This is a genomic window from Saccharothrix mutabilis subsp. mutabilis (assembly GCF_039521145.1).
GTDB lineage: Bacteria > Actinomycetota > Actinomycetes > Mycobacteriales > Pseudonocardiaceae > Actinosynnema > Actinosynnema mutabilis.
On record NZ_BAAABU010000007.1, the window covers coordinates 1 to 55,752 of the forward strand.

At 72.6% G+C, this 55,752-nt stretch carries 53 protein-coding genes and 1 riboswitch (1 of these 54 only partly in view); of the genes, 28 read left to right on the plus strand and 25 right to left on the minus strand.

The window, feature by feature from the left end; all coding sequences use genetic code 11:
- Positions 1 to 124: 124 nt before the first annotated feature.
- The 3 genes from ABD126_RS17740 (at position 125) to ABD126_RS17750 (ending at position 3,246) form a co-directional block, all read left to right on the plus strand.
- The gene (locus ABD126_RS17740; RefSeq protein WP_343934970.1) at positions 125 to 1,897 is read left to right on the plus strand and encodes a thiamine pyrophosphate-requiring protein; all 1,773 of its coding nucleotides are present in this window, start codon (positions 125 to 127) and stop codon (positions 1,895 to 1,897) included.
- A 9-nt stretch (positions 1,898 to 1,906) separates the two neighbouring features.
- Positions 1,907 to 2,863: a TIGR03557 family F420-dependent LLM class oxidoreductase gene (locus ABD126_RS17745; RefSeq protein ID WP_343934971.1), complete on the plus strand. Its 957-nt coding sequence runs from the start codon at positions 1,907 to 1,909 to the stop codon at positions 2,861 to 2,863.
- A gap of 92 nt (positions 2,864 to 2,955) precedes the next feature.
- Positions 2,956 to 3,246: a WhiB family transcriptional regulator gene (locus tag ABD126_RS17750; RefSeq protein WP_337728004.1), complete on the plus strand. Its 291-nt coding sequence runs from the start codon at positions 2,956 to 2,958 to the stop codon at positions 3,244 to 3,246.
- A 466-nt stretch (positions 3,247 to 3,712) separates the two neighbouring features.
- Here ABD126_RS17750 and ABD126_RS17755 read toward each other — a convergent pair whose 3' ends face one another.
- Positions 3,713 to 4,504: a SigB/SigF/SigG family RNA polymerase sigma factor gene (locus ABD126_RS17755; RefSeq protein ID WP_343934972.1), complete on the minus strand. Its 792-nt coding sequence runs from the start codon at positions 4,502 to 4,504 to the stop codon at positions 3,713 to 3,715.
- Positions 4,501 to 4,863 (minus strand): ATP-binding protein, encoded by a 363-nt coding sequence (locus tag ABD126_RS17760; RefSeq protein ID WP_343934973.1) that lies wholly within the window; start codon positions 4,861 to 4,863, stop codon positions 4,501 to 4,503. The genes ABD126_RS17755 and ABD126_RS17760 overlap by 4 nt, the downstream gene beginning before the upstream one ends.
- Positions 4,864 to 5,052: 189 nt before the next feature.
- Here ABD126_RS17760 and ABD126_RS17765 point away from each other — a divergent pair, with 189 nt between their 5' ends.
- Positions 5,053 to 5,859, plus strand: coding sequence for an ATP-binding protein (locus tag ABD126_RS17765; protein ID WP_343934974.1), 807 nt, complete (start codon positions 5,053 to 5,055; stop codon positions 5,857 to 5,859).
- Here the strand turns inward: ABD126_RS17765 and ABD126_RS17770 are convergent.
- Positions 5,798 to 6,205 carry an STAS domain-containing protein gene (locus ABD126_RS17770; protein WP_343934975.1) on the minus strand — a complete coding sequence of 136 codons (408 nt, stop codon included), beginning with the start codon at positions 6,203 to 6,205 and terminating at the stop codon, positions 5,798 to 5,800. The two genes, ABD126_RS17765 and ABD126_RS17770, sit on opposite strands and share 62 nt — an antisense overlap.
- 444 nt (positions 6,206 to 6,649) lie before the next feature.
- Between ABD126_RS17770 and ABD126_RS17775 the strand changes: the two genes are divergently transcribed.
- From ABD126_RS17775 to gcvP, 8 genes are all read left to right on the plus strand, one after another.
- Positions 6,650 to 6,889 (plus strand): hypothetical protein, encoded by a 240-nt coding sequence (locus ABD126_RS17775; protein WP_343934976.1) that lies wholly within the window; start codon positions 6,650 to 6,652, stop codon positions 6,887 to 6,889.
- Positions 6,890 to 7,288: 399 nt separating this feature from the next.
- Positions 7,289 to 7,876, plus strand: a complete 588-nt coding sequence (clsA, locus tag ABD126_RS17780; RefSeq protein WP_343934977.1) for a cardiolipin synthase ClsA — start codon at positions 7,289 to 7,291, stop codon at positions 7,874 to 7,876.
- Positions 7,877 to 7,915: 39 nt separating this feature from the next.
- On the plus strand, positions 7,916 to 8,317 hold the full coding sequence (gcvH, locus tag ABD126_RS17785; protein WP_343934978.1) for a glycine cleavage system protein GcvH: 402 nt from the start codon (positions 7,916 to 7,918) through the stop codon (positions 8,315 to 8,317).
- A 113-nt stretch (positions 8,318 to 8,430) separates the two neighbouring features.
- Positions 8,431 to 8,895, plus strand: a complete 465-nt coding sequence (garA, locus tag ABD126_RS17790; RefSeq protein ID WP_343934979.1) for a glycogen accumulation regulator GarA — start codon at positions 8,431 to 8,433, stop codon at positions 8,893 to 8,895.
- A 32-nt stretch (positions 8,896 to 8,927) separates the two neighbouring features.
- On the plus strand, positions 8,928 to 9,572 hold the full coding sequence (gene ftsR / locus ABD126_RS17795) for a transcriptional regulator FtsR (protein ID WP_343934980.1): 645 nt from the start codon (positions 8,928 to 8,930) through the stop codon (positions 9,570 to 9,572).
- A gap of 142 nt (positions 9,573 to 9,714) precedes the next feature.
- Positions 9,715 to 10,188 carry a bifunctional nuclease family protein gene (locus ABD126_RS17800; RefSeq protein ID WP_033427967.1) on the plus strand — a complete coding sequence of 158 codons (474 nt, stop codon included), beginning with the start codon at positions 9,715 to 9,717 and terminating at the stop codon, positions 10,186 to 10,188.
- A 550-nt stretch (positions 10,189 to 10,738) separates the two neighbouring features.
- Positions 10,739 to 11,305 carry a MerR family transcriptional regulator gene (locus tag ABD126_RS17805; RefSeq protein WP_343934981.1) on the plus strand — a complete coding sequence of 189 codons (567 nt, stop codon included), beginning with the start codon at positions 10,739 to 10,741 and terminating at the stop codon, positions 11,303 to 11,305.
- Between the two features lie 173 nt (positions 11,306 to 11,478).
- Positions 11,479 to 11,569: riboswitch (glycine riboswitch) on the plus strand.
- Positions 11,570 to 11,722: 153 nt separating this feature from the next.
- The gene (gcvP, locus tag ABD126_RS17810) at positions 11,723 to 14,614 is read left to right on the plus strand and encodes an aminomethyl-transferring glycine dehydrogenase (RefSeq protein ID WP_343934982.1); all 2,892 of its coding nucleotides are present in this window, start codon (positions 11,723 to 11,725) and stop codon (positions 14,612 to 14,614) included.
- 44 nt (positions 14,615 to 14,658) lie between these two features.
- On the opposite strand, the gene ABD126_RS17815 is transcribed toward gcvP, so the two are convergent.
- A complete protein-coding gene (locus ABD126_RS17815) occupies positions 14,659 to 15,060 on the minus strand; it encodes a DUF3224 domain-containing protein (RefSeq protein ID WP_343934983.1) in 402 nt (133 codons plus the stop codon).
- Between the two features lie 62 nt (positions 15,061 to 15,122).
- Between ABD126_RS17815 and ABD126_RS17820 the strand changes: the two genes are divergently transcribed.
- Positions 15,123 to 16,097, plus strand: coding sequence for a helix-turn-helix transcriptional regulator (locus tag ABD126_RS17820; RefSeq protein WP_343934984.1), 975 nt, complete (start codon positions 15,123 to 15,125; stop codon positions 16,095 to 16,097).
- Here ABD126_RS17820 and ABD126_RS17825 read toward each other — a convergent pair.
- A complete protein-coding gene (locus ABD126_RS17825; protein WP_343934985.1) occupies positions 16,073 to 17,857 on the minus strand; it encodes a substrate-binding domain-containing protein in 1,785 nt (594 codons plus the stop codon). The two genes, ABD126_RS17820 and ABD126_RS17825, sit on opposite strands and share 25 nt — an antisense overlap.
- Before the next feature lie 98 nt (positions 17,858 to 17,955).
- Positions 17,956 to 18,834 carry a 3-methyladenine DNA glycosylase gene (locus ABD126_RS17830; RefSeq protein ID WP_343934986.1) on the minus strand — a complete coding sequence of 293 codons (879 nt, stop codon included), beginning with the start codon at positions 18,832 to 18,834 and terminating at the stop codon, positions 17,956 to 17,958.
- Positions 18,835 to 19,009: 175 nt separating this feature from the next.
- On the opposite strand from ABD126_RS17830, the gene ABD126_RS17835 reads away from it, so the two are divergent.
- The gene (locus tag ABD126_RS17835; RefSeq protein ID WP_343934987.1) at positions 19,010 to 20,224 is read left to right on the plus strand and encodes an MFS transporter; all 1,215 of its coding nucleotides are present in this window, start codon (positions 19,010 to 19,012) and stop codon (positions 20,222 to 20,224) included.
- A 55-nt stretch (positions 20,225 to 20,279) separates the two neighbouring features.
- Here the strand turns inward: ABD126_RS17835 and ABD126_RS17840 are convergent, their stop codons facing one another.
- The 11 genes from ABD126_RS17840 to ABD126_RS17890 form a co-directional block, all read right to left on the minus strand.
- The gene (locus ABD126_RS17840; protein ID WP_343934988.1) at positions 20,280 to 20,543 is read right to left on the minus strand and encodes a hypothetical protein; all 264 of its coding nucleotides are present in this window, start codon (positions 20,541 to 20,543) and stop codon (positions 20,280 to 20,282) included.
- Positions 20,544 to 20,581: 38 nt separating this feature from the next.
- Positions 20,582 to 21,658: a CU044_5270 family protein gene (locus ABD126_RS17845; protein WP_343934989.1), complete on the minus strand. Its 1,077-nt coding sequence runs from the start codon at positions 21,656 to 21,658 to the stop codon at positions 20,582 to 20,584.
- Entirely contained in the window at positions 21,651 to 22,217 is a 567-nt protein-coding gene (locus ABD126_RS17850) for an RNA polymerase sigma factor (protein ID WP_343934990.1), read from the minus strand. The genes ABD126_RS17845 and ABD126_RS17850 overlap by 8 nt, the downstream gene beginning before the upstream one ends.
- Before the next feature lie 160 nt (positions 22,218 to 22,377).
- A complete protein-coding gene (locus ABD126_RS17855; RefSeq protein WP_343934991.1) occupies positions 22,378 to 23,148 on the minus strand; it encodes an ABC transporter permease in 771 nt (256 codons plus the stop codon).
- Positions 23,145 to 24,083 carry an ATP-binding cassette domain-containing protein gene (locus tag ABD126_RS17860; RefSeq protein WP_343934992.1) on the minus strand — a complete coding sequence of 313 codons (939 nt, stop codon included), beginning with the start codon at positions 24,081 to 24,083 and terminating at the stop codon, positions 23,145 to 23,147. Before ABD126_RS17860 ends, ABD126_RS17855 begins: the two co-directional genes overlap by 4 nt.
- Positions 24,084 to 24,117: 34 nt before the next feature.
- Positions 24,118 to 25,311, minus strand: coding sequence for a cytochrome P450 (locus ABD126_RS17865; RefSeq protein WP_343934993.1), 1,194 nt, complete (start codon positions 25,309 to 25,311; stop codon positions 24,118 to 24,120).
- Entirely contained in the window at positions 25,308 to 26,171 is an 864-nt protein-coding gene (locus ABD126_RS17870) for a DUF4097 family beta strand repeat-containing protein (RefSeq protein WP_343934994.1), read from the minus strand. The genes ABD126_RS17865 and ABD126_RS17870 overlap by 4 nt, the downstream gene beginning before the upstream one ends.
- A gap of 49 nt (positions 26,172 to 26,220) precedes the next feature.
- Positions 26,221 to 26,709 carry a toxin-antitoxin system HicB family antitoxin gene (locus ABD126_RS17875; protein WP_343934995.1) on the minus strand — a complete coding sequence of 163 codons (489 nt, stop codon included), beginning with the start codon at positions 26,707 to 26,709 and terminating at the stop codon, positions 26,221 to 26,223.
- An 83-nt stretch (positions 26,710 to 26,792) separates the two neighbouring features.
- Entirely contained in the window at positions 26,793 to 27,830 is a 1,038-nt protein-coding gene (locus ABD126_RS17880; protein WP_343934996.1) for a hemolysin family protein, read from the minus strand.
- Complete coding sequence (locus tag ABD126_RS17885; protein WP_343934997.1) at positions 27,827 to 29,152, minus strand: hemolysin family protein; 1,326 nt, start codon at positions 29,150 to 29,152, stop codon at positions 27,827 to 27,829. The genes ABD126_RS17880 and ABD126_RS17885 overlap by 4 nt, the downstream gene beginning before the upstream one ends.
- 150 nt (positions 29,153 to 29,302) lie before the next feature.
- Positions 29,303 to 30,334, minus strand: a complete 1,032-nt coding sequence (locus ABD126_RS17890) for a LacI family DNA-binding transcriptional regulator (RefSeq protein WP_343934998.1) — start codon at positions 30,332 to 30,334, stop codon at positions 29,303 to 29,305.
- A 202-nt stretch (positions 30,335 to 30,536) separates the two neighbouring features.
- Here ABD126_RS17890 and ABD126_RS17895 point away from each other — a divergent pair, with 202 nt between their 5' ends.
- Genes ABD126_RS17895 through ABD126_RS17905 form a run of 3 tightly spaced genes read left to right on the plus strand, consistent with a single transcriptional unit; the run spans position 30,537 to position 33,597 of the window.
- Entirely contained in the window at positions 30,537 to 31,679 is a 1,143-nt protein-coding gene (locus ABD126_RS17895) for a Gfo/Idh/MocA family protein (protein WP_343934999.1), read from the plus strand.
- Positions 31,676 to 32,800, plus strand: a complete 1,125-nt coding sequence (locus tag ABD126_RS17900) for a dihydrodipicolinate synthase family protein (RefSeq protein ID WP_343935000.1) — start codon at positions 31,676 to 31,678, stop codon at positions 32,798 to 32,800. Before ABD126_RS17895 ends, ABD126_RS17900 begins: the two co-directional genes overlap by 4 nt.
- Positions 32,797 to 33,597 (plus strand): sugar phosphate isomerase/epimerase family protein, encoded by an 801-nt coding sequence (locus tag ABD126_RS17905; RefSeq protein WP_343935001.1) that lies wholly within the window; start codon positions 32,797 to 32,799, stop codon positions 33,595 to 33,597. The genes ABD126_RS17900 and ABD126_RS17905 overlap by 4 nt, the downstream gene beginning before the upstream one ends.
- Here the strand turns inward: ABD126_RS17905 and ABD126_RS17910 are convergent.
- Complete coding sequence (locus ABD126_RS17910; protein WP_343935002.1) at positions 33,586 to 34,995, minus strand: Dyp-type peroxidase; 1,410 nt, start codon at positions 34,993 to 34,995, stop codon at positions 33,586 to 33,588. The genes ABD126_RS17905 and ABD126_RS17910 overlap by 12 nt on opposite strands.
- 247 nt (positions 34,996 to 35,242) lie before the next feature.
- Positions 35,243 to 36,280: a serine hydrolase gene (locus tag ABD126_RS17915; RefSeq protein ID WP_343935003.1), complete on the minus strand. Its 1,038-nt coding sequence runs from the start codon at positions 36,278 to 36,280 to the stop codon at positions 35,243 to 35,245.
- A gap of 109 nt (positions 36,281 to 36,389) precedes the next feature.
- On the opposite strand from ABD126_RS17915, the gene ABD126_RS17920 reads away from it, so the two are divergent.
- Entirely contained in the window at positions 36,390 to 37,097 is a 708-nt protein-coding gene (locus tag ABD126_RS17920; protein ID WP_343935004.1) for an SDR family oxidoreductase, read from the plus strand.
- Here the strand turns inward: ABD126_RS17920 and ABD126_RS17925 are convergent.
- Complete coding sequence (locus ABD126_RS17925) at positions 37,051 to 38,010, minus strand: helix-turn-helix transcriptional regulator (RefSeq protein WP_425542840.1); 960 nt, start codon at positions 38,008 to 38,010, stop codon at positions 37,051 to 37,053. The two genes, ABD126_RS17920 and ABD126_RS17925, sit on opposite strands and share 47 nt — an antisense overlap.
- Positions 38,011 to 38,052: 42 nt before the next feature.
- Here ABD126_RS17925 and ABD126_RS17930 point away from each other — a divergent pair, with 42 nt between their 5' ends.
- Complete coding sequence (locus ABD126_RS17930) at positions 38,053 to 38,685, plus strand: alpha/beta hydrolase (RefSeq protein WP_343935006.1); 633 nt, start codon at positions 38,053 to 38,055, stop codon at positions 38,683 to 38,685.
- A gap of 49 nt (positions 38,686 to 38,734) precedes the next feature.
- On the plus strand, positions 38,735 to 40,759 hold the full coding sequence (locus ABD126_RS17935) for a hypothetical protein (RefSeq protein WP_343935007.1): 2,025 nt from the start codon (positions 38,735 to 38,737) through the stop codon (positions 40,757 to 40,759).
- A gap of 47 nt (positions 40,760 to 40,806) precedes the next feature.
- Here the strand turns inward: ABD126_RS17935 and ABD126_RS17940 are convergent, their stop codons facing one another.
- Positions 40,807 to 43,692 (minus strand): glycoside hydrolase family 9 protein, encoded by a 2,886-nt coding sequence (locus ABD126_RS17940; RefSeq protein ID WP_343935008.1) that lies wholly within the window; start codon positions 43,690 to 43,692, stop codon positions 40,807 to 40,809.
- Between the two features lie 177 nt (positions 43,693 to 43,869).
- Between ABD126_RS17940 and ABD126_RS17945 the strand changes: the two genes are divergently transcribed.
- The 4 genes from ABD126_RS17945 to ABD126_RS17960 all read left to right on the plus strand — a co-directional run bounded on the left by ABD126_RS17945 (position 43,870) and on the right by ABD126_RS17960 (position 47,884).
- Positions 43,870 to 44,811, plus strand: coding sequence for a zinc-binding dehydrogenase (locus ABD126_RS17945; protein WP_343935236.1), 942 nt, complete (start codon positions 43,870 to 43,872; stop codon positions 44,809 to 44,811).
- Positions 44,811 to 45,677: an LLM class flavin-dependent oxidoreductase gene (locus tag ABD126_RS17950; protein ID WP_343935009.1), complete on the plus strand. Its 867-nt coding sequence runs from the start codon at positions 44,811 to 44,813 to the stop codon at positions 45,675 to 45,677. Before ABD126_RS17945 ends, ABD126_RS17950 begins: the two co-directional genes overlap by 1 nt.
- Positions 45,678 to 45,940: 263 nt before the next feature.
- Positions 45,941 to 46,714 carry a nucleotide exchange factor GrpE gene (locus ABD126_RS17955; protein ID WP_343935010.1) on the plus strand — a complete coding sequence of 258 codons (774 nt, stop codon included), beginning with the start codon at positions 45,941 to 45,943 and terminating at the stop codon, positions 46,712 to 46,714.
- Between the two features lie 81 nt (positions 46,715 to 46,795).
- A complete protein-coding gene (locus ABD126_RS17960; RefSeq protein ID WP_425542841.1) occupies positions 46,796 to 47,884 on the plus strand; it encodes a glycoside hydrolase family 19 protein in 1,089 nt (362 codons plus the stop codon).
- Positions 47,885 to 47,930: 46 nt separating this feature from the next.
- On the opposite strand, the gene ABD126_RS17965 is transcribed toward ABD126_RS17960, so the two are convergent.
- Complete coding sequence (locus ABD126_RS17965) at positions 47,931 to 48,941, minus strand: C40 family peptidase (RefSeq protein ID WP_343935011.1); 1,011 nt, start codon at positions 48,939 to 48,941, stop codon at positions 47,931 to 47,933.
- Positions 48,942 to 49,139: 198 nt separating this feature from the next.
- On the opposite strand from ABD126_RS17965, the gene ABD126_RS17970 reads away from it, so the two are divergent.
- The gene (locus ABD126_RS17970) at positions 49,140 to 49,880 is read left to right on the plus strand and encodes a lytic polysaccharide monooxygenase (RefSeq protein WP_343935012.1); all 741 of its coding nucleotides are present in this window, start codon (positions 49,140 to 49,142) and stop codon (positions 49,878 to 49,880) included.
- Between the two features lie 85 nt (positions 49,881 to 49,965).
- Positions 49,966 to 50,544, plus strand: a complete 579-nt coding sequence (locus ABD126_RS17975; RefSeq protein WP_343935013.1) for a DUF305 domain-containing protein — start codon at positions 49,966 to 49,968, stop codon at positions 50,542 to 50,544.
- A 293-nt stretch (positions 50,545 to 50,837) separates the two neighbouring features.
- Here the strand turns inward: ABD126_RS17975 and ABD126_RS17980 are convergent, their stop codons facing one another.
- Both ABD126_RS17980 and ABD126_RS17985 read right to left on the minus strand, forming a co-directional pair.
- Positions 50,838 to 51,794: a pseudouridine synthase gene (locus ABD126_RS17980; RefSeq protein WP_343935014.1), complete on the minus strand. Its 957-nt coding sequence runs from the start codon at positions 51,792 to 51,794 to the stop codon at positions 50,838 to 50,840.
- Positions 51,795 to 51,887: 93 nt separating this feature from the next.
- Positions 51,888 to 52,508, minus strand: coding sequence for a DUF4230 domain-containing protein (locus tag ABD126_RS17985; RefSeq protein ID WP_343935015.1), 621 nt, complete (start codon positions 52,506 to 52,508; stop codon positions 51,888 to 51,890).
- A gap of 89 nt (positions 52,509 to 52,597) precedes the next feature.
- Between ABD126_RS17985 and ABD126_RS17990 the strand changes: the two genes are divergently transcribed.
- Both ABD126_RS17990 and ABD126_RS17995 read left to right on the plus strand, forming a co-directional pair.
- A complete protein-coding gene (locus ABD126_RS17990) occupies positions 52,598 to 53,092 on the plus strand; it encodes an HAD domain-containing protein (protein WP_343935016.1) in 495 nt (164 codons plus the stop codon).
- A gap of 119 nt (positions 53,093 to 53,211) precedes the next feature.
- Positions 53,212 to 54,492 carry a lipase family protein gene (locus tag ABD126_RS17995; RefSeq protein WP_343935017.1) on the plus strand — a complete coding sequence of 427 codons (1,281 nt, stop codon included), beginning with the start codon at positions 53,212 to 53,214 and terminating at the stop codon, positions 54,490 to 54,492.
- Between the two features lie 182 nt (positions 54,493 to 54,674).
- Here the strand turns inward: ABD126_RS17995 and ABD126_RS18000 are convergent, their stop codons facing one another.
- Positions 54,675 to 55,752: the 3' portion of a PucR family transcriptional regulator gene (locus ABD126_RS18000; protein ID WP_343935018.1), read on the minus strand. Its footprint extends 206 nt past the window's final position; 1,078 of the gene's 1,284 nt are visible here — the last part of the coding sequence; its start codon lies off the right edge, out of view — the gene reads right to left on this strand; its stop codon occupies positions 54,675 to 54,677.

Sequence of the window (55,752 nt, forward strand, 5' to 3'; positions counted from 1 at the left end):
GCAGATGTCGCAATCCACACCGAACCCGGAGGCCCTCCCTCATTCCAAGATCATCCGATCACGTGTCGCCCTGTTCACAACCTCTCCGGGCAGTACATCTAGTCGAGTCCGAGGAGGGGTTCCCATGCAGGTCGCCGACTACGTGCTGCAACGCCTGCGGGAGTGGGGTGTCGAGCACGTCTTCGCCTACCCGGGTGACGGCATCAACGGCCTGGTCGCCGCGTTCGGCCGGGCGGACAACGTGCCGAAGTTCGTCCAGGCGCGGCACGAGGAGATGTCGGCGCTTCAGGCCGTCGGCTACGCCAAGTTCTCCGGCCGGGTCGGGGTGTGCCTCGCGACCTCGGGGCCCGGCGCGATCCACCTGCTCAACGGCCTCTACGACGCCAAGCTCGACCACGTCCCGGTCGTCGCCATCGTCGGCCAGACCGCCCGCACCGCGCTGGGCGGCAGCTACCAGCAGGAAGTGGACCTGCACTCGCTGTTCAAGGACGTGGCCTCGGAGTACCTGGTGGACGTCACCGTGCCCGAGCAGCTCCCGAACGCCCTGGACCGCGCCATCCGCACCGCCGAGGCCGAGCGCGCGCCCACCGCGCTGATCATCCCGGCGGACGTCCAGGAACTGGCCTACAGCGCGCCCGAGCACGCGTTCAAGCACGTCCCGTCCAGCCCGCCCAGCCGCTCGTGGCACACCTCCGTGCCGCCGCAGGCCGAGGTCAACCGCGCCGCCGAGGTGCTCAACGCCGGCGAGAAGGTCGCCGTCCTGGTCGGCCAGGGCGCGCGCGACGCCGCCGACGAGGTGCACGAGGTCGCGGAGCTGCTCGGCGCGGGCGTGGCGAAGGCGTTGCTGGGCAAGGACGTCCTGCCCGACGACCGGTCCTACGTGACCGGTGCGATCGGACTGCTGGGCACGCGCCCGAGCTACGAGCTGATGCGCGACTGCGACACCCTGCTCATCGTCGGCTCCAGCTTCCCCTACTCGCAGTTCCTGCCCGAGTTCGGCAAGGCGCGCGGCGTGCAGATCGACGTCGACGGCCGGCTGATCGGCATGAGGTACCCCACCGAGGTGAACCTCGTCGGCGACGCCAAGTCCACGCTGCGCGCCCTGCTGCCCGCCCTGCGCCGCAAGGACGGCTGGCGGGCGACCATCGAGAAGAACGTCGCCGACTGGTGGGACGCGCTGCGCGCCCAGGCGTTCGAGGACGCCGACCCGGTCAACCCGATGCGCATCGCGTGGGAGCTGTCCGAACGCCTCCCCGAGGACGCGATCGTCACCGCGGACTCCGGTTCGGCGGCCAACTGGTACGCCCGCCTGGTCCGGCTGCGCGGTCGGATGCGCGGCTCGCTGTCGGGCACCCTGGCCACGATGGGCGCGGGCGTCCCGTACGCGATCGGGGCGAAGTTCGCCCACCCGGACCGGCCCGTGGTGGCGCTGGTCGGGGACGGGGCCATGCAGATGAACGGCCTGGCCGAGCTGATCACCCTGGCCCGCTACCACCGGGAGTGGCCGGACCGGCGGTGCGTGGTGTGCGTGCTGCACAACAACGACCTGAACCAGGTGACCTGGGAGCTGCGCGCGATGGGCGGCGCGCCCAAGTTCGAGGAGTCGCAGACCCTGCCCGACGTCGACTACGCGGCGTTCGCGCGGTCGGTCGGGCTGGTCGGGGTCAACGTGGACGCCCCCGACGACCTCGGCGCGGCGTGGGACGAGGTGCTCGGCGCCGACCGGCCGGCCGTGCTGGACGTGCGCTGCGACCCGAACGTGCCGCCGATCCCGCCGCACGCGTCCTTCGACCAGGTGAAGAACACGGCCGAAGCCCTGCTCAGGGGTGACCCGGACGCGTGGTCCGTGGTCACCAAGGGGGTGCGCACCAAGGTTCAGGAGTTCCTGCACGGGTAACCGCGACACATGGTGAGCATCGGTTACTTCCTCTCCAGCGAGGAGCACGGGCCGCGCGACCTGGTCCGGCAGGCGCGGTGGGCCCAGGACGCCGGGTTCGAGCGGCTGTGGATCTCCGACCACTACCACCCGTGGAACGACGAGCAGGGCCAGAGCCCGTTCGTGTGGTCGGTCATCGGGGCGCTGTCCGAGGCGACCACGCTGCCCATCACCACGGCGGTGACGTGTCCCACGCTGCGCATCCACCCGGCCGTCATCGCGCAGGCCGCCGCGACCGCGGCCGTGCAGTGCGAGGGCCGGTTCGTGCTCGGCGTCGGGTCCGGCGAGGCCCTCAACGAGCACATCCTCGGCGACCCGTGGCCGGCGGCGTCGGTGCGGCTGGAGATGCTGGAGGAGGCCGTCGAGGTCATCCGCAAGCTGCACACCGGCGAGGACGTCGAGCACCGCGGCAAGCACTACACGGTCGAGAACGCGCGCATCTACACGTTGCCCGACCAGCCGGTGCCGATCTACGTGTCGGCGTTCGGGCCGAAGGCGGCGCAGCTCGCGGGCCGCATCGGCGACGGCTTCTGCAGCACCATGCCGGACGCGGAGCTGGTCAAGCGGTTCCACGAGACCGGCGGCCACGGCAAACCCGCGCAGGCGGGGTTCAAGGTCTGCCACGCGGCGACCGTGGACGACGCGCTGGAAACGGCGTTCCGGCTGTGGCCCAACGAGCAGCTGCCGGGCGAGCTGGCGCAGGTGCTGCCGTCGCCCAAGCACTTCGAGCAGGCGTCGACTCTGGTCACCAAGGACATGGTGGCGTCGTCCCTGCCGTTGGGCCCGGATCCGGAGAGCTACGTCTCGGCGGTGCGCGAGTACGCCGACGCCGGCTACGACGAGATCTACGTGTCCCAGATCGGACCGGACCAGGAGGCGTTCTTCACCTTCTGGGCCACCGAGGTCGCGCCCCGGCTACCGGGGTAACCCGATTCGGGGGCAACACGTTTGTCGGCCCCGCCGCGCGGGGTACGCCTTGATCAGCACCTGAACGACTCCACCGCAGGGGGTTTCGCCCGATGACCAGCACCGCGCGCCTGCCCAAGCCCGTGACCGAGGTCTGGGACTGGCAGAAGGAAGGCCTGTGCCGGGGCCGAGACAGCGCCGTCTTCTTCCACCCGGACAACGAACGAGGAACCGCCCGCATGGCCCGGGAGGAGAAGGCGAAGCAGTTGTGCCGCGTCTGCCCGGTGCTCGTGCAGTGCCGCGAACACGCCCTGGCCGTCCAAGAGCCCTACGGGGTGTGGGGCGGCATGGGCGAGGACGAACGCCGCCGCCTGATCGCCGAAGCCCGCCGCCGAGCAGCCTGAGGCCGGCCCGGCGGCGGCGTGACCCAGCCGCCGTGCCGACCCACCGCTGGACCCCTGCGCGAGACGCCGCCGACTGCCCCCGGCGGCGTTTCGCATGTGGACAGTGCCTCGCGAGCCGCCACGCCTGCCCCTGTCGTACCCCGATGCGAAAATGGACACCGGGGGCCGGAGGCCGCACCTCGCCACAAAACGCCGAACCACCAAACCGCCGCCAGTGCCAAGCCGCCAAACCGCCAAAACACCGCGCCGCCGCCAGATCGCCAAGCTGCCGCGCCGCCGCCAACCGCCGCGCCCACCCGCGCCGAGCCCGGCCACCCGCGCTGCCCGTGCCGGACCACCGCCCGCGCTGCCCGTGCCGGACCACCGCCCGCGCCGTGCCGTCAGCCCGTTCCCGCGAACCGCCCCGGAACCCCCGCACAAGCGAAGGCCCGCCGATCCACGACCGGCGGGCCTCCTGCCACGTGCCTCACTCCGTCAAACCCTCGCGCAACTGCCGCAGCGTCTTGGCCAGCAGCCGCGACACGTGCATCTGCGAGATCCCGACCTTCTGCGCGATCTGCGTCTGCGTCATGTTCCCGAAGAACCGCATCACCACGATCTTCCGCTCCCGCTCCGGCAGCTTCTCCAGCAGCGGGTGCAGGGCCTCGCGCTGCTCGATCGCCTCCAGCTCCGGGTCCTCCTCGCCCAGCGTCGAGCCCAGCGAGATGGAGCTGTCGTCGGCCACGAGCAGGTCGTCCAGCGACGCGCTGTGGTAGGCGTTGCCCGCCGCCAGGCCCTCGTGGATCTCCTCGCGGGTCAGGCCCAGGTGTTCGGCCAGCTCGGACGGGGTGGGCGCGCGGCCCAGCTGTTGGGACAGGCGGGCCGAGCCGGCGTTGATGGCCAGGTGCAGCTCCTTGAGCCGGCGCGGCATGCGCACCGACCAGCTGGAGTCGCGGAAGTACTTGCGGACCTCGCCCATGATCGTCGGCACCGCGAAGGACAGGAAGTCGCTGCCCCGCTCCGGGTCGAACCGGTCGACCGCGTTGATCAGGCCCACCGTCGCGACCTGCACCAGGTCGTCGTACGGCTCGCCGCGGTGTCCGAACCGCCGCGCGATGTGCTTGGCCACCGGCAGGTGCTCGGTGACCAGCTCGTCGCGCAGCCGCTCCCGCTGCGGGTCGCCCTCGGGCGTCGCGGCCAGCCTGGCGAACAGCGGCGCCAGGTGGTCGTAGTCCCCCTGCGTCCCCGAGCGCGTCGTGCCCCCGTCGGTACCCGTCACGCCGTCCCCACTGAACGCTTGACCAGGTCGATGTGGATCTCGTAGGCGTCCCCGCGCGGCTCGACCCAGGTGGTCACCGAGTCGACCAGCGCGCTGAGCACGCGCCAGCCGAAGCTGTCCCGGTCCGGCGGCGCCGACCGCTTCGAGCGCACCGCCGTGAAGACCTGCACCGCGGGGCCCGCCACGACGAACCGGGCGCTGAGCACGGCGCTGGGCGCGGCGAGGGAGATGAGCGTCGAGCAGGCCTCGTCCACCGCCAGCTTCAAGTCCTCGATGGCGTCCAGGTCGTAGTCCTGGCGCATGGCGATGTCGGCCGCCACCGCCCGGACGATCGACAGCTGCGTGGGGTCGGCGGCCATCCGCAACTCCACCCCGGCCAAGGGGTCATCCGAATCGCCGCTCTGCGGCTCCGTGTGCGACACGCTCACCTCATCGTCCGTTTCTGTCTCGGCGGTGCTGAAGCTATCGGTACCCGAACTGATCCAACCTCACACGTGTAGTCCGCGCCGCCAGTGGGAAGACTGACAGGTGCGCGACGAGGAGGCCTGTTGACCGATCGACTCGCCGACCACCACTGGGGAGTGGAGATCCCGGCCGACGCCGGTCTGCTCTCCACCGTGCGCGTGCGGCTGGACGAGTGGCTGGTCGGCGTCGGACTGACCGAGGACGACCGGTACGACCTGCTGGTCGCGGTCAACGAGGCCGTCAGCAACGCCGTGGAGCACGCCTACGCGCCGGGGAGCGGCGGCAGCGTGCGGGTGGCCGGCGAGGTGCGCCCGGACGGCAGCGTGCACGTGGTGGTCTCCGACGACGGGACCTGGCGCGTGCCGCCGGTGGAGCTGTCCGACCGGGGCCGCGGCCTGCTGCTGATGCGCGAGAACGTGGACGAGGTGCAGGTGGACCGGTCGGCGACCGGCACCCGCGTGACGCTCGTCATGTCCGGCCGGCACACCACGAGGGGCACGTTCGGCCGCTCCGCGCCCGAGGAGGTCACCGTCTCGGTGCACTCCGGCTGGGTGGAGGTGGTGGTGCGCGGGGACGTCCCGCCGCGCGCCGGACCCGCCGTGCGCCGCCGGGTGCTGACCGCCGCGCGCGGCGGCGCCGTGCCGATCGTGGTGGACCTGCGCGAGCTGGGCGCCCGCAGCGAAGGGCTGGTCCGGGCGCTGCGGGCGGTGGTCGAGGCCGCCGCCGCGGCGGGCAACCGCGTGGTGGTCCGCGCGCCCGAGGACAGCCCGGTTCGCGCGGCCCTGGTCACGGCGGGCGTGGACCAGGTCGTGGACCTGGTGCCGCACCTCAGCGCGCCGACGCCCCGTCGTCCGCCGACACCGCCTCCGCCACCGATCCGTACACGCTGAACACGTCACCCAGTCCGGTGGCGGCCAGCGGCCGGGTGACCGCGCGCGCGACGGCGACCACGCGGAACGCCGTGCCGCGCCGCTTGGCGTGCTGCGACGCCTCGACCAGCACGGCCAGGCCGGCCGAGCCGAGGAAGCTCACACCGGTCATGTCCAGCACGACCGCCCCGGGGGTTTCGTCGATGCGCCCGAGCACGTCGGCGCGCAGGTCGGGCGCGGTGAGCATGTCGATCTCCCCGGTGGCGGTCACCACCGCCACGCCGTCGGCCGCCTTCCCCGCCGGGGCGACGGCGGCGGCGGATGCGGCTCCGCTCGTCGCCACGACGTTCGGATCCTGAACCGTCACGAGGACTCCTCTTCACAGGTCTTGCTGGAAAGGGAAGCCCAGGCGTGCGGACGCGCCGAGCACCAGAAAACGCAGCGTTGCGGCACATGGGCCCGCTGGCCGGAGCTTCCCCGGCGCGGCTGTTGGCTCAACCGCTGCGCCACCCACCGTACGGAGACCCCACGGTCACCACAAGCGGTCGGATGGCGGCTTGATCAGTATCAGTGTAGAGGCGATGTCGGTGTACGGCGCGTGACGAACGGTGAGCGGTTTCACGGAGTACCGGCCGGCTATACCTCAGGGTAAGGGCGCTGCGCGACCGGGGTCGACTCGGCGACCGGGGACGTCCGACCGCCGAGAAGACCGGCAATTCGGGGGTGGCGGAGGTCACTGTCGCGCAGAATCCTGTGCATGGGGATAACGCCGCGAAGGCCGCGAGCGACACCCCGGGTGGAGGGATCGACGATGAGCACCAGAACGGAAGCCGAGTCCGAGCCCGCGAAGCGCAGGGCAGCGCGCGCCACGTCCGGGGGCGCGGGACCGCTGCCGACCGCTCCGTGCAGCGTGGTCTGGAGCAAGGGCCACGCCTACGTGCTCGAAGGTTTCCGCGCTCGCTGGGTGGGCGTCGACGACCGCGGTCGTCCCCGTGCCCTCAGCGGTGAGCAGCTACAACGCCAGGGCTGGACCCGCACCCGCGCGAACTGACCCGCGCGGCCGACCACTCGGACTCCGCCGGTCGACCCGGTCCCCCTGTCCGAGGCCCGGCTCTTCAGCGGCCCGTCGCCGCTCCCCGTCCCCCGCTGCGCCCACCCGCGGTTCCGGCTGCCCGGAATCAGTGGTGGCGGCTCGCCGGAATCACCCCGAAGTGCGGTTTCGGCTGCCCGAAAACAGCGTCGAGCCGCGGTGGAGCGGTTGTGGAGCGGTGCTCGAATTCCGGTTGACGCGGGCCGGCTCCGGCCGCCCGCGAAAACCCGCGACCGAGCCGCACGGCACGGCCACCGGATTCCTTTTCGCGCATTCACCGCATCACGGTGGGTGACCGCCTGGCCCGGTCGTGCCGGTGCCGGCGGTGGGCGGCGCCCGGCGGCTCTACAGTTTGCGGTTGTGTCGCACGATCCCGCCGACCGGTGGCTGACCATCCCCAACGCGCTGAGCGTGTTGCGGCTGCTCGGCGTGCCGCTGTTCCTCTACCTGCTGCTCGGGCCCCGGGAGGACGGCTGGGCGCTGGTGGTGCTGGTCGCGGCGGGCCTGTCGGACTGGCTGGACGGCAAGGTCGCGCGCTGGCTCAACCAGATGAGCAGGCTCGGCGCGCTGCTGGACCCGGCCGCCGACCGGCTCTACATCCTGGCCACGCTGGTGGCGTTCGTCGTGCGCGACATCGTCCCCTGGTGGGTGGCGGCCGTGCTGGTGGGCCGCGAACTGGTCGTCGGCGCGTGCCTGCCGGTGCTGCGGCTGCGCGGCTACGGCCCGTTCGAGGTCACCTACCTGGGTAAAGGCGCCACGTTCAACCTGCTCTACGCCTTCCCGATGCTCCTGCTCGCCCAGGGCACCTCCACCGCCGCCGAGGTCGCCCGACCGGTGGCCTACGCGTTCATGGTCTGGGGCGGGGCGCTGTACCTGTGGTCCGGAGCCCTGTACGTCTACCAGTTCTTCCTCGCGCTGCGCAGGCGGCCGGGGGTCGCGCCGGTCTGAACCGGTCGTGGGAAGATCCGGCAGCGAAGATCCACCGTCATGAAGGAGCGCACCGCGGTGATTCCCGAGGAGCTCAAGTACACCGAGGAACATGAGTGGGTGCTGCGCACCGGTGAGGACACCGTGCGCGTGGGCATCACCGACTACGCCCAGGAGCAACTCGGCGAGGTCGTGTTCGTCCAGCTCCCGGAACTGGGCGAGCAGGTCGGCGCGGGCCAGACGCTCGGCGAGGTCGAGTCCACCAAGAGCGTCTCCGACATCTACGCGCCGCTGGCGGGCGAGGTCGTCGCGCGCAACGACTCGCTGGACCAGCAGCCCGACCTGGTCAACTCCGACCCGTACGGCGAGGGGTGGATCGTGGAGCTCAGGCTGACCGACCCGGGCGCGGTGGACGACCTGCTCGACGCGGCGGCGTACCAGGAGATTGCGGAGCAGGGGTGACGTCGATCTTCCGGCGGCTCTTCGGTCGGTGGGGGAGCCGCTCCTCAGACCAGGGTTCGGGCACGATAGGTTCTCAAGGACGAGACGGTTCCAGCAGCAGGAGGAGAGCTCAGGTGACCACGAACGACGGGCCAGGCGTTCCGCCCGAGCAGTCCCCGGAGCGGACCTCCGTTTTCCGGGCCGACTTCCTCGCCGAGGTCGAGGGCGCCGAGGCGCCCGCCCAGGAGCCGGCCGTCGCCGGCGTCGACGCACTGCCCGCCGGGTCGGCCCTGCTGGTGGTCAAGCGCGGTCCGAACGCGGGTTCCCGGTTCCTGCTCGACCGCGACACGACCAGCGCGGGACGGCACCCGGACAGCGACATCTTCCTCGATGACGTGACGGTCTCCCGGCGGCACGCCGAGTTCCGCCGCGAGGGCGGCGAGTTCGTGGTGATCGACGTGGGCAGCCTCAACGGCACCTACGTCAACCGCGAGCCGGTCGACCAGGCGGTGCTCGCCAACGGCGACGAGGTGCAGATCGGCAAGTTCCGCCTCGTGTTCCTGACCGGTCCGGGCGCCGGGGGTCAGGGGGCGCAGTGACGGCGGCGGCCGGGCGGCCACAACGCGGGGGGTTGAGCATCGGCGCGGTGCTCGCGCAGCTCCGGACGGAGTTCCCCGACGTCACGATCTCCAAGATCCGCTTCCTGGAGTCGGAGGGCCTGGTCCGCCCGGCACGCACCGCCGCGGGGTACCGCCAGTTCACCACGGCCGACGTCGAGCGGCTGCGCTACGTGCTGGCCGCCCAACGCGACCGCTACCTGCCGCTGAAGGTCATCAAGGAGCAGTTGGACGCGGCGGACTCCTCGGCGCGGGTGCTCCGCGCGGTCGAGGACGGCCCCGCCGCGCCGCAGCGCATGAGCCGCGACGAACTGCTGGCGCGTTCGGGCCTGGACGCGGCGTCGCTGGCCGAGCTGGAGCAGCACGGCCTGGTCCGTCCGGGTCTCTACGACCAGGACGCGCTCCAGGTGGCGACGACCGTGCGCGAACTGGCCCAGTACGGCCTGGAACCGCGGCACCTGCGCCCGTTCCGCGCGGCGGCGGACCGCGAGGTGGCGCTGGTGGAGCAGGTCGTCCTGGCGAGGCGGCGCGACCCGAGGTCGCGGGGCCGGGCCGACGAAGTCGTGCGCGAGCTGGCGGCGCTCTCCGTAACGCTGCACACACTCTTGGTGAAAATCGGCCTGCGCGACGTGCCCGGTGGCGGCGTTCCGCCCAGGTAGAGCCGTTTCCGCATCGTGATCCGCATTTTCGGAGCGGTTGCGCACAAGGCCCGCTTGGCGGGTAGCGTCGGAGGGGTACGTGGGGGATCCTCGTGGTAGCGGGGACGCCAGGATTTCAGCGCGCTGAGGGAGGCGAGACCCGATGAGCGAGATGCGCGTCGTGGGCGTGCGGGTGGAACTGCCCGCCAACCAGCCGATCCTGTTGCTGCGCGAAACCGAGGGCGAGCGCTACCTGCCGATCTGGATCGGCTCGGTGGAGGCGACCGCGATCGCGCTGGAGCAGCAGGGTGTCCGGCCCGCGCGGCCGTTGACGCACGACCTGTTGAAGGACGTCATCGGCGCTCTGGGCAGGCAGTTGGAGCAGGTGCGGATCACCGACCTGCAGGAGGGCACGTACTTCGCGGAACTCGTGTTCGACGGCGACGTGCGCGTGTCGGCGCGGCCGAGCGACTCGGTGGCCCTGGCCCTGCGCATCGGCGTGCCGATCCACGCGGAGGAGTCGGTGCTGGCCGAGGCGGGGCTGATCATCCCGGACGAGCAGGAGGACGAGGTCGAGAAGTTCCGGGAGTTCCTGGACTCGGTCTCGCCGGAGGACTTCCGCGGCGCGGACACCTGAGCAGCGGTTCTCGCGGTAGGGCCCGGGACGGCGGTCGCGTCCCGGGCCTGATCGTTTTCGGGCCTGATCGTTTCCGGGGCGGTGAGGCAGGCACGGCGGCGGCTGGGACGGCGGCGCTGGGTGGGCGGCGTGTCGGCGGTGGGTCTCAGGTGGCGGTGGAGCGGGACACGGGGGAGTCTGCGGTGGGTCTGTCAAGCACCCACGAGAGGCCGGCGTCGCGCCGCGAGCTGGAAGCCGGCCCCTCGTGGGTGTGTGCGGTGCGTTGTGGATCAGCCCCGCGTGCCACCCCCCGGTGTCACACCTCCGGATTACACAAAGTCAGCACCGGTCCGCTAAACGATCACTAAACGTCACCCGAATGGCTTACGACGCCCGTCTCTCTCAACCTCAACCTGAGGTTGAGACGCGACACGCTCAGCGCGTCGCGTTGACCTGCCCCCTAGGCGGTCTTACCGTCGAACTCAGGTGAATTGCCACGGTGTGATTCGGGCACCGGGGCGGCTTCACGTTGGTCGCCGGCCAGTCCTGGCCGGACCGAGGGGAGGCAGGCGTGGTCGAGGAAGCGCCCATCCGGGCCGGAACCGGCGAACAGGGTGAGCTGTTCCCGGACTCCTCGCTGCCGGACGAACTCGTCGGGTACCGCGGCCCGGCCGCGTGCCAGATCGCGGGCATCACCTACCGCCAGCTCGACTACTGGGCCCGCACCGGCCTGGTCAACCCGACGATAAGGAGTGCCCACGGCTCCGGTAGCCAACGGCTCTACTCGTTCAAGGACATCCTGGTCCTCAAGGTCGTGAAGCGGCTGCTCGACACCGGTGTGAGCCTGCAGAACATCCGCGTCGCGGTCGACCACCTGCGCCGCCGCGGCGTCCAGGACCTCGCCCGCATCACGCTGTTCAGCGACGGCACCACGGTCTACGAGTGCACCTCGCCCGAGGAGGTCGTGGACCTGCTGCAGGGCGGCCAGGGCGTGTTCGGCATCGCGGTCAGCGGCGCCATGCGGGAGATCAGCGGCACGATCCACGAGTTCCCCGCGGAACGCGCGGACGGGCTCGCGGTGGACGAGACGCCCAACGACGAGCTGTCCCGGCGCAGGCGGACGCGGGCCATCGGCTGACCCCGGAGCCCACGGCGCGAGCGGACACGGGCCATCGGCTGACCTCGGACTCCACGGCGCGAGCGGCACGAGCGCCTGGTACCCGCTGCTCCGCCGCGCCAAACCTGTGAGATCCGCGTCGCGTCCGTGCCGGGAGACGTTCACCTGCCGGGTACGATTCGCGCGTAGTCGCTTTATCCCGTGCGGGAGAGTCCGAGCCAGTCTCGGCGCCGAAGGAGCAAATCCTCCCCGGAACCTCTCAGGCGCAAGGACCGCACGGGTGAGACGCCTCTGGAAAGCGGGTCGGGCACGTGGACCCCGCCGACGGTGCAAGCCCGGCCACGCCGGGTGAAGCTCTCAGGCGCCCGTCCGCGGGCAGAAGACAGAGGGGGAGGGCAACGGCAGAAGTGTGTCCGTAGCCCGCGAAAGGCGCCTTACATGACGCAGGACCGCATCCCCCTCGCCGCCCTTGAGCACGGCACCCCCTTCGCCGACCGGCACGTCGGCCCGCGGCCCGCCGAGCTGGCCCGCATCCTGGACGTCATCGGCGTCGGCTCCCTGGAGGAGCTGGCCCAGCGCGCCGTGCCCGAGTCGATCCGGGAACGCGAACTGGTGCTGGACCTGCCCGCGCCCGCCACCGAGACCGAGGCGCTGGCCGAGCTGCGCGCCCTGGCCGCCCGCAACAAGCCGCTCACCCAGATGATCGGCATGGGCTACTACGGCACCCACACCCCGCCGGTGATCCGCCGCAACGTCCTGGAGAGCCCCGCCTGGTACACGGCCTACACGCCCTACCAGCCCGAGATCTCCCAGGGCCGCCTCGAAGCGCTGCTGAACTTCCAGACGATGGTCGGCGACCTGACCGGCCTGCCGCTGGCCAACGCGTCCATGCTGGACGAGTCCACCGCCGCCGCCGAGGCGATGACCCTGGTCCGCCGCGCCGGCCGCAGCAAGTCCGCCAAGTTCGTCGTGGACGCCGACACGCTGCCGCAGACGCTGGCCGTCATCGAGACCCGCGCCGAGCCGCTGGGCATCGAGATCGTCACCGCCGACCTGTCGCAGGGCCTGGAGGGGCTGGGCCTGGGCGGGGACTTCTTCGGCGTGCTGCTGTCCTACCCGGGCGCGTCCGGCGTCGTGCGCGACTACGCCGCGCTGGTGGAGGAGATCCACGCGGCCGGCGCGCAGGCCGTGTTCGCCGCGGACCTGCTGGCCCTGACGCTGCTGCGCCCGCCGGGCGAGATCGGCGCGGACGTCGTCGTCGGCACCACCCAGCGCTTCGGCGTCCCGATCGGCTTCGGCGGCCCGCACGCCGGGTACATGGCCGTCCGCCAGGGCCTGGAGCGCCAGCTGCCCGGCCGCCTGGTCGGCGTGTCCGTGGACGCCGACGGCAACCTCGCCTACCGCCTCGCGCTCCAGACCCGCGAGCAGCACATCCGCCGCGAGAAGGCCACCAGCAACATCTGCACCGCGCAGGTCCTGCTGGCCGTGATGGCGTCGATGTACGCGGTCTACCACGGCCCCGACGGCCTGCGCGCCATCGCGACCCGCACCCACCGCCTGGCCACCGTGCTCGCCGCGGGCCTGTGCGAGAACGGCGTCGAGGTCGTGCACGGCGAGTTCTTCGACACCGTCCGCGCCCGCGTCGAGGGCCGCGCCGCCGAGGTCGTCGCCACCGCCCGCGACCTGGGCGTCAACCTGTGGCAGGTGGACGCCGACACCGTCTCGATCGCGTGCGACGAGACCACCACCCGGGGTGACCTGGAGAAGGTGTGGAAGGCGTTCGGCGTGACCGTCTCCGACGTCGACGGCCTGGACCTCGACACCGCCGACGCGATCCCCGCCGACCTGCGCCGCACCAGCGACTACCTGACCCACCCGGTCTTCCACACCCACCGCTCCGAGACCGCGATGCTGCGCTACCTGCGCAAGCTGTCGGACAAGGACGTCGCGCTGGACCGCAGCATGATCCCGCTGGGCTCGTGCACGATGAAGCTCAACGCGACCGCCGAGATGGAGCCGGTGACCTGGCCGGAGTTCGCGAACCTGCACCCGTTCGCGCCGGTCGAGGACGCCGAGGGCCTGCTGTCGCTGGTCGCCGACCTGGAGCGCTGGCTGGCCGAGGTGACCGGCTACGACGCCGTGTCCATCCAGCCCAACGCGGGCAGCCAGGGCGAGTTCGCGGGCCTGCTCGCGATCCGCGCCTACCACCGCGCGCAGGGCCACGCGGAGCGCGACGTGTGCCTGATCCCGTCGTCGGCGCACGGCACCAACGCCGCGTCCGCCGTCATGGCCGGCATGCGGGTCGTGGTCGTGAAGTGCGACGACCAGGGCAACATCGACATGGACCACCTGCGCGTTGTCGTGGACGAGCACCGCGACGACCTCGCCGCCATCATGATCACCTACCCGTCGACGCACGGCGTGTACGAGGACACCGTGCGCGAGGTGTGCGCGCTGGTGCACGACGCCGGCGGCCAGGTGTACGTGGACGGCGCGAACCTCAACGCCCTGATCGGCCTGGCGCAGTACGGCAGGTTCGGCTCGGACGTGTCGCACCTGAACCTGCACAAGACGTTCTGCATCCCGCACGGCGGCGGCGGTCCCGGCGTCGGCCCGATCGGCGTGCGCTCGCACCTCGCGCCGTTCCTGCCCAACCACCCGCTCCAGCCGACCGCCGGCCCGGCGACGGGCGTCGGCCCGATCAGCGCCGCGCCGTGGGGTTCGGCGTCGATCCTGCCGATCTCGTGGGCGTACGTGCGCATGATGGGCGCGGACGGCCTGCGCCGCGCGACCCTGACCGCGGTGGCGGCGGCGAACTACGTGGCCCGTCGGCTGGACGAGCACTTCCCGGTGCTCTACACCGGCGAGGGCGGTTTCGTGGCCCACGAGTGCATCCTCGACCTGCGCCCGATCACCAAGGCGACCGGCGTGACCGTGGACGACGTGGCCAAGCGCCTGGCGGACTACGGCATCCACGCGCCGACCATGTCGTTCCCCGTCGCCGGCACGCTCATGGTGGAGCCGACGGAGAGCGAGGACCTGGCCGAGATCGACCGGTTCATCGACGCGATGATCGCGATCAAGGGCGAGATCGACCGCGTGGGCGCCGGCGAGTGGCCCGCCGACGACAACCCGCTGCGCAACGCCCCGCACACGGCGGCCAGCGTGACGACCGGCGAGTGGACCCACCCGTACAGCCGCGAGGTGGCGGTCTTCCCGGCGGGCCCGAACGCGCCGAAGATCTGGCCCCCGGTCCGCCGCATCGACGGCGCGAAGGGCGACCGCAACCTGGTCTGCTCCTGCCCGCCGCTCTCGGCGTACGACAACTGACCGACGAACGACGGCCCCGTGCCCCGGCACGGGGCCGTCGCGCTTCAGCTGACCGAGTACTCGAACGCGTAAGTGCCCGGCTCGCCCATGTGCCACGTGATCGACCCCGACCCCGTCAGCCCCGCCAACCCGCCCGACGCCGACACCACCGTGAACGTCCCCCGCGACACCCCGTCGCGGAAACCGCCGCGGTGCTCCCGCACGAACGACCCCGACCGCCCGCCCAGCACGCCGGTCACCACCTCGTACCCCACCGCTCGGCACGACTCCGCGTCCGGGTAGTCCATCAGGAACCGGAACTCGCCCGTCCCCGCCAGGTCGCCCGTGTACTCCACCGTCATCGACCCGGTCGTCTGCTTCGGGCCGCTCACCTCGTCGTAGCGCTTGCCGTCCCACGTGCGCTCGTCCCAGCTCTTCATCTCGGCGTTGCCGTTCGCGGTACCCATGACGGCAACGATCCCGCCGGAACCTGACAACTCCTGTCAGGAACGGGCGCACAATGAGATCCATGCGCGCCGGACGTCTGCTCTCCCTCCTCCTGCTCCTCCAGACCCGGGGACGGATGACGGCGCAGGAGTTGGCCGATGAGCTGGAAGTGTCCGTTCGCACCGTCTACCGGGACGTCGAAGCGCTCAGCGCCGCCGGGGTGCCCGTCTACGCCGATCGCGGGCCGGCCGGCGGCTACCGGCTCCTCGACGGCTACCGCACCCGCCTCACCGGCCTGACCGGCGAAGAGGCCGAGTCGCTGTTCTTCGCGGGCATGCCCGGTCCGGCCGCCGAACTCGGGCTGGGCACGGTGGTCGCGGCGGCTCAGCTGAAGGTGCTCGCCGCGTTGCCGCCGGAACTGCGGTCGCGGGCGGGACGCATCCGGGAGCGGTTCCACCTCGACGCCGGCGGGTGGTTCCGGCAGAGCGAGGAGATGCCGTTCCTCGCCGACATCGCCGACGCCGTGTGGAACCCGGTCACGCTGCGCCTGCGGTACCGGCGGTGGGGCGGCCAGGTGGTCGAGAGGACCGTCGGGCCGCTCGGGCTCGTGCTCAAGGCCGGGCTCTGGTACCTCGTGGCCGACTCCGACGGGCAGCCCCGCACCTACCGGGTCGCGCGCGTGGAAGCCCTCGAACCGACCGGCGAACCCTTCCACCGCCCGGAGACCTTCGACCTCGCCACCTTCTGGGCCGAGTGGTCCAAGCGGTTCGAGGAGCGGATGTATCCCGAGCGGGTCACCGTCAAGGTCACCGAAGCCGGGCTGCGCGCGGCCCGCGCCCTGCTCAGCCTCGCCGCCTCCAGGGCGCTCGAAAGCGTTGTGCCGCAAGGGGAGTGGACCACCGTCGAGATCCCGACCGAGTCACTCGACCATGCCCTGGTGGACCTGCTCCGGCTCGGCCCGGAAGCCGAGGTCGTGGCGCCCCTCGAACTGCGTGAGCGGATCAAGGCCAGGATCGGGGCGACCGCGCTGCGCTACCGCGACTCCGACAGCAGCTGACCCAGCGCCGCGTCCACCCCGCGACCGTCGTCCACCACCGACAGCGTCCCGCCGGTGGACCGGGCGATCTCCGACAGCGGCTGCCGCTCCGGGTCCTTGCCGATCGCGATGATCGACACCTCGACCTCGCGGCCCTCCTGCTTCGCGCCCGCCAGCTCCGCCTTCAGCTGTTCCAGGGTGAGGCCGCCGTCGTTGGGGCTGTCGGTCAGCACGACGATCCGGTTGCGCTTGCCCGCCTGGAACTCCGCGACCGCCTGCTTGTAGAGCGCGGCCAGGCTGGAGTACAGGTGCGTGGCGTTCTGCGGGCGCAGGCCCGCGACCCCGTCCAGCAACTGCTGCTTCTGCGCCACGACCGGGCCGGGCGCGACGAGCTGCCGGTACGGCTTGTCGCCCGCCAACCCGCTGGAGAACTCCCACAGGCCCAGCGACCCCGACACCGACCGGTTGATCTGCCCGGTCAGCGCCGCCTTCACCCACTCCACGCGGGAGCGGCCCTCGCCGCCCGGCTCGCCCATCGACTTGGACGAGTCCACCAGCACGGTCACCACCTGGCCGTTGTCGGCGGTGGCCCACGCGGCGGAGATCTGCTGGGTGGTGTTCGCGTCGGCGGGGACGAGCTTGTCGGTCATCGTCGGCCAGCGCAGGCCCGGCGACGGCTTGGGCCGCTCGGTCGTGGCGTCCACCCGCAGTCCCGCCGCGGCCAGCAGCTTCTGCTGCTCGCCCTCCAGGAGGAACTCGCGGAACGCCTGCGCCGCGCGGACCTGCGCCTCGCCGACCCAGTCGCCGGCGAGCGGCACGAACGGGAAGTCCGCCACCGGGGACGGCCCGCCCGCCGCCACCCCGTACAGCGGCGCCAGCGGCGGCGTGCCGCTGTCCTTGCCGGTGTTGTGCCGGTACAGGTCCACCTCGAACACCGGCACCGCCGCGAAGCCCGCCGCGTTGACCTCGGGCTTGTCGGCCAGCAGCGACAGCGCCTCCCACGTGGTCGCGGGGGTCTGCGCGGGCTTGGCGGCGGTCAGCCGGCCCAGCGTGGCCTTCACCGGGTCCAGCGCGAGCATGTCGGTGGTGACCGGGCCCTTGCCGTCCGGGGACGCGCCGGCCAGCGCGGACTGCACGGCCATCGCGGTCGCGGCGTTGGTCGCCGGGTCCGGCATGGCGATCTTGAAGTCGCCCCACTCGGGTTTGCCGAACCGCTGCCAGCCGCCCGCCGCGGTGGTCACGTCGGGCAGGTCGGTCCACCGGAACCCGGCGCCGGACTGCACGGCCGACGCGGCGTCCTGGGGCATCGCGAGCAGGACCGGGCTGGCCGCGATGGACTCCGGCTGCGCGCCGATCAGCGCCCGGTTCTGCGCGCCGAGCCGGTTGGCCCACAGCGTCGAGTCGGTGACCCAGGCGTGCGGCTTGGCGTTGAGCTTGCCCTCGTCCCAGCCCTGGGTGAGCCCTTCGAGGACCAGGTCGGAGTCGATCGCCTGCACCTCGGGGCGGATGCAGTGGTCGTAGACGACCGGGCGCTGCCTGGTCCACGCCCGCGCGACCTCGCGCACGGCCTCGGCGACGCTGGGCGCGGCGGCCACGCGCAGCACCGCGTCGCCCTCGCTGCAATCGCCGGCCACGGCGGCGGCGCGCCGGTCCACGATCCCGGCGACCCACGTCCACGCGAAGTACCCGAGGAACAGCAGCACGACCACGCCCACGATGGCGACCGGCCACTTGGCGATCCCGCGCCGCACCTTCGTCCGCAGCGCGCGGTGTCGAGACATCGTCTTCCCTCTCGAACGTCCGACTTCACGGATTGGCGAATCCCGACCGGCGTCACGCTAACAGGTGACATCTGGGAAGCGGGTGAAGTGACGTGGAGTTATGGCGCCGTGACGGGCACGTCGAGCAGCGCGCGCGTGAGGTCGATCAACGCCGCCCGCAGCGGAGCCGCGGCCTCGGTGAACGCGCTCTGCCGCCGCACGTACTCCGCCCGCCCCTCGGCGGTCTCCACCGGGATCGGCGCGTAGCCGAGCCCGGCCAGGTCGTACGGGCTGGCGCGCATGTCCAGCTCCCGAACCCGCAGGGCGAGGTCGAAGCAGTCCGCCATCAGCTCCGACGGGGTCGCCGGGTCGAGCTTGTAGCTCCACTTGAACAAGTCCATCGACACGTGCAGGCAGCCCGGCTGCTCCAGTTCGACCTGCTTGTCCCGGGTGGGCTGCACCACGTTGAGCGGACGGGCCTCCGGGGTGAAGAACCGGAAGGCGTCGAAGTGGCTGCACTGGACCTTGTGCGACTCGACCACGCGGTCCGTGCCCCGCGACCCCAGCCGCAGCGGCCACGCCTCGTGCCGCACCTGGTCGGCCCGGTACACCATGGCCCACTCGTGCAGGCCGAAGCAGCCCAGGCGCGGGGCGCGGGCGGCGGTGGCGGTGAGCAGGCGGTGGGTGAACCCGATCGTGGACCGCCGTTCGCGGGCGAACGCCTCGACGTCCAGCGTCACCCCTTCGGGGGTCTCCCGGTAGAGCGGCCACCGCAGGTAGTCACGGGCGGCGTCGCCCTCCAGCACCACGCCCGGCCCGGGGTGCCAGCGCTCCAGCCGGGCCGGCCGGTGCGAGTAGTAGGAGAACAGGAAGTCCAGCACGGGGTGCTTCTCGCCGCGCGCCTTGCGCTCGTGGTGCGGGCGCGTCCAGGCGCGGACACGGGCCGCGTGCGCATCACGGCGCGCGGTCCACTCGGCTTCCGGAAGGACGACCCCCACGCCCCCATCGTATTTCGCCCTCCACCAGCGCCCGACCGCCCCCACACCTCAACCCCGTCGGGATGCGGCGCGACGTCCGGCCGCTCGGCCGGCACGGTGGGCGTGCCCGGGGACCACGGTTCACCTCACGCTAAAACGTTCGGCGACTGCCGCCCGCCTTGGCAGGGTGGTCACCATGTCGAGGGGGTGGGCGCGGCTTCAGGCCGTCGCGGTGTCGGGTTCGGTCGCGGAGGGGTTGATGTTGACGGCGCTGCCACTGGCGGCGGTGTCGATCACGACCGATCCGCGCGAAGTGTCGTTGGTGCAGGTGGTGGGGCAGTCGCCCTGGCTGTTGTTCTCGCTGTTCGCGGGGGTGTTGATCGACCGGGCGCGGCGCACGACCGTGCTGGGCCTGGCCTACGGCGTGCAGTGCGCGGCGGCGGTGACGCTGGCGGTCGCGGGCTTCACCGGCGCGTTGAGCCTGCCGTTGCTGCTGGTGGTGGCGTTCGTGGTGACGTCGGCGCAGGTGCTGGGCGACGGCGCGAGCGGCGCGCTGGTGCAGGAGGTGGTGGGGCCGGACCGGTTGGCGGCGGCCAACACCCGGTTGATCCTGATCGACCGGGGCGCGGTGCAGTTCGTCGTGCCGCCGGTGGGCGGCCTGCTGGTGGCGTGGGGGTTCGGCGCGCCGGCCGGGTTGGCGGTGGCGGCGGCGCTGACCGCGCTGGCGTTGACCCGGGGCATCCCGTCCCGGCCGGCGACGCCGTCGGGCAAGCACCCGCTGCGCGACATCGCGGAGGGCCTGAGGTTCCTCGTCGGGACCCGGTTGCTGTTGTCGATCACGATGGCGGTGGCGCTCGGGTCGTTCTCGGCCAGCGCCGCGATGGCGATGATGGTGCTGTACGCGTACGAGGTGCTGGGGCTCGGGTCCGTCGGCTACGGCCTGCTGCTGACCGCGATGGCCATGGGGTGGGTCGCGGTGTCGTTCGTGGTGCACCGGGTGGTGGAGCGGCTCGGGTACTCGTGGTCGATGCGGTGGGCCCAGGTCGGCATGGTGGTGGCCAACGCGCTGGTCGCCGTGCTGCCGCCGTGGCCGGTGGCGGTGGCGGTGGTGCTGTTCGGCTCGTCGGCGATCGTGATGGTGTGGAACGTGTGCTCCCAGTCGAGCCGGCAGCGGTTCACGCCGTCCGCGCTGCTGGGGCGGGTGCTGACCGGCCACCGCGCGCTGGCCTGGGGGCTGACGCCGGTCGGGGCGTTGACCGGCGGGCTGGTGGCGTCCTGGTTCGGGCTGCGGTCGGTGTGGGTGATGGCGGCCGTGATCCAGGTGGGGGCGCTGCTGGTCGCCTGGGTCGGGTTGTCGCCGAGGGCCTTCGCGGCGGCCGAGCGGGCGGTGGCGGAGCGGGCCCCCGCCTAGCCGCTCGGACCGGCGGGGGAGGTCGACCGCTCACACCGGCGGGAAGGCCGACCGCTCACACCGGCGGGACCAGGCCCGGGAACTTGCGGGCGGCGTGGCAGTGCGGGCACTCCCGGCCGTTGTCCACGGTCCGGGGGACCCCGCCGATGACCGCCGAGGTCGGGTGGGCGACGAAGCCCGCGCCGCCGCACAGGTGGCAGATGGTGCGGGCGTCGGAGGTGACGCCGAACAGGTCGTCCTCGTCGGCTTCCTCGTCCTCGAAGTCGTCTTCGTCCTCGGGGTCGAAGTCGTCGTCCTCGGGGTCTTCGTTCGGCTCCACGGGGGACACGGTAGTCCCGCGTCCCCCGCGCGCGCCGGTCAGGGGCGCTGCCCGACCTCGTCCACAATGGACATCTGCTCGGCCGGGCCGTAGGAGGTGCCCAGGTACTCGTAGGTGGCCGGGTCGAAGTACAGCGTGGTCTTCTTCGGCTTGTCGCCCGGGGCGACCGGGGCCGGCCACTCGATGCCGACGGCCGGGCGGCCGGTGGTGTCCTGGGTGTCGCGGACGACCTGGAGGCCCTCGACCTTGGCCGCCGCCTCGAACAGGGCGGCCTTGCTGTCCGGCTTGAGCGGGGAGCGGGCCAGGCCCATGACGTCCTTGCCGCGGGCGTTGACGTTGCCCGGACCGCCGCCGGCGTTCGCGTCCAGGTAGGCCAGCATCGCGTCGGCCGTGGTGGGCAGGTCGCGCTTGTAGGCGGGGTCGGGTTCGCACGGTTCGGTGACGCCCGGGAGGGGCTGGTCGCCCTTGAAGACCTGCCGGACGCCGTCGCGGCAGCCCGGGAGCGGAGCCCGGCCGTCGGGGAACTCGACCGCGCCGTCGCGGGTGCCGTCCACCGACAGCCAGCGCTCGCTGACCTGGCCGCCCTCGGTCGAGCGGTAGTAGAGGAACTGGTCGGGGCGGGGCTCGACGAACGGTTCCGTGCGGGCCTTGGCGGCGGCGTGGCTGAGCACCTCGGCGGCGCCGGCGACGGCCGGCGCGGGACCGCCCACGACGTCCACCGGGGCGAGCGTGACCGCCACGGCGACGGCCGCGGCGGCGACCAGGGTGGAGGCGCCGGCCAGCACGAACCCGCGCTTGCGCCGCTTGCCGGACCGCAGCGGCGTGACGGAAGCGGGCTGGTCGGCCATGGGCTGGTTGGCGGCTGGCGGGGCGGTGGCGGGCCGGGCGGTGGCGGGCCGGGCGGTGGCGGGCCGGGCGGCGGTGGGCGTGGCGGCGGTGGGCGGGGCGGTGGCCGAGGGGTGGTTCCCGGCGGTCCGGCTCCCGGCCGGCCGGGCGGGCGTGGGGCCGGCGGCGGTGAGCGTGGCCATCAGGCGGGCTCGGGCCGGGGCCAGGTCGGTCGGGGTCGGCAGCGGGGCGTCGTCGGCCAGGGCGCGGACCAGCGTCAGGTCATCCATTGCTCAGCAACTCCTCAAGCGCGGTGGGGTTTCCGAGCGCCTCACGGACCTTGCGGCGGGCTCGGTGGAGGCGGGAGCGGACGGTGCCGACCGGGATGGACAGCGCCCCGGCGACCTCCTCGTAGCTCAGCTCCTCCCAGGCGACCAGCAGCAGGACGTCGCGGTCCTCGGCGGTCAGCGCGGCCAGGGCGTCGGCCAGGGGCGCGCGCAGCGCCTGCGCGGCGACCCGGGTGGCGACCCGGTCGGCGTGACCGGCCTCGTCCGGCACGGCGGCCTCGCGCAGCCGGAACCGCCGCACCTCGTCGCGCCGGTGCTGGCCGACGAGGTTGGTGGCGATCCCGTACAGCCACGGCCGGGCGTCGGGCCGGCCGAGGTCGTAGCGCTCCCGCTTGCCGAACGCGGCGAGGAACGTCTCCGCGACGAGGTCGTCCGCGACCTCGCGGCCGAGCCGCCGGGCCAGGTACCGCTGGATGTGCGGCGCGTGCCGGTCGAAGATCTCGGCGAACGCCTCCGGCTGGAGCCGGGAGCGGTCGATGATCTCCGCATCGGTTGTCGTCATGGTGGCCTTTCGGGCGTGTGGCGTTCGCCCTGTTATCAGTCACCCGACCGGATCGGGTTCACGCGGCGGTGCGGGGACGCCTTGGCGACGTCCCCGCACCACCCGCCACCAGGGCGAACGTGTGCGCCTTCCGGGTGACCTCGATCGACCGCGGTGGCGGTCAGCGGGCCGGGTCGCGGTTGTAGAGCTTGCGCGACCACAGGTAGCCGCCGACCGCCGCGACGGCGCACCAGCCGATGGCCCACCAGCCGCTGTCCCCGACCGGCGTCCCGCTCAGCACACCCCGCAGCGTGTCGATGACCGGCGTGAACGGCTGGTGCTCGGCGAACCACGCCACCGCCGGCGACATCGACTCCGTCGGCACGAACGCGCTGCTGATGAACGGCAGGAACTGCAGCGGCAGCGAGAACCCGTTGGCCCCCTCGGGCTTCTTCGCCGCCAACCCGCCGCCCACGGCCAGCCACGTCAGCGCCAGCGTCAGCATCAGCAGCACCGCGACCGCCAGCACCCACTCGCCGAACGACGCCCGCGGCCGGAACCCGATCACCAGCGCCACCCCGACCACCAGGGCGAGCGTGACCGTCGTGCGGATCACCGCCCCGAGCACGTGCCCGGTCAGCACCGACACGCGGGCGATGGCCATGGTCCGGAACCGGGCGATGACGCCCTCGTTCATGTCCACGCAGATCCCGATCGCCGTGCCCGCGCTGCTCGCGCCGACCGCCATCACCAGGATGCCGGGCACCAGGTAGTTCACGTACGTGCTGTTGCCGACGGTGGTCAGCATCGCCCCGCCGAACACGTAGACGAACAACAGCATCATGAACACCGGCGTGAACAGCCCCGAGATCGCCATGACCGGGTAGCGCTGCTGGTGCTTGAAGTCCCGGCGCAGCATGGTCAGCGAGTCGGCGTAGGTGGTCGCGCTCATCGGAGGCTCTCCCGCGGGGTCGGGTGCCCGGTGAGGGCGAAGAACACGTCGTCCAGGTCGGGCGTGTGCACGGTCAGGCCCTCGGGCTCGACGTCGGCCAGGTCGAGCCGTTCGAGCAGTTCCCGCAGCGACCGGACCCCGCCGTCGCCGGGCACCTGCAACGTCAGCGCCTCGTCGTCCCGGCTGCCCGCGCCCAGCACCCGCACCGCGCGGTCCAGAGTGGACACGTCGGTGAACCGCAGGCTCACGTGCCCGCCCGGCACCAACCGCTTCAGCTCCGCCGCGCTGCCCTGCGCGACGAGCTTCCCGTGGTCCAGCACGGCGATCCGGTCGGCGAGCTGGTCGGCCTCCTCCAGGTACTGGGTGGTCAGGAAGATCGTGACGCCCTCCCCGGCGACCAGCTCCCGGATGATGTCCCACAGCCCGTGCCGGCTGCGCGGGTCCAGCCCCGTGGTCGGCTCGTCGAGGAAGATCACCCGCGGCCCGCCGACCAGCGTCATCGCCAGGTCCAGCCGCCGGCGCATGCCGCCGGAATAGGTGGAGGCGGGCTTGCGGCCGGCCTCCACCAGGTCGAACCGCTCCAGCAGCCGCGCGGTCAGCCGCCGGCCCTCCCGGCGCGGCAGGTGGCGCAGGTCGGCCATCAGCCGCAGGTTCTCCTCGCCGGTGAGCAGGCCGTCCACGGCGGAGAACTGGCCGGTCACGCCGATCACCGAGCGCACGCCGTCCGGGTCGGTCCGCAGGTCGTGGCCGCAGATCCGCACGTCGCCCGCGTCGGCGGTGATGAGCGTGGACAGGATCTGCACGGCGGTGGTCTTGCCCGCCCCGTTCGGGCCGAGCAGCGAGAAGACCGTGCCCTCGGCGACCGACAGGTCGATGCCGTCCAGGACGACCTTGTCGCCGAATCTCTTGCGCAGCCCGAAGGCCGAGATGGTCATGGGTTCCCCTCAGAGACTTGCTACAAGAAGAAGATCAGGCGACGCGCAGCGGCAGCGTCTTGACGCCCGTCATGTTGGGCGAGGGCATGAACGTGGGCGCCTGGTCGGGGTCCACGTGCAGGCCGGGGAAGCGGTCGAGCAGGGCGTTCACGGCGATGCGGCCTTCGAGGCGGGCCAGCGGCGCGCCGACGCAGAAGTGGATGCCGCGGCCGAAGCCGATGTGCGGGTTGGGGTCGCGCGTGGCGTCGAACAGGTGCGGGTCGGTGAACCGGCGCGCGTCCCGGTTCGCCGCGGACAGCCACATCATCAGCATCTGGTCAGCCGGGATGTGCTGTCCCCCGACGGTGACGTCGGTGGTCGTGGCCCGCGCCACGGCAGCGAACGGGGTGAGGAAGCGCAGCGACTCCTCGATCGCCACCGGCACCAGCGACCGGTCGGCGCGGACGCGGTCCCGCTGCGCGGGGTGGGCGTCCAGGCACAGGGTCGTGTTCCCCAGCAGCATGGTGGTGGTGACGTGCCCCGCGATCAGGAGCACGACGGTGAAGTTGACCACCTCGTTGTCGTTCAGGCGTTCCCCGTCGATCTCGGCCCGCACCAGGCCGGAGATCAGGTCGTCGCGGGGATCGGCGCGCCGCGCCCGGATGTGCGCCCCCAGGTACTCCCGCAGCGGGGCGAACCCCTCGACCGCCCCGGCGAAGTCCTGCTCCATCTTCTCCTTGCTGTCGTTCAAGGAGAACTGGTTGGTCTCGGCGAACATCTTGTCCACCCACTCGCGGAACAGCTCCCGGTCGTCCGGGGGCAGGCCGAGCAGCTCGGCGATCACGATCACCGGCAGCGGGTGGGCGAGGTCGGACACCAGCTCGAACCGGTCGGTGTCCACCCGGTCGAGCAACTCGTGGGTCAGCGCGGTGATGCGGGGCTCCAGGTCGGCCACGACCTTGCCGGAGAACGCCTTGCTCACCAGGTTGCGCAGCTTGCGGTGGTCGGGCGGGTCCAGGTCCAGGAGGTTGCCCTCCCGCATCGACTGGTCCACCTCGACCGGGAACAGGTCGTTCACGTGGGCCGAGGAGAACGTCTTCGGGTCGCCGAGGACCGCGCAGGCCTCCTCGTAGCCGTAGACGTTCCAGATGCCCGTCTCCTCGTCGAACCGGACCGGGCTCGCGGGGTCCTCGCCGCGCAGCCAGAACTGCGCCGGGTGGATGCCCCACCGGTCGGCCTGGATGGTCATGAGTCGTCCTCCTTCATCGGGATGGCACGGCGGACCACGATGTCGCCGTACGCGGTGCGCCCCCGGACCTCGACGGTCTCGGTGGCGGGATCGGGGCCGGACGCGGCCTCCAGCGAGTTGTGCACGGCGCCCAGCACGGAACCGAGGTCCAGCCACGCGGCGGTGCCGTTGCGGATGCCGATCTCCAACTGGCCCACCGAGGTCTCCAGGACGACCTTGCCGCGCACCACCTCGTTGACGCGGATGCTGCCGCTGGCGGTGGTGGCGGTGACGTCCCCGTGGCCGAGGTCCACGGAGATGTCGCCGTTGGCGGACTTCACCCGCAGTTCGCCGGTGACCTCGCCGACGTTGGTGCGCCCGTTGGAGTTGCGCAGCACGGCGTCGCCGTCGACGTGCTCGACGCGCAGGTCCCCGGACCCGGTCAGCACGTCCGCCTCGCCGTCGACGTGGTTGACGCCGACGTTGCCCATCGCGGTGCGCAGCCGCAGCGGTCCGGTCCGGTCGACCGAGAGGTTGCCGGTGGCGCTGCGGAACCGGAACTCGCCGAACCGCCCGCGCGCCTCCAGGTCGCCCAGCGCGGTGTCGCCGCGGACGCTGGACCCGGACGGCAGCTCGATGGTGACCTCCACCGACCCGCCCTTGTTGAAGATGCCGCGCGGCTTGGGCGTCTTGACCAGCAGCCGGCCGTTCTCGAACTCGACCCGGGTCTGGTCGGCGGCCTTCACGTCGCCGTCCCGGTCCGGGTTGCCCGGCCGCACCTGCACCACCGTGTCGGTCCGGTCGGACGCGGTGATGCGGGTGGGGCCGACGACCAGTTCGAGGGTCACCGCGATGGGTTCGGGCGTGGCGAAAATGGGCATGGCTGTCCCCTGGTAGTGGGTCTGCAAGGTGTTTTCGCTGGTGGGGCGGTTACCGGACCCAGCCGGTGTAGCGCTGGCCGAAGTGCGTGGTGGGTTGGCGCACGCCGTGGTCGAGCGCGGCGGACGCGGCCCGGACGAGCCAGGCGTTGACCGAGATGCCCGCCTGGGCGGCGGCGTCCTCGACGCGCTGCTTGAGGTGCTCGGGCAGGCGGAGGTTGATGCGGGTCATGGCGCCGTCGTCGTCCACGGGCGGCGGCGGGGGCGCAGCGGCCCGGGGCGCGGCGGCGGGTTCGGCCGGCGGCGCGGTGACGACGAACTCCGGGTCCCGGCCGCGCAGCCGGACGTCCACGGAGCCGGGCGCGAGGTCGCGGGTGATCTCGGCGGCGGCGCTGGAAAGCGCTTCCAGGAGGGTCAGGCGGGCGGCGGAGTCGACCTGGGTGGTGAGGCGGTCGGCGAGCGCACGGGCCTCGTCACCGACGGCCTCGGCGGCCATCGCCAGCTCGCGGCGCAGGTTGTCGACGTACGGCGTGAGGTCCATGGCACAACTATGGCACCACTGTGGTGCCAAGTGCAAGAGCCACTTGGTGCCACAGTGGTGCCAACCGGTGCCACCAGCGGTTTCTAAAGGTCCCGGTACACGTGGGTGCCGTCGCGGACGGTGCCCACGTACTCCTCCACCAGGTCCTCCAGCGCCACGACGCCGCGCAGCTCGCCCTCCGCCGTCACGGCCTTGGCCAGGTGGCTCTGCGCGCGCCGCAACGCCGCCAGCGCCTCGTCCAGCCGAGCCTCCACCCCGACCTCGGGCAGCCCCCGCACCCGGGCCGCGGGCACCGGGGTGGCCGGGTCCGCGTCGGCCAGGTCCAGGACGTCCTTCACGTGCAGGTACCCGACCAGCGCGCCGGCGTCGCCGCGGACCGGGAAGCGGGAGAACCCGGTCGCCGACACGGCCGACTCGACGTCGCCCATCGTGGGCCGCGCCGGCACCGACGTCACCCGGTCCAGCGGCACCAGCACGTCGGCCACGGTCCGCTCCGCCGACGACAGCGTTTGCGTCAGCCGCCGGTGCTCGGAGTCCTCCAGCAGGCCCTCCTGGCGGGACTGGGCGATCAGCAGCGCCAGCTCGTCGCGGGTGTAGGCCGATTCCAGCTCGTCCTTGGGGGTCACGCCGACCAGCTTCAGCACCGCCGTCGACACGACGGTGAAGCCGCGCAGCAGCGGGGCGACCAGCTTGCAGAACCAGTAGTGCACCGGCACCAGCAGCAGCGCGGTGCGCTCCGGGCCGGCGATGGCCAGGTTCTTCGGCACCATCTCGCCCAGGACCGTGTGCAGCGCGACCACGATCACCAGCGCGATCGCGAACGCCACGCCGTGCAGCACGGCCGGCGGCAGGCCCACCGAGTGGAACGGGGCCTCCAGCAGCGACGCCACGGCCGGCTCACCCAGGGCGCCCAGGCCCAGCGAGCACAGCGTGATGCCCAGCTGGGCGCCCGCGATCAGCAGCGGCAGCTCGCGGCCGGCGCGGATGACGACCTTCGCTCCCGCGCTGCCGCGGTCGGCCAGCGCCTCCAGGCGGTCGCGGCGGGCGGTGATGATGGCGAACTCCGCGCCCACGAAGAACGCGTTGCCCGCCAGCAGCAGGAAGATCACCAGGACGCTCACCGCGCCACCTCCGGCTCCACGCGCGACACCCGCAGTTCGGCGACCCGGTGCTTGTCCATCTGCACCACGGTGATCCGCCAGCCGTCCACGCGGATCTCGTCGCCCACGTCCGGGATGCGGCCCAGCCGCGCCAGCACCAGGCCGGCCAGCGTCTCGTAGTCGCCCTCCGGCATGCGGAAGCCCGTCGCCTCGGCCACCTCGTCGTCGCGCAGCAGGCCCGACACCAGCCAGCCGTCCGCGCCCAGCCGCCGCACCGGGGAGCCCTCGCGGCGGTCGTGCTCGTCGCGCACGTCGCCGACGATCTCCTCGACCACGTCCTCCAGCGTGACCATCCCGGCCGTGCCGCCGTACTCGTCCACGACCAGCGCGGTCTGCAGTCCGGACGCGCGCAGCCGGTCCAGCAGGGCGTCACCCTCGAGGGTCTCGGGGACGGTCTGGACCGGGCGGGTCAGCGCGGACACCGGGGTGGTGGCGCGCTGGTTGCGCGGGACGTTGAACGCCTGTTTGACGTGCACCATGCCGCGCACCTCGTCCAGGTCGCCGTTGTGCACGGGGAAGCGGGAGAAACCGGTCTCGCGGGCCTTGGCGAGCAGGTCCAGCACGGTCGCGTCGGCCTTGAGCGACTCCAGCCGCACGCGCGGGGTCATCAGCTCGCCGGCGGTGCGGTCGCCGAAGCGCAGCGACCGGTCCAGCAGGGTCGCGGTGCCCTCGTCGATGGTGCCCTGCTCGGCGCTGGAGCGGATCAGCGCGCCCAGCTCCTGCGGGGACCGGGCGGAGGCCAGCTCCTCGGCCGGTTCCACGCCCAGCCTGCGGACCAGCCAGTTCGCGGCCCCGTTCAGGCCGGTGATCAGCCAGCGGAACACCGCCGAGAACCCGGCCTGCAGGCCCGCGACGGCCCGCGCGGTCTCCAGCGGCCTGGCGATGGCCAGGTTCTTGGGCACCAGCTCGCCGAACACCATCGACAGCGCGGTGGCCAGCGCCAGCGCGACCACCAGGGCCACCGGCCGGGCCACCGACTCCGGCACGCCGACCAGCCCCAGCACGGGGGCGACCAGCTCGGCGATGGCCGGTTCGGCGATGAACCCGGTGATCAGCGTGGTGAACGTGATGGCCAGCTGCGAGCCGGACAGCTGGAACGACAGCGACCGGTGCGCCTTCTCCACCGTCTTGGCCTTGGCGTCGCCCACGGTGGCGACGTGCGACTCGACGGTGCTGCGCTCCAGGGCGGTCAGGGAGAACTCGGCGGCGACGGCGATGAACGTGCCGATCGTCAGCGCCACGACGGCGACCAGGCCCAATGCGCTGAGCAGGAGTTCGGTCACCGGGCACCCCGGGAGGGGCTCGGGTCTTGCGGCGAGCCGGGTGTCGGACCCGGCTCAGTACTGCATCCAGGCTGCGCGTCGCGCACGGAGGTGATCACTCCTAGGAAGGGGTGGTCGGACTACCGGTCCAGTTTAGGGAGTCGGCGCGGGTCAGCGCAGTCCGGTGGCGGAGGGTGACGAGGTGCTCGCGCGCAGTACCACCTCGCCGGTCACGCGGACCGTCCGCGCGCCGGGGGCGTCCTCCAGCACGAGCCGCGCCGCGCGCTCGCCCATGTCCTCCAGCGGCAACCGGACCGTGCTCAGGCCCGGGGCGAGGTCGCGCAACGTGGGGATGTCGTCGAAACCCGCGATGGACACGTCCTCGGGGACCCGCAGGCCGTGGTCGCGCAGGGCCGCCATCGCGCCCATCGCCATCACGTCGTTGACGGCGAACACGCAGGTGGCGCCGGTGTCGGCGGCGATGAGGCGCTGGGCGGCCGTGTAGCCGCCGTCGCGGGTGAAGTCGCCGTGGACGACCACCGGATCGGGCAGGTCCCGCTCCGCCAGCCCGGCCCGGAACCCGGCGAGCCGGTCCTTGGCGACCACCAGGTCCTGCGGTCCGGCGAGCACGGCGAACCGCTGGTGGCCTAGGTCCGCCAGCGCCACGGCCAGGGCGCGGGCGCCCGTCCGGTTGCCGGGGACGACGGTGTCCACGCCGAGCTTGGCCTGCGAGACGGCGGCGACCCGGCCGCCCTGGGCGGTGAACGCGGCGATCTCGTCGGCCAGGCGCGCGGCGGTGGCGCGGTCGGTGGTGCGGCTGCCCGCGATGACCACGGCGCGGGCCCGGTGCGCGCGCAGGGTGTGCAGGAGGTCGACCTCGCGGCCGGGGTCGCGGCCGGTGGTGCCCAGGACCACGACCAGGCCGGCTTCCTCGGCGACGCGCGTGACGCCGGCGGCGATGCTGGAGAAGTAGGGGTCGGCGATGTCGTGCACCAGGAGGCCGACCAGGGCGCTGCTGTTGCGGGCCAGGGCCTGGGCGGAGGCGTTGGGCAGGTACCCGAGCCGCCGGGCCGTGCCGACGACGCGCTCGCGCAGTTCGTCGCTCACCTGGCGGGTGCTGCCGTTGAGCACGCGCGAGGCGGTGGCCAGCGAGACGCCCGCCTGCTTCGCCACTTCGACCAGCGTGACCTGCCGCGAAGTCAACCGCTCCTCCTCGCCCGTCGGGGGCTGCGAGCCTAACCCGCGCCCGGCCGGAGACCTCCCGGCCCACCCGCCGCCGCTCGCCCGACGCGCGGTCCCGCGTGCCGCCGCCCGATCCCGCTTGCCGCCGTTCGCCGCTGGTTGACGTGCGCGACCGGCCGACCGTAGCGTGTGGAAAGCGCTTTCCAACCTGTCGGAGGTACGCATGGCTGTGCGCACGATCGGGGTCGTGCTGAACGGGGTCACCGGGCGGATGGGGTACCGCCAGCACCTCGTCCGCTCGATCCTCGCCATCCGCGAACGCGGCGGCGTCCGCGTCGACCCCGACACGGTCCTGCTGCCCGAACCCGTCCTCGTCGGCCGCGACGCCGACAAGCTCAAGGACCTGGCCGCCCGCCACGACCTCCCGCGCTGGACCACCGACCTGGACGCCGCCCTCGGCGACCCGGCCACCGAGGTCTACTTCGACGCCCAGGTCACCTCCGCCCACGTCGCCGCCATCACCAAGGCCATCGCCGCGGGCAAGCACGTCTACACCGAGAAGCCGGTCGCCTCCTCGCCCGAAGAAGTCCTCGAACTGGCCCGCCTGGCCGACGAAGCGGGCGTCCGGCACGGCGTGGTCGCCGACAAGCTCTACCTGCCCGGCATCCGCAAGCTGCGCCGCCTGGTGGACTCCGGCTTCTTCGGCCGCGTCCTGAGCATCCGCGGCGAGTTCGGCTACTGGGTCTTCGAAGGCGACCGGCAGACCGCGCAGCGGCCCTCCTGGAACTACCGGGCCGAGGACGGCGGCGGCATCGTCGTGGACATGTTCTGCCACTGGTCCTACCTGCTGGAGAACGTCTTCGGCCCGGTCGAGGCGGTCACCGCGCGGGCCGTCACGCACATCCCGGAGCGGTGGGACGAGCGGGGCCTGCCTTACGCCGCCACCGCCGACGACGCCGCCTACGCCATCTTCGAGCTGGCCGGGGGCGTGATCGCGCAGGTCAACTCCTCGTGGGCCACCCGCGTCCGGCGCGACGAACTCGTGGAGTTCCAGGTGGACGGCACGCACGGCAGCGCCGTCGCCGGCCTGCGCGACTGCGTCGTCCAACCGCGCGAGGTCACGCCCAAGCCGGTGTGGGACCCGGACGTCCCCTCACCGCACGACTTCCGCGCGCAGTGGCAGGAGGTCCCGGACAACGAGGAGTTCGGCAACGGGTTCCGCGTGCAGTGGGAGGACTTCCTCACCCACGTCCACCGCGACCTGCCCTACCGGCACGACTTCCGCGCCGGCGCGCGGGACGTCCGCCTCGCCGCCCTGGGCCTGGAGTCCTCCCGCGCCGGCCGCCGGATCGAGGTGCCCGCGTGACCACCGTCCGCCTGCCGCGACCCGACGGCACCTTCGCCACCCACACCCTCAACCCGCCGAAGGACTGGGGCGCGCCGGCCGGTCCGCCGAAGTCGCGGGTCGCGTTCGCCGCCGCGCACGTCGTGGCCGACCCGTTCGCCGACAACACCCCGGGCGCGCCGGCCGCGCTCGACTGGGACGCCACCCTCGCCTTCCGCCGCCGCCTGTGGGACCTGGGTTTCGGCGTCGCCGAGGCGATGGACACCGCCCAGCGCGGCATGGGCCTGGACTGGCCGACCGCGCTGGAGCTGGTCCGGCGCGGCGCCGCCGAGGCCACCGGCCGGATCGCGGCCGGCGTCGGCACCGACCACGACACCGCCGACCCGCTCACCGCGTACACCGAGCAGTTGGCGGCGGTGACCGCGCTCGGCGTGCAGCCGATCCTGATGTGCAGCCGCAAGCTGGCCGCCGTCGCCCGCGGCCCCGAGGACTACCAACGCGTCTACGCAGCCCTGTTGGAGCAGGTCACCGAACCGGTCGTCCTGCACTGGCTGGGCCCCGCGTTCGACCCGGCGCTGACCGGCTACTGGGGTTCGACCGACGTCGCCGAGGCCACCAAGCACTTCCTCGACCTCATCCACGCCTACCCGTCCAAAGTGGACGGCGTGAAGGTGTCGCTGCTCGACGCCGGGCACGAGGTGTCGTTGCGGCGCGCGCTGCCCGAGGGCGTCCGCTGCTACACCGGCGACGACTTCAACTACCCCGAGCTGATCGCGGGCGACGAGGTCGGCCACAGCGACGCGCTGCTGGGCATCTTCGACCCGATCGCGCCGGCCGCCGCGTCCGCGCTGCACGTGCTGGACTCCGGCGACACCGCGGGGTTCCGGGCGATCCTGGAGCCGACCGTGGCGCTGTCCCGGCACATCTTCGGCGCGCCCACGTTCCACTACAAGACCGGCGTGGTGTTCCTGGCGTGGCTCAACGGGTTCCAGGACGCGTGGTCGATGGTCGGCGGGATGCAGTCGGCGCGGTCCGTCGTGCACCTGGGGGAGACGTTGCGCCTGGCCGACGCCGCCGGCCTGCTGGTGGACCCGGCGCTCGCGGCGGCGCGCTGGGAGCGCGCGGTGGAGGTGCTGACGTGAGGCTGTCGCTCAACCAGGCCACGATCAAGCGCGCCACGGTCGCCGAGGCGGTGGACGTGTGCGTGCGGCACGGGATCTCCTCGATCGGGCTGTGGCGCGAACCGGTGGCGGAGTTCGGGCTGGACGAGTCCGCGCGGCTGGTCGCGGAGGCCGGGCTGCGCGTGTCGTCGCTGTGCCGGGGCGGGTTCTTCACCGGCGTGGACCAGCGGGAAGCGTTGGCGGACAACCGGAAGGCCATCGACGAGGCGGCGGCGCTGCGCGCGGACTGCCTGGTCCTGGTGCCCGGCGGCGTGCCCGACCGCGACCTGGTCGGCGCGCGGCAGCGGGTCGCGGACGCGTTGGCGGCCTTGGCGCCTTACGCGGCGGACGCCGGTGTGAAGCTCGCGATCGAGCCCATGCACCCCGTGTTCTGCGCGGACCGGGGTGTGGTGTCGACGTTGGGCCAGGCGCTGGACCTGGCCGCGCCGTTCCCGGCGGACGTGGTCGGTGTCGTGGTCGACGCGCTGCACGTGTGGTGGGACCCGGACCTGCCCGCGCAGCTCGCCCGCGCGGCCGGGCGGATCTTCTCCTACCAGGTGTGCGACTGGGTCACGCCGCTGCCGGCGGACGTGCTGCTCGGCCGCGGGCTGCCCGGGGACGGGCACATCGACCTGCCGTGGCTGACCGCGCTGGTCGAGCCGTTCTACGGCGGTGACGTCGAGGTCGAGGTGTTCAACGCGGACGTGTGGGCGGCGGACCCGTCGGCGGTCGCGGCGGACCTGGTGCGCCGCCACGCCGGTGGCTGGCTAGCGGGGTAGCTCCCGGCCGGCGGCCAGCAGCCGCAACGTGCTCATCGACGGGACCAGGGCGTAGAGCGCGCCCGTGGTGCGGACGAAGCGGGGGAACGCCAGGTCCGTTCCCCCGAACCGCGCGCCGCCCGTGCCGCCGATGACCGGGTCGGTGCCGGTCGGCGCGCCGTCCGCGCCGCCCGCGAACTCCGGGTTGTTCGCCCAGACCCGTTGCTGGAACTCGAACTGCTCGCGGATGGACGTGCAGTGGGCGACGAACAGCAGTCCGCGCTCGGCGTGCGGGTCCTGCTCGTGGGGCGGCCCGAACGGGATGCCGCGCCGCAGGATGCGCCGCTGGGCGGGCGTGCGGTAGGTGAACGCGCGCGGGTTGGTCTTGCGGATGTGGGCCGCGCACGGGGTCCGCTCGCCCAGCGGGTCGTCGGCGTGGTCGAAGTCGTTGCGGTCGGGGCCCAGGCCCAGCGCGGGGTCGGCCGGCGCGGCGAGCGGTCGCCCGTCGCGGTGGCGGCCGATGAGCAGCGCGCCCACCTCGTCGGGGGTGGTGCCCAGGGCGTCGGCGTGGTCGCGGAGGGCTTCGCGCCAGCCCTCGACGTCCTGGGTGAGGCGGCGGATGACCTGGAGGGACCCGTTGTGCAGCCAGCGGGCGGTGCGGTCGCTCTCGTCGCCGCGCTCGGTGTCGTGGCCGAAGACGAACTCGCCGGGCTTGACCAGCAGCGCGCCGGCGTGGCCGAGGCGGTGACCGGGCCGGTGCGGGTCTTCCTCGTGGAAGTCGCGGATGCCGGGCTGCGAGATGCCGTCCTTGAACCCGAAGTGCTCGCGGCCCTTCAGCGGACCGGGGAGGGTCTCGCCCAGCTCCTGGTGCACCTTGACCACGCCGAGCAGGTCGTCGAGCAGGTCGAGCACGGTGTCCACGGCCTGGAGCCGCTCGGTGCAGTCGGACGCCACCGTGACCACGGCGTGGATGCGCTGCTCGGACCGGCCGAACAACCACTCCTCCGGGTCATCGCCGGTGACATCGGCCCGCGCCTCCGCGCCCACCCACAGCTCCGGGTCGCGCCGCCGGAGGTCCTCGGTCACGGCCGAGGGGTTGACGGCGAGCTTGACCAGGCCTTCCGCGGTGAGCGAGAGGTTCGCCCAGGTGGCCTTGAGGGTCTGCGGGTCACCCCCGAACATGGCGCGGCCCAGCGAGAAGGCCTCGTTGAAGTCCTCGACGTCGGCGGTGACCGAGAGGTAGCCGATCATGGCGGCGAGCCAGGTGCGGCCGAGCTTGCCGTCGGTGAAGCGCAGGAAGCGGAACTGCTGGTGGTCCTTGTTGAACGCGGCGAGGACGTTGCCCTGGATCTCGCGCGACTTGCGCAGTGGCGGCCGTACGCCCCGCTGTTCGGCGTGCAGGTGCAGCAACTCGGACATGTCGAGAGTCCCCATTCCCCCGAATGCTCTCCCAGTGCAGAAGAGCACACGCGGACGCTCCTGATACCCGCGAGTAGCCACTACCACCCGGGCGGCGTAACGAGAACCCGAAGTGCGACCGAACTCGGCCCCGACACCACCTCCCGCCCCGCCCCCGACCGAGCCGAGCCGTGTCCCGCGTGCTCCGATCGGCCCGCGCGGGTCGCACGTCGGTCAACCCCAGCCCGGCGTGCGACCCGCCCCGGTCTCAGCCGCCGTTCGACGCCCGGTAGGGCTGGGCCGAGTAGGCGCGCGGCTTGGCGGTGGTGATGCGCAGGACCGAGTCGTACAGCGTGCGGCCCAGGGCGGCGCGGGCCCGCAGTGCCGGGTGGGTCGCGCTGTAGTTGTCCGCGTTCGCCGCCTGGTCCCCGGCGAACTGCCCCGACGCGAACAGCGCGTACGTCACGACCGCCTTGCCCGACGCGTCGAACACGATCCCCGCCTCGTTGCGCCCGTCCGCGAACCACCCGGCCTTGGTCGCCACGTTCAGCCGTTCGGCGGACGACAGGTTCAGCCGGATGCCGTCCGTGAACGACGTCAGCGACCGCAGCACCTTCAGCAGGTGCTCCGTGGACCCGGCCGACAGCAGCTCACCCCGCACCAGCTTCTGCAACAGCGTGAACGTCTCGCGCGGCGTCGTCGTCCCCAGGAAGAACCGGTTCGGGTTGGCCACCGGCACGACCTGCGTGTGCACGAACCCCTTCGCGCGCAGGATCTCGTTCAGCTCCAGCGCCGGCACGACCAGCCCGCACAGCCGCACCGCCGTGTTGTCCGACACGGTCAGCAGCGCCGCCAGCGCGTGCCCCACGGTCACCGAACTGGGGTACGCCCCGTCCAGCCCGAAGATCCCGTCCGTGTCCTGGATCACGATCGACGCGGTCACGTCCACCCGCTGGTCGAGCGTGATCAGCCCCCGGTCGACCTTGTCCAGCACCGCGACCGCCACCGCGATCTTGTTCACGCTGTACGCGTCGACCACCCGGTCGGCGTTGTCCTCCACGGCCGCCTTCACCACGCCGTCCGGGTCGGCCACACCGATGTGGGACGACCAGGTCCCGCGCGCGAAGTACGTCTCACGCTGGTACTTCCGCGCGATCTTGCGGCGCGCGAGGTCGGCGGTGGTCGGGATCAGCGCGTCCCACTCGGCGTCGGTCTCCTGCGCCGAGGCCGGGCCGGCGGTGCCCAGGACGGCGCCCGCCGCCGCGACCGAGCCCAGGCCCAGCGCGAACCTGCGGTTGATGTTCATGTGCCCCCAATCAGATGGATGTCCGCCACTTAGACGCCATCGGTCGCGGTTTTGTTGCCTCTGGCGGCGCAGCGCGGTGCGCTGATCCAACCAGCAGTAGCCTGCCGACATGGGTGAAGGGGTATTCCTCATCACGGGCGCGTCCCGCGGCATCGGGCTGGCCACCGCGCAGGCCGCCGCCGAGGCCGGGTACCGGCTGGTGCTGACCGCGCGCGACGTCGACAAGCTCGCCGAGCACGCCGCGCGCCTGGGCGGACCCGACCGGGTGTGGGTGGCCGCGTGCGACGTGCGCAAGTGGGAGCAGGTCGCCGCGCTGGTCGGCCGGGTCGAGGAGGAGTGGGGGCGGCTGGACGTCGTGTTCGCCAACGCGGGCACCAGCGTCGTCACCTCCTTCACGTCCTCGCAGGGCGCGCCGCCCGAGCAGTGGGCCGACATGGTCCTGACCAACGTGTGCGGCCCGGCGTTCACCGCCCGCGCCGCCCTGCCCGCCCTGATCCGCAGCGGCGGCCACCTGGTGCTGACCGGGTCGGCGGCCGGGCGCGGGGTGCGGCCGGGCAACCTGTACGCGGCGACGAAGTGGGCGGTCACCGGCCTCGCGCAGGCGATCCGGGCGGAGTGCGTCGGCACGGGCGTGCGGGTCACGCTGGTCCAGCCCGGCCTGACCGACACCGGCGGCATCCCGGCCTCGCGGCTGGGCGACCCGAAGCTCGCGCCCGCGGACGTGGCGCGCGCGGTGCTCTACGCCGTGTCCCAGCCGTCCACTGTGGACGTCAACGAGATCCTGGTCCGGCCGGTGGGCCAGGACGCGTACCGGTGAGCCGCGCGCCGACCTCCCGCAACGCCGCCACGACCTCGTCCGACGCCTCCAACGCGTAGTCCGCGCCGCACAGCAGCAGGTCCGCGGCGATCGGCTCGATGGCGTCCGCGCCCAGGTGCACCCGGCAGGTGGTCGCCGACACCGGCTCCACCTTGCCGGGCAGCGCCACCACCAGCCGCGCCTCCACCACCGCCGCCGGCGCCTGGACCAGCGCGGACGCCGGGTACCGGTAGGGCGCGGAGGTCAGCCGGCGCGCCACGAACGCGCCCGGCTCCTCGGGCGGGTCGCGCGGCGGGAACCGGTGCCCGGTGGTGCGCGGCGCGCCGATCCGGTCCACCCGGAACATCCGCCAGTCCCGCTTGACCGGGTCGAACGCGAGCAGGTACCAGAACCGGAACAGCGTGACCAGGCTGTGCGGCTCGACCTTGCGGTCCTGCCCCTTGTGGGTGAACCGCACCGCCTCGCGGTCCCGGCACGCCGCCGCCAGCACGCCCAGCGCCGAGGGGTCGGACTCGGGCGTCCCGCCGAACGGGATGCGCGCCACCGTCGAGCCCAGCGCGTCGATCTGGCGGCGCAACCGGTCCGGCAGCACGGGTTCCAGCTTGGCCAGCGCGCGGAAGGCGCTTTCTTCCATCCCGCGGGTGGCCGCCGCCGTCCGGAGCCCGATGGCCACCGCCACCGCCTCGTCGTCGTCCAGCAGCAGCGGCGGCAGGTCGCGGCCGGACTCCAGCCGGTACCCGCCCGTCGCGCCGGTCGTGCCGTGCACGGGATAGCCCAGCTCACGCAGCCGTTCGACGTCCCGCCGCACCGTCCGGTCGGTCACGCCGAGCCGCTCCGCCAGGTCCGCGCCGGTCCAGTCCCGGCGGCTCTGGAGGAGTGACAGGAGTCGCAACATGCGGGCGGGCATGTTCATTACGGACATCCTATGTCCTAAAGCGGTTCTACTGTCGATCACATGACGACATACGTGCTGATCGCGGGCGCTTGCCACGGTGGCTGGTACTACGAATCCATCACCGCTCAGCTGCGCGCCCAGGGCCACCAGGTGCACGCACCCACGCTGAGCGCCGACGGCAACCTCAAGGAACACGTCGAGCAGGTGCTCGCCCTGCTCGACGGCCTGGACGACGTCGTGCTGGCCGGGCACAGCTACGGCGGCATGGTGATCACGGGCGCGGCGGACCGCGTGCCCGAGAAGATCAAGTCCCTGGTGTACGTGGACGCCCTGGTGCCCCGCGACGGCCAGTCCGCGTGGGACCTGGTGCACGGCTTCTGGCGGGACTGGTACATCGACGGCGTGGCTGCCGACGGCCGGGGCGTGGCCCCGATGCCGTTCTTCGACCAGCGGGCGTTCGCGCACCCGATCGCGTCCCTGCTCCAACGCCCCCGCCTGACCGGCGCCGTCGACAGGATCACCAACCGCTGGTACCTGTACTGCGAGCGGACCGAGGAAAGCCCTTTCACCCGGTTCCGCGACGCGTTCCGGGACGACCCGACCTGGCAGGTGCGGTCCCTGGACGTCGGCCACGACTTCCTCGACGGCGGCGCGGAGGAGTTCCTGGACGTGCTGGCGAAGGCGGGCGCGTAGCCCGAAAGCACGAACACGGCGCACTTTTCGCGTCAGCGACGATGGTCGCGTGACGTTGGGCAGGTGGTGGGTCGTCGGCGGTGCGTTCGCGACCGGCGTCGTCGGAGTGCTGGTGTGGCTGTCCGGGTCGGAGGACACCCTCGAACGCGGTGACAAGCTGGCCAGCGTCGCCGGCGCGCTGATGACGTTCGCCGGCCTGGTGACCAGCGTGATCGCCCTGGTCGTGGCGTTGCGCGCGCACCGAGCCGCCGATCCGCGCGGCGCCGCGGACGCGCTGGCCCGGTCGGTCGCCCGCCAATGGGAACGCGAGGCCGCCGCTCGCGGCCTGACCCGCCCGCTGGACGTCCCGTGGGCCTCCACGACCCTTCCGGTCGCGCCCGCCGCCGCCGAGGTGGTGGGTGACCCCCGGGTCAAACGGCTCAGGCTGCGCGGGACGGTGGCCGACATGGCGCGCACGTTCGTGGGACTGCCCGCGCGGCAATTGGTCGTCATCGGCGCGCCCGGCGCGGGCAAGACCAGCGCGGCCATCCTGCTCACGCTCAGCCTGGTCGAGCGGCGCGCACCCGGCGACCCGGTGCCGCTCCTGCTGCCGCTGTCCACCTGGGATCCCGCGGAGCCGGACCTGTCCACGTGGATCGTGCGGCGGCTCGCCGCGGACCACCCCGCGTTCGGGGCGAACGGCGCGTACGGTCCGGCCGCCGCGCGGGCGTTGGTGGACGGCGGCATGGTCCTGCCCGTCCTCGACGGCCTGGACGAGGTCGCGCCCGCCGGTCGGGCCGCGGTGGCCCGGGCGGTCACGACCGCGGTCGGGCGCGACCGGCCGCTGGTGCTGACCGCCCGGTCGGCCGAGTACCAGGAGGTGATCAGCGGTTCGGGGACGACCATCGGCCGGGCGGCGGTGGTGGAACTGGGCACCGTGCGGGCCGAAGCCGCCGCCGACTACCTGGCCTCGGGGGTGCCGGACGGCGATCACAGGTGGGACGCGGTCCTCGCGGAACTGCGGCGGCACCCGGAAGGGGTGCTCGCGCGGGCCTTGTCCACCCCACTGGCGGTGTACCTCGCCAAGACCGCGTACGCCCCGTCCGCGACCGACCCGGCCGACCTGTTGACCTCCGACACGCCGGAGGAGGTGGACCGCCACCTGCTCGACGCCTACCTGCCCGCGCTGTACCCGGAGGCCGACCGCGCGACGCGGACCCGGTGGCTGGCCTTCCTCGCGCGCCGCCTGGAGCGCAAACCCGGCACGGACCTGTCCTGGTGGCGCCTGTTCCTGCTGCTGCCCCGACCGGACCTGGTCGTGCCGGCCGGCCGGGGCGCGCTGCTGGCCACCCTGGTGGCGGTGTTGATCACCGTCCGGATCACCCTGCGGGACTGGCGGGCGGTTCCGGTCTGGGTGCTGCTGGTCGGCGCGGTCGCGTTCGCCCTGACGGCCGCGGTGGTCGGAGGGGCGGTCGGTGGCCTGCTCGGCCTGCTCAGGTTCGCCCGCGACGAAGAACGACTCGTGGCGCTGCCCCGGTTCAACACCCTGGGCCCGCGTCAGGTGGCCGGCAGGCTCCTCCTCGGTGCCGCGGTCGGCGCGGTGATCCAGACGGCGCTGTCGCTGGTGGGCGTCACGGGATACGGGATCTGGGCCGGGGTGTGGGGAGGAGCGGCGTTCGGGGCGGTGTTGTCCGCCAACTTGGACATGGTGCCGCGGATCCAGGTCGACGTGCCGGTCCACCCGGCGGTGAGCCTGCGGGCCGACCGAAGGGCCTCGATCGCGCTCGCGGTCTGGACGGCCTTGTGCACGTTCTTCCCGCTCGTGGTCTTGGACCCGCGGTATGCCGGGTCGTTCCACCCGAAGAGCGTCTGGCCGTCAGCGCTCATCGCCATCGCGCTCGCGGTGCTGTGGCCGTTGTCGTGCGCGTGGGTGAAGTTCGGGATCGCCCGGTTCTGGTTCTGGGTGTTCCGCAAGACGCCCTGGCGGCTCATGGAGTTCCTGGAGGACGCCCACCGCCGAGGTGTGCTCAGGCAGGTCGGCGGCAGCTACCAGTTCCGGCACCTGCGGATCCGGGAGTACCTCGCGAAGAAGTGAAGGGGCCGTCGACCGGGCGCTTGGTCGACGGCCCCATCACCGAACGGTCAGCCCTTGGTGCAGCGCTGGCCGTTGACCGTGAAGTCGGTCGGTTCCGCGTGCGGCGGGGTCGAGGAGGCGTTCAGGCCCACCTGGACCGAGCCGCCCGCCGGGACGCTGCCGTTCCAGCCCACGTTGGTGCCGGTCACGACCTGGCCCGACTGCGACCAGTTCGCCGACCAGCCCTGCGTGATCTTCTGGCTGCCCGGCCACATGAACTTCAGCGTCCACGACGACCACGGGCTGCCGCTGGTGTTCTGGATGGTGATGTTCGCCGACAGGCCCGTGCCCCACGTCGACTGCCGGTACGTCACCTTGCAGTACGTCCCGCCGTCCGCCTTCGTGGTGAACGTGCCGATCGGCGACATGGCCGACCGCAGGCCCGCGCCGTTGCGCGCCACCACGGCGAAGCGGTACGCCGTGTCGGGGCGCAGGCCGGTCACCGCGTACGTCGTGCCGGTGACCGTGGCGACCACGCGCAGCGCGTCACCCTCGACCGCCACCACGTCGTAGTCCTTCACGCCGCTCTCCGCGTCCGACGAGGCCGTCCACGTCAGGGTCGCGCCGGTCGTGGTGATGGCGGACGCCACCGGGGCGCCCGGCACGGTCGGGGGAGTGGTGTCGGCCGGGGCCGAGGAGGACTTCTCCGCCGCCCAGTTGGCCACCCACGCGAACGCCGAGTTCCAGTTGACCGTGACCTCGTTGAGCGAGTACGCCTCGATGTGGTCCACGAAGCACTTCTGCGGCTTGCACCCGGGCAGCAGGCGCGCCGCGATCGGGTCCTGCAGGCCGCTGTTCGGGCCACCGGACAGCACGCCCGGCGGAGCGGTCGGCAACGTGGCGTCGAGCTGGTTCGCCCAGTGCCGGTGGTGGACGTTCTTCACCGGCTGGCTGCCGTAGCCGGTCACGTACGAGTAGCTGACCGGGTTGCGGCCCAACAGGTAGTGCAGGATCTCGAACACGCCCTCGCGGTACTTGGCCGCGCCGGTGAAGTCGTGCGCCAGCGCCAGCACCGACGCGTTGTTCGCGATCAGGCCGTTGGAACCCCACTCGTAGCTGCCGTCGGTCGTGCGGTACGCCGCCGGGTAGGCCATCGACGCGAACTGCGACAGCAGGCCGTCGGCGGTGGTGGTGAACGCCTGCCGGATGGCCGCGACGTCCGCCGCGGGCAGGCCGTTGGGCACGATCGCCAGCGTGATGTCACCCAGCGGACCCGTGGAGCCCCAGTCGAAACCGCGCTGGTTGAGCGACTGTCCCTTGTAGAGGGCCGAGCCGGTCACGTCGGCGCGGTAGGACGCCTCGCCGGTGGTCGCGAACATCTCCGCCGCGGCCCAGTAGAACTCGTCGGAGAGCGTGTTGTCGCTGTACGAACCGCCGCCGGTGCCGTCGTTCGGGTCGGCGATCTTGTTCGGGTTCGCCTTCGCCGCCGCGTACGCCTTGACCGCCGCCGCCTGCGCCTTGGCCGAGAACGCCGGGTCGATCGTCTTCCAGATCCGCGCCGCCTGCGCCGCCACGGCGGCCAGGTTCAGCGTCGCCGCCGTGCTGGTCGCCGACAGCCGCCGCGCCTGCGGGTCCTGGTGCGGCAGCAGCGGCAGGCCGGTCCACGCGGCGTCGTGGATCTTGTGGTGCGCCATGCCGTCGGGCGCCTGCATCTTCAGCAGGAACTCGACCTCCCAGCGGGCCTCGTCCAGGATGTCCGGGACGCCGTTGGCCTTCTCCGGGATGTTCAGCTTGCCGTCGCCCAGCGCGGACGCGTCGCCCAGGCGCAGCGCGCGCTCGTAGGTGTTGAGCACCTGCCACGCCGAGATGCCGCCGTTGACCACGTACTTGCCGTGGTCGCCCGCGTCGTACCAGCCGCCGCGCACGTCGAGCGTGTACCCGCAGGCGAGGTCGGACTTGCACGGCACGTTGTCGTCGCCCTGGTTCGGGGCGACGTTCAGGTGCCCGGCCGGGCGCGCGTAGGTCTCGCCGACGTGCTGCGCCTGGATCTCGATGCCGCTGCGCTGGTGGTAGAAGAACGCCAGGGCGTCGTAGCGCAGCTGCTTGAAGCGGTCGGCGGAGATGTCGAACGGGAAGCTGGTCTCCGTGCCGACCGACAGGGTGTAGCCGGTGCCGGTGGTGTCGTAGGAGGAGAAGTCGATGACGTGCGTCGAGTCGCCCGACGCCGCGTCGACGCCCTTGGGCGTGGTCTGACCGGTGGCCACGGTGGCGCCCGCCGCGTTCTTCAGCGTCCACGTCTGCGGGGTGGTCGCCGTCGAGGTCAGGGTGGCGCGCTTGGGCAGGCCGGGCAGGTAGGCGACCTGGTCGGCGTTGATCTTCTTCGGGGCCGGGCCGGCGTCGCCGCCCGGCGGCTTAACACCGCCGACCAGGGAGATGTTGTCGACGCAGATGGTGTTGTCGGCCGCGTTGCCGCCGAGCTGGAAGGAGATCTGCCCGTTGCCGGCGTCGGGGAAGTCCAGTTCCGGCGTGAAGGTGAAGCTGTAGGTCTGCTTGGTGGTGGTCAGCGTGACGCCGTGGCGCGCGATGCCCCGGTAGGGCGCGACCGCCTCGCCCGCGTTGGCGGCGATGGCCTGCGGCGCGGTGGCGTAGGCGTCGAAGGACATCCGGTAGGACTGGCCGGCCTCGAACGGCACGCCGTTCTGGCCGATCAGGGCGTCCCAGGGGTTCGCGGTGCCGCCGGTGACCGTCGCGCACAGCTCACCGCCGACCACGCGGTTGGTCACCCCGGCGCTGGACCACCACGGGTCCGCCGTGCCGCCGGAGAACGTGCCGTTGACGATCCGCTCGTAGTCGGCCGCGTGCGCGGTGCCGGAGGCCAATGCGCCGGTCAGGGCGGCGACGGCGAGGGAAGCGGTGGCCTGGCGGCGCCACCGGGGAGGGGGAAGCGATCTCATGGACAGGGTTCCTCCGTCTGCTCTGACGGTTGACGACGCTTCTGGGAGCGCTCCCTGGGAGCGCTCCCAGAGACTGTAGGGTGACTCGGCGCACATCCACAAGGGCGAAAGTTGACCTCCACTTAGCTGGAGGTCCCAGGCTGGTCCCACGAGTCGGAACGGCCCTTGGGGGACGCGGTGCGCGCGGTGTGGATGAACGGGTTCGGGGGACCGGAGGTGCTGGTCGCGGGGGAGGCGCCGGACCCGGTGGCGGGTCCGGGGCAGGCGTTGGTCGAGGTCGCGTACGCGAACACGACCTTCGTCGAGACGCAGTACCGGCGCACCGGGCAGGGGCCGTTCCGGCTCGAACCGCCCGCGATCCCCGGCAACGGGGTGGGCGGCGTGGTGACCCGGGTCGGCGAGGGCGTGGACCCCGGCCTGGTCGGGCAGCGGGTGATCACCTCGACCGGCGGCCGGGGCGGTTACGCCGAGCGGGTCGCCGTGGACGCGGCGGGCCTGGTGGTCGTGCCCGACGGCGTGCCGCTGGACACCGCGGTCGCGCTGCTGGCCGACGGCCGCACCGCCCTGCTCAACCTGCGCGCCGTCGGCGACGTCGCCGGGCTGCGGGTCCTGGTGCTCGCGGCGGCCGGCGGGGTCGGCACGCTGCTGGTCCAGCTCGCCAAGGCGGCGGGCGCGACCGTCGTGGGCGCGGCGGGCGGCGCGGAGAAGGGCGAGGTCGTGCGCGGCCTGGGCGCGGACGAGGTGGTCGACTACACCGAGCCGGACTGGGGCGCCGACCCGGTGGACGTCGTGTTCGACGGCGTCGGCGGCCCGACCGCGCGGGCGGCGTTCGAGCTGCTGCGGCCCGGCGGCCGGATGCTCAGCTTCGGCCTGGCCAGCGGCGAGTGGGCGGGCATCGACCCGGACCTCGCCGCCGGGCGCGGCGTCACGCTCGTCGAAGGCCGCCGGCCGACGCCGCAGGAGCTGGCCGACCTGGTCGCCACCGTGCTGCGGCACGCCGCCGACGGCACGGTCCGGCCGGTGATCGGCCAGCGGTTCCCGCTGGACCGCGCCGCCGACGCGCACGCCGCCATCGAGTCCCGCGCCACCGTCGGCAAGACCCTGCTGGAGGTGCGGTGATGGACGTCGGCACGACCCTGCCCGGCGTCGGCCACGACCTGATCGCGTTCGCCCAGCACGCCGAGGGCCTCGGGCTGGAGTCGCTGTGGCACGGCGACCACCTGATCCCGGTTACCCCGTTCCTGGACAGCACGCTCGTGCACGCCACGGTCGCCGCCGTCACCACGAAGATCAAGCTCGGCTTCGGCGTCATGGTGCTGCCGCTGCGCCAACCCGCCTGGACCGCCAAGCAGGTCGCCACCCTGCAACACCTGTCCGCAGACCGCGTCCTGCTCGGCGTGGGCAGCGGCGGCGAGGCGCACGGCGAGGCGGCCTGGCACGCGGTGGACGTGCCGTTCGCCGAACGCGGCAAGCGCACCGACGCCATCCTGGAGGTTCTGCCCGCTCTCGTGCGCGGCGAGCGGGTCACGTTGCACGGCAGGGAGGTAGCCCTCTCGCCCGGGGCGACCATGCCGCCGGTCCTGGTCGGCGGCGGCGGAGGACCCGCGCTCCGCAGGGCCGCCCGCTTCGGTGACCACTGGTACCCGGCGTTCACCACTCCCCACGCCATCCGGAAGGCGTTGGTGGAACTGGGAGAACTGGCCGCCGGGCACAACCGTCCCCGCCCCGGCGTCACGGTGGGCGTCAGCGTGGCCCTGGGCGACGTCCCGGCCGCCGTGATCGACCAACGCGTCAAGGGCATGACCGACTACGGGGTGTCCGAGGAGCACGCGCGCGAGGTCGTCGTCACCGGCACGCCCGAGCAAGCGGCGCAACGGTTCGCGGCCTTCGCCGAGGCGGGCGTGGACCGGCTGGTCGCGATGCCGTTCACCGAGGACCGCTTCCGCCAGACAGAGCTGATCGCCGAGGCTGCGGTCCTGGTGTGACCGAGGAAGTCGATGGACCGGTGGGAGGTCGACTTCAGCCGGCTGTCGATGGGCGGCATGATCGCGCAGCTGTTGACGCTGGACCACACCGCGTGGGCACGCTGACGTGACCTGCCGCCGGTGGCCCCGTCCCCGCTGGAGCACTTCGCCGCCGGTGGCACCCCGCCGCCCGAGCACACGGAGCGTGGACCCGTGACTGCGCAGGGCTGATTCACCCGGACGGCCCGATCAGGGCGCGTTCCCACCGGACGACCCTAGATGGGGTGAACCGAACCGCCATCGCCCTGGTCGTCCTCGGCGCGCTGATCACCTTCCCCGCACTGGCCCTGGTCCTCGCGCCCGGCGCGCCCGCCGTGGACGTGCGGGAGGTGGCGGTCAGCGCCGTCGAGAGCGCGCGCCGCTCCGCCGACCCGGTCGGGATCGCCGACGAGGTCGCGGCCGTGCTGCCGGCCGGCGCGCGGGCGGTCGTGGTGCGCCCGGCGCGGGGCAACGAGCCGCCGTCCCGGACCGCGACGCCCCGGGTGGCCGTGCTGGTGGGCGCCGTCGACCAGGCGGCCGTGGGGTTGCTCGTCGCGGGCGGCGGGATGGTCGGCGCGCACGCCACGCCCGACGGGTGGTGGGCGTCGGTGGCCGTGCCCGCGACCGTGCCGCCGCCGACCCTGCCCGCGTTGGCCCTGCTGGTCGGTGCGGTGCTGCTGGGCGCGGCGGCGACCGGGGTCAACCGGGGCCGCGCCGCGCCGCCGTCCGCGTCCCGCCAGAAGGACGTGCTGGTGCGCGGCCTGACCGACCTCATGCCCAAGCTGCCCGAGGGCGTGGCGTGGCAGGCGGAGAACCTGCTCGCGGCGGCCGGCGTGCGGGTCGTGGTGCCCGACGGCCGGCCGGTGGACCCGAACCGGCACCACGTCATCGCCACCGAGCCGACCGACGACGAGGACGTGGTGGACACCGTGGCGCGCACCGTGCGGCCCGGGTACGCCGACGGCGAGCGGATCGTCGTGTGCCCGTCGGTGGTCGCCTACGTGCGAGAACCGGGGTAGTTCACCCTTGACTGGTGTAGACCAATCCTGTTGAGTGGCCCGAGTCACGTCCGAGGGCGCTCGAACGGGAGAAGAGATCACGTGTCGAGATTCCGCGTTGTGGCGGCCATCGCCACCATCGTGGTCGGGGCGGCACTGACTGTCGCAGCCGCCACGACCTCCGCATCCGCCGCCGCGTGCGCGACGCCGTGGAGCGCGTCCGCCGTCTACACCGGCGGCATGACGGCATCGCACAACGGGCACAACTGGTCCGCGAAGTGGTGGACCCAGAACGAGACGCCGGGCAGTGCCCAGGTCTGGGCCGACCAGGGCGTCTGCGGCGCCGGCAGCACCACCACCACGCCCCCGCCGACCTCCTGCTCCTACCCCGCATGGGTGCAGGGCAAGTTCTACGCCGCCGGCAGCATCGTGAAGTACACCGACGGCAAGCACTACATCGCCGAGCACGACAACCCGGGCTACGACCCGACGGTCAGCACCTGGTACTGGGACCCGTACAACTGCGGCACCAGCCCCACGACGACCACGACCTCCACCCCGCCCAACACCGGTGGTTTCGTGGTCTCGGAGGCGCAGTTCAACCAGATGTACCCGAACCGGAACCCCTTCTACACCTACAGCGGTCTCAAGGCCGCGCTGAGCGCGTACCCCGGTTTCGCGAACACCGGCAGCGACACGGTGAAGAAGCAGGAGGCGGCGGCCTTCCTGGCCAACGTCAACCACGAGACCGGCGGCCTGGTGCACATCGTGGAGCAGAACCAGGCCAACTACCCGCACTACTGCGACGCGAGCCAGCCCTACGGCTGCCCCGCGGGGCAGGCGGCGTACTACGGCCGGGGTCCGATCCAGCTGTCGTGGAACTTCAACTACAAGGCCGCCGGTGACGCCCTGGGCCTGCCGTTGCTGACCAACCCGTGGCTGGTGCAGAACGACGCCTCGGTGGCCTGGCGCACGGGCCTCTGGTACTGGAACACCCAGAACGGCCCCGGCACGATGACCCCGCACAACGCGATGGTCAACGGGCACGGGTTCGGCCAGACGATCCGCAGCATCAACGGCGCCCTGGAATGCGACGGCCGCAACCCGGCGCAGGTCCAGAGCCGGGTGGACGCCTACCAGCGCTTCACCGCCATCCTCGGCGTCTCGCCGGGGTCGAACCTGTACTGCTGACACCGGAACGCGGGACCCGCGCACGACACGGCGGGTCCCGCTCTCGTCAGCTCACGACGCGGCGGATGGTGCTGATCGGCCCGATCGAGTCGATGTCCGCGATGCGCACCGGAACGCCCTCGGTGGACGCGTGCACGGCCCGCACCCCGTCCACCGCCATCGCCACGTGCGACTGCCCGGCGTAGTAGATGATCAGGTCGCCCGGCTGCACCTGGTTCCGCGGCACCGCGCGCCCGACGGTGGCCTGCGTGTAGGTGGTGCGCGGGATCGCCACGCCGGCCGCGCGGTAGGCCGCCTGGGTCAGGCTGGAGCAGTCCCACGAGTCCGGGCCGTTGGAGCCGAACACGTACGGCTTGCCGCGTTGCGCCAGGGCGAACTCCAGCGCCGCCCCGGCCGCGCCCGCGGGCACCGCGACCGCCGACGTGTCGCCGGGGGAGGCGAGCGTCGCCTTCTGGGGCGCGGACAGCGACCGGTACTGCGCCCGCGCGGTGGCGACCTGGGCGTCCATGGCCTGCTCGCGCGCGGCGAGGTCGTCCACCAGGCGCGTGGCTTCGCCGGCCGCCGCCGCGGCCCGTCGTTCGGCGTCGGCCGCCGTGGCCTCCGCTTGCGCAGCCGCGTCTACGGCTGTAGACATAAGGCGCAACGCCTCGCCGCTGTCGGCGGCCAGGACGTCCAGTGCGCTCAACCGGTTCAGGAAGTCCTGCTGCGAGGTCGAGACCAGGAACGCGGACAGGGTGCCGAACCTCGCGCCCTCGTAGGAGGCTTCGGTGAGCAAGTCCACCCGGCCGCGAAAGCGCTCCTGCTCGGTCCGCGCGTCGACGCCGGTCCGCGTCGCCGCCGCCAGGTCCGCGCGGGCCTTGTCCAGCTCGGCCCGGCGCGCGCCCAGGTCGTCCTGGGCCTTGAGGTGGTCCTGGTGGAGGCGTTCCGCCTCGCGGGAGAGTTCTTCGTACCGCGCCAGCGCGTCCGTCGGTTGGGCCTGCGCCGGTGGGGCGACTGTGAACGTCGCGACGACCGCTGCCGCCAGCGCTGTCGCACGTTGGACCGGGTGTGGGGGCACACCAGGGGTTACGGGCGGCTGGACCAGTCGGTTCAGATCCTTGACCCGGATGACGTTCCCGATTATGGTCTAGACCACCATCGCCGAGTGTGGCTCTCCCGTCGCGGAGCGCGACCACACCCGGCGGGATCCGGCCGCCGCGGATTTGGACCCTGCCCAGGAGACTCCTCGTGGGTCTCCTCCGAAGGAGCTGGACACATGAGCCTGAAACGCAAGCTCGCGGCGGTACTCGCCGGCGTCGGCGTGGCCCCGTTCATCGTCGTGGTGTCGGCGGGAACGGCGAGCGCGCACGGCTACATCTCGTCGCCGCCCAGCCGGCAGGCGAACTGCGCGCAGGGCCGCGTCTCGAACTGCGGCCCGGTCGTCTACGAACCGCAGAGCGTAGAGGGCCCGAAGGGCCAGCAGAACTGCCACGCCGGCGACAGCCGCTGGGCTCCGCTGAGCGACGAGAGCAAGGCGTGGCCCGCCGCCTCGGTCGGCAACAACGTGACGTTCACCTGGACCATCACCGCCCGGCACGCCACCACCACGTGGCAGTACTTCATCGGCGGCAGCAAGGTCCACGAGGTGAACGACGGTGGCCGCCAGCCCGGTTCCACCGTGACCCACAACGTCAACCTCGGTGGCCGCACGGGCCGCATCAAGCTGCTCGCGGTGTGGAACATCGCCGACACCCCGATGGCGTTCTACAACTGCGTCGACCTCCAGGTCGGCGGTGGCGGCACCCCGACGACCACCACCACCCCGACCACGACCACCACCCAGCCCACCACGACGACCACGACCCCGCCCGCGGGCGGCACGTGGGCGGCGGGCACCTCCTACGCGGTGGGCGCGCAGGTCACGTACGGCGGCGCGTCGTACAAGTGCATCCAGGCGCACACCTCCCTGGCCGGCTGGGAGCCGCCGAACACGCCGTCCCTGTGGCAGCGGCTCTAGGCGACCTGTGCTAGAAAGCCCGTCCGCGCTGCCCTGTCACAGCGCGGACGGGCCCCACCCAGGGAGGACGACCTTGCGACGCCTGATGGCGGTACTCGGGGGCCTGCTGCTCCCGGTGCTCCTGCTGACCGGCTGCGGCTCCGGCGAGTCGGGCCTGGTGCCCGCGCCGACCGGCCCCGTGTCGACGGTCGCGGAGACCAACGAGTTCAACCCCGTGGACGTGATGTTCCTGCAGATGGCGGTCTCCCACCACAAGGCCGGCATAGAGATCGTGAAGCTGGCCAGGGACAAGTCGGTCCGAACCGACGTCAAGACCCTCGCCGCCGCCATCGAGGTCACGCAACTGTCCGAAGTGGACTCGATGCTGAAGTGGCTGCGGGACTGGAACCAGCCGGAGTCCCCGGGCTCGGACGCGCAACTGCACGCCAACCACGGCGGCGACCACTCCACCAGCCCGGAGGCCATCGCGGCACTGGTCGCCACCGGCCCGGGCGAGTTCGAGAAGGCCTTCCTGAACCTGCTGATCGCCCACCAGCACAACGCGGTGGAGATCGCGAAGTTCGAACGCGAAGGCGGCGTCAACCCCCAGTCAAAGGCACTGGCCGACCGCATCTTCCACTCCCGCACCGGCCAGATCTCCCAAATGCTCGGCTACCTGGACTAACCCGCGCGAAGCGGCAGGCACTTCAATGGGCTATCAGCCACAGGAAGGGCCTCGGTTCGTTCCCCGTACGGCCTGGGCGCAGCCCAACCGCGCTTTGGTCTTCTGTGCAACCACGCTTCACCGGTTGCACAGAAGACCAAAGGGTGGTTGCCTCCGGCAGGCCGTACGGGGAACGAACCGACGCCCTTCCACCCCCGGGGGCCTGCCGCGCGGCGAGCGCCGCTTTTGGCTCTTCGCTCTTCGCTCTTCGCTCTTGATCTCCACTCGACGCTCTTGATCTTTCCCTCGAAGCGTCAGACCGAAAGCGACAGAGAACTCACGAACCGCCGCGAAGCCCCGGTGACGGGATCGGTGAAAGCCAGAACCTTGGCGAGGAGCTGCAACGGGTCGGTGAAGTCGTCCAAGGGCTTCTCGCGCAACACCGGGTAGAAGTCGTCGTTCCGGATCGGCACACCCAACGACGCCATGTGCAACCGGAGCTGATGCGTCCGCCCGGTAAACGGCAACAACCGATACCGCCCCCACCCGCCACAAACGTCAACCCGCTCGCCCAGCTCCACCCGCTCGCCCCGCTCCACCCCCTCCACCCGCTGGACCAGCTCGACCCGTGTCTCCGCGTTCACCGGCCCAGGAACCTCCTGCGCCGTGATCACGCCCTTCTCCTTCACGATCCGGCTGCGCACCACCACCGGCGTCTCCAACTCCGCCCGGTACGGCGCGATCGCCTCGTACTCCTTGTGCACCAGGCGATCCTTGAACATCGTCTGGTACTTGCCGCGCAGCGCGGGATCGACCACGAACAGCACCAACCCGGCCGTCACCCGGTCCAACCGGTGCGCCGGCGTCAGGTGCGGCAGGCCCAACTCGGTCCGCAACCGCACCAACGCCGTCTGCACGACGTGCTTCCCGCGCGGGATCGTCGCCAGGAAGTGGGGCTTGTCCACCACCAGGATCGCGTCGTCCCGGTACACCACCCGGAGGTCGAACGGGACCGGCACCTCCTCGGGCAGGTCGCGGTGGAACCACACCGACGTGCCGGGGGCGAACGCCGCGTCCGGGGCGACCGGGCCGTTCAGGTCGTAGATGCGGCCCTCGGCCAGCATGACGTCGATCCGCTCCGGCGCCACCCTCGGCAGCCGCTCGACCAGGTGGTCGCGCAGCGTCGCCCACGACCCCTCGACGGGCAGCCGCAGGCGGGCGGGGTCCAGGCCGTGGCGCTGGGGCAGCGGCGGCCGAAGCTTGCGTCTCATGACCCGTCCAGCCTAACCAACGCCGACCAGCCGCCCCGGCCTGGCCAACCCCGGCCGGCCTGATCGGACAGGCGCCGGTCATCCGCGCCCGGCCTAGTCAGCCGGGTGGAACGTCACCGAGTACCCCAGCGCCTGCAGCATCCCCGTGAGCATCTTGCGGGTGTTCTCCTCGGCCCGGCCGGTCAGTCCGGACTCACGGGCCGCGTCGGCGATCTTCTGCTCCGCCGCCACGTAGAACGGCTGCTGGTCCCGCGTCTCCACCAGCGCCGCGAGCCGGTCCACCAAACCCCGCTCCTGCGCGAACACGTAGCTCCGCTCCTGGTGCAGGTTCGGCTTGTCCAGCACCGGCGCGGGCAGGGTCAGCTCCACGGTCTTGTGCTCCGGCGACACCTTCATCGCGTCCTCGGCCAGCGACCCGAACTCGACGTAGGCGTTCACCGTGCCCGCCGCGACGAACAGCGTCCGCTGCCCGGCCAGCACCGCCGGCACGTACCGCACGTCGTGCTCGATGTCGAGCACCACCTGGTACTCGCCCGCCGCCGCGTGGAACTGGCTCAGGTCCCGCAACGCCTGCAACACCGCGGGGCCGCTCCGGTCGACGGTGTCCGTGCCGAACCTCGGCACCACGACGAACACCCCCACCAGCGCCACGACCGCCACCACCACCGCACCGACCACCGCGCCGCGCCACTTCATGCCCCCCGAGTACCCCACCCCTCAACCCCGGAACCGCCCACCCCACCCCCGCCCCTCAACCTCGGAACCGCCCACCCGACCCCGACCAGCCTGGTACTACGTCAACCGTGCTCCTGCTGCTGGACGTGGACGGCCCGCTCAACCCGTGGGCCGCCCGCACCCCACCGCCCGGCTACGTCCGCCACGAGTGGCGGCTGTCCCGGTGGCGGCGCGCCACCCGCCACGCCCACCTCAACCCCGCCCACGGCCCCGCCCTCCTGTCCCTCGCCGAGCGCACGGGCGCGGAACTCGTCTGGGCCACCTCCTGGGAGGACCTGGCCAACGACACCGTCGGCCCGGCCCTCGGCCTCCCGCCCCTGCGCGTGATCGGCCTGCGCGCCTACGAAGGCACCCCGGAGTGGAAGTACGGCGCGGTCGGGCGGTTCGCCGCCGGTCGCCCGATCGCCTGGCTGGACGACGACTTCGCCCTGTTCGCCTCGGCCCGCGACGCCTTCCTCCGCCGTCGCCGCGAGACCACCGCCCTGATCCCCGTCGACCCGGCCACCGGCATCACCGACGAGCACCTCGCCGCCGCCGAACGCGCGTTGGTATCACCGGCGTAAGTGCGCCCACTTCGGAATTTGCGCGTCGGTGACAAGAAAAGCGCAGCTCCTTGACCCCCGGTTCGCGCGCGCGGAAAGGTTCGACACGTTGTCGATTTTCCGCTCGACGAGGAGCACCCATGCGATTCCTCGCGCGCCGCCGGACGACGGCGGCGATGACCACCCCGCTGGCCACGAGCCTGGTCACCGGCCTGGTCACCGGTCTGGTCACCGGTCTGGTCACCGGTCTGGTGGCCGCCGGTCCCGCCCACGCCCAAGGAACCGGTCCCGCCCCCGCCCCGGGATCGTTCTACGACGTCCCGACCGAACTGCCGGGCCGCAACGGCGACGTCATCCGCAGCGAACCCGCCGACTTCTTCCTCGACCCCCTCAAACTGCTCCGCGCACCCGCCACCGCGCGCCGCGTCCTCTACCGCAGCACGGACACCCACGGCACCGCCATCGCGGTCTCCGGCACCGTCCTCACCCCGCACACCCCGTGGGCCGGCCCCGGCCCGCGGCCGATCGTCGCCTACGCGCCGGGCACCCAGGGCGTCGGCGACGAGTGCGCGCCGTCCCGCCAGATGGCGATGGGCAGCGAGTACGAGGGCCCGTTCCTGTCCGGGCTGCTGCTGCGCGGGTTCGGCGTGGTCGTCACCGACTACGAGGGCCTGGGCACGCCCGGCGTGCACACCTACGTCAACCGGGCCGCCGAGGCGCACGCCGTCCTCGACTCGATCCGCGCCGCCCAGCGGCTGCCCGAGGCGGACCTGCCCGACGCCGGCCCGGTGGCGATCTCGGGCTACTCGCAGGGCGGCGGGGCCAGCGCGGCGGCCGTCGAGCTGTACCGGACCTACGCGCCGGAACTGGACCTCAAGGGCGCGTACGCGGGCGCGCCGCCCGCCGACCTGGGCGTGGTGGCCAAGAACCTCGACGGCCACTACGCCGCCGGGTTCCTCGGGTACGCCCTGCTCAGCCTCAACGCCGCCTACCCCGAGCTGGACATCCCGGCGCTGCTCAACGACCAGGGCAAGCAGCTCATGACCCAGGTCGAGCACCAGTGCACGATCGAGGCGGTGGCCGCGCACGCGTTCCGCCAGTCCAAGGACCTCACCAGGGACGGCCGCAAGCTGGAGGCCTACCTGACCGAGGAGCCCTACGCCTCCCGCGTCGAGCAGCAGCGGATCGGGGTGCGCAAGCCCGGCGCGCCGGTGCTGGTGGTGCACAGCGTGCTGGACGACATCGTCCCGTACGGGCAGGCCGCGGAGATGGTCCGGAAGTGGTGCGCGCAGGGCGCGAACGTCAAGTTCAGCCCGAGCCTGGCGCCGACGCACGTGGGTGGCGCGATCGCGGCCTACCCGGAGGCGTTCGCGTGGCTGGAGGCCCGGTTCGCGGACGTCCCGGCCCACGGGAACTGCTGACCGGCACTGCGGAAGAGTCACCGCAGCGAAGCCAATTCAGCGAAGCCACTTCGGAAAACCACTTCAAACAAGCCACTTCAGAGAAGTCACCGCAGGTAAGCCACTGCGGAAGCGACACCGCGGAGGGGCGTCGCGAGGGGCGCGGCGGGGCGGAGGCGCCGCGCCCGGAGCGGGAACGCCCGTCAGGCGGGGCGTTTCGCCGGGGTGGAACTGGCTCGGGCGAGCAGGCGGCGGGCCCGGAGCGCGATCTCCAGGGTCAGCCGCTCGTCCGGGTCGGTGAGCCGGTCGCCGAGCAGTTCTTCGAGCTGGTGCATCCGGTAGCGGACGGTCTGCGGGTGCACGTCGAGCCGGCCCGCGATCTCGCCGATGCCGCCGCGCGTCTCCAGCCATGCCAGCAGCGTCGTCTCCAGGCGTTCCCGCTGCTTCACGGTCAGCCCGTCGAACGCGACCAGCGCCCGGGAGGTGAGCTGGCCGACCAGGAACTCGTCGGACAGCAGCGCCAGCGTGGCCAGGTGGTCGTCGCACCAGGTCAGCGGCGCGGCCGGGAGCAGGCCCCGGCGCACGAACGCCAGCGCGCGGCGGGCGCACGCGAGCGACTGCCGGGCCTCGGCCAGCGGGACGGTCGGCCCGACGGCCGCGCGCCGCCCGCGCAGGTCCAGGTGCGGCCGGCCTTTCGGGTTGGCCACCACCAGGCACGGCGTGGAGCTCTCCAGGTCCACCAGGACGTCGCGGCCCAGCTGGACCGACGGGAGCTGGTGCTGGTCCTCCCGGTACTCCAGGGCCACCACGGCGACCCGGTCGGGCAGCGTCCAGTCCGTGGTGGCGGCGAGGTCCGCGATGGACCGCGCCGACGCGGGCTGTTCGGCCAGCACCAGCTTGAGCAACTGCCGACGGCGGCGCTCCAGCGCTCCGTTGGCGTTGCTCTGCGCCTCGGTGTAGCCCTCGATGGCCGCGCGGCACAGCTCGTCCACCCACGCGAAGATCGCGTCGGCGACGACGAACAGGGTGTCGTTGGAGACCCCGATCTCCTTGCCGTGCTGGCTCAGGTGCCGCCACACCACGCGGGCGCCGACCCGCACGGCGGTCTGCAACGAGTCCATCGTCCGGCCTTCGAGGTATTCCATCCGCCCGCTGTAGCGCAGCACGGCCTGCCAGTCGGCCTGCGGCGCGTCGGGGTCGCAGATGTTCTCGAAGCACTTGACGATGGCCATTTCGACCGCGCCGACGAGGACTTCCCGGAACTTGCCCTCCAGCGGTTGC

What these genes read in the sequence shown, in the direction of transcription:
- ABD126_RS17915 (WP_343935003.1), bottom strand. Translation starts at nt 36,280, where the DNA reads ATGAACATCAACCGCAGGTTCGCGCTGGGCCTGGGCTCGGTCGCGGCG.
- ABD126_RS17750 (WP_337728004.1), top strand. Translation starts at nt 2,956, where the DNA reads ATGACCAGCACCGCGCGCCTGCCCAAGCCCGTGACCGAGGTCTGGGAC.
- ABD126_RS17930 (WP_343935006.1), top strand. Translation starts at nt 38,053, where the DNA reads ATGACGACATACGTGCTGATCGCGGGCGCTTGCCACGGTGGCTGGTAC.
- ABD126_RS17815 (WP_343934983.1), bottom strand. Translation starts at nt 15,060, where the DNA reads ATGGGTACCGCGAACGGCAACGCCGAGATGAAGAGCTGGGACGAGCGC.
- ABD126_RS17870 (WP_343934994.1), bottom strand. Translation starts at nt 26,171, where the DNA reads ATGCCCATTTTCGCCACGCCCGAACCCATCGCGGTGACCCTCGAACTG.
- ABD126_RS17910 (WP_343935002.1), bottom strand. Translation starts at nt 34,995, where the DNA reads ATGTCCGAGTTGCTGCACCTGCACGCCGAACAGCGGGGCGTACGGCCG.
- ABD126_RS17970 (WP_343935012.1), top strand. Translation starts at nt 49,140, where the DNA reads ATGAGCCTGAAACGCAAGCTCGCGGCGGTACTCGCCGGCGTCGGCGTG.
- ABD126_RS17850 (WP_343934990.1), bottom strand. Translation starts at nt 22,217, where the DNA reads ATGACGACAACCGATGCGGAGATCATCGACCGCTCCCGGCTCCAGCCG.
- ABD126_RS17895 (WP_343934999.1), top strand. Translation starts at nt 30,537, where the DNA reads ATGGCTGTGCGCACGATCGGGGTCGTGCTGAACGGGGTCACCGGGCGG.
- ABD126_RS17925 (WP_425542840.1), bottom strand. Translation starts at nt 38,010, where the DNA reads ATGAACATGCCCGCCCGCATGTTGCGACTCCTGTCACTCCTCCAGAGC.
- ABD126_RS17865 (WP_343934993.1), bottom strand. Translation starts at nt 25,311, where the DNA reads ATGACCATCCAGGCCGACCGGTGGGGCATCCACCCGGCGCAGTTCTGG.
- ABD126_RS17855 (WP_343934991.1), bottom strand. Translation starts at nt 23,148, where the DNA reads ATGAGCGCGACCACCTACGCCGACTCGCTGACCATGCTGCGCCGGGAC.
- ABD126_RS17940 (WP_343935008.1), bottom strand. Translation starts at nt 43,692, where the DNA reads ATGAGATCGCTTCCCCCTCCCCGGTGGCGCCGCCAGGCCACCGCTTCC.
- gcvP (WP_343934982.1), top strand. Translation starts at nt 11,723, where the DNA reads ATGACGCAGGACCGCATCCCCCTCGCCGCCCTTGAGCACGGCACCCCC.
- ABD126_RS17920 (WP_343935004.1), top strand. Translation starts at nt 36,390, where the DNA reads ATGGGTGAAGGGGTATTCCTCATCACGGGCGCGTCCCGCGGCATCGGG.
- ABD126_RS17800 (WP_033427967.1), top strand. Translation starts at nt 9,715, where the DNA reads ATGAGCGAGATGCGCGTCGTGGGCGTGCGGGTGGAACTGCCCGCCAAC.
- ABD126_RS17975 (WP_343935013.1), top strand. Translation starts at nt 49,966, where the DNA reads ATGGCGGTACTCGGGGGCCTGCTGCTCCCGGTGCTCCTGCTGACCGGC.
- ABD126_RS17995 (WP_343935017.1), top strand. Translation starts at nt 53,212, where the DNA reads ATGCGATTCCTCGCGCGCCGCCGGACGACGGCGGCGATGACCACCCCG.
- ABD126_RS17980 (WP_343935014.1), bottom strand. Translation starts at nt 51,794, where the DNA reads ATGAGACGCAAGCTTCGGCCGCCGCTGCCCCAGCGCCACGGCCTGGAC.
- ABD126_RS17845 (WP_343934989.1), bottom strand. Translation starts at nt 21,658, where the DNA reads ATGGATGACCTGACGCTGGTCCGCGCCCTGGCCGACGACGCCCCGCTG.
- ABD126_RS17835 (WP_343934987.1), top strand. Translation starts at nt 19,010, where the DNA reads ATGTCGAGGGGGTGGGCGCGGCTTCAGGCCGTCGCGGTGTCGGGTTCG.
- ABD126_RS17740 (WP_343934970.1), top strand. Translation starts at nt 125, where the DNA reads ATGCAGGTCGCCGACTACGTGCTGCAACGCCTGCGGGAGTGGGGTGTC.
- ABD126_RS17950 (WP_343935009.1), top strand. Translation starts at nt 44,811, where the DNA reads ATGGACGTCGGCACGACCCTGCCCGGCGTCGGCCACGACCTGATCGCG.
- ABD126_RS17825 (WP_343934985.1), bottom strand. Translation starts at nt 17,857, where the DNA reads ATGTCTCGACACCGCGCGCTGCGGACGAAGGTGCGGCGCGGGATCGCC.
- ABD126_RS17760 (WP_343934973.1), bottom strand. Translation starts at nt 4,863, where the DNA reads ATGGCCGCCGACCCCACGCAGCTGTCGATCGTCCGGGCGGTGGCGGCC.
- gcvH (WP_343934978.1), top strand. Translation starts at nt 7,916, where the DNA reads ATGAAGGAGCGCACCGCGGTGATTCCCGAGGAGCTCAAGTACACCGAG.
- ABD126_RS17875 (WP_343934995.1), bottom strand. Translation starts at nt 26,709, where the DNA reads ATGGACCTCACGCCGTACGTCGACAACCTGCGCCGCGAGCTGGCGATG.
- ABD126_RS17820 (WP_343934984.1), top strand. Translation starts at nt 15,123, where the DNA reads ATGCGCGCCGGACGTCTGCTCTCCCTCCTCCTGCTCCTCCAGACCCGG.
- ABD126_RS17860 (WP_343934992.1), bottom strand. Translation starts at nt 24,083, where the DNA reads ATGACCATCTCGGCCTTCGGGCTGCGCAAGAGATTCGGCGACAAGGTC.
- ABD126_RS17745 (WP_343934971.1), top strand. Translation starts at nt 1,907, where the DNA reads ATGGTGAGCATCGGTTACTTCCTCTCCAGCGAGGAGCACGGGCCGCGC.
- ABD126_RS17775 (WP_343934976.1), top strand. Translation starts at nt 6,650, where the DNA reads ATGAGCACCAGAACGGAAGCCGAGTCCGAGCCCGCGAAGCGCAGGGCA.